The following is a 57,671-nucleotide window of genomic DNA, read 5'->3' as shown; positions in this document are numbered from 1 at the left end:
GCCACGGCCACCGCCACGAAGGAGGACGCGAAGTGAGCGACCTCGCCAAGACCCCCGAGACGCCCGAGACGGCCGAGACGCCCGAGACGGCCCCGGACGCCGCCGTACCGGCCCAGGCCGCCCCCGTGGAGGCCTCCGCCGCCCCGATCCCCGCCGTCGACCCGCGCCTGCTGGTCCGCGAGGAGGGCATCAAGGGCTACTGGACCGAGTTCACCCGCAAGATCCGCGGCGGCGAGCTCGGCTCCCTGCCCGTCGTCCTCGGCCTGATCGTCATCGCGATCGTCTTCCAGGTCCAGAACGAGAACTTCCTCTCCGCGAGCTCCGTAGCCAACATCGCGGTGTACGCCTCGGGCCTCGGCATCATGGCCGTCGGCATCGTCTTCGTCCTCGTCCTCGGCGAGATCGACCTGTCGATGGGTTCCGTGGCCGGCGTCGGCGCGGCGGTCTGGGCCGGGCTGCAGGTCAGCAACGGCATGAACGAGTGGCTGGCCATCGTGCTCGCCGTGCTCACCGGCACGGCCATCGGCGCGCTCCACGGCTTCTTCTTCGCCAAGATCGGCGTCCCCGCCTTCGTGGTCACCCTCGCCGGCTTCCTCGGCTGGATGGGGTTCCAGGAGTGGCTGATGGGCGGCGAGGGCTCGATCAACACGCCCTCGGGCAGTGTCGTGGAGAACCTCACCAACTACTTCTTCGCCGACAAGGTCGCCGCGTACGGCCTGGCCCTCGTCGCGGTCGTGGTCTACGTCGCCTCGCTGCTGCGCGACAGCAGCCGCCGCAAGGCCGCCCTCCTGCCGGCCCGCCCGGTCAGCGAGATCGTGCTGCGCACGGTCGTCGTCGCGGTGCTCGTCTTCGCCGTCGCCTTCGTCATGAACGAGCCCGAGGGCGCCCGCGGTCTGCCGCTGGCCCTGGTCCTGTTCCTGGCCGTGCTCGTCCTCGCCGACTTCGTCGCACGCCGCACCCTGTTCGGCCGGAAGGTCTTCGCGGTCGGCGGCAGCGCCGAGGCGGCGCGCCGCGCCGGCATCAACGTCGACGGGGTCCGGATCGCCGTCTTCGCGATCTCCGGCACGCTGGCCGCGTTCGGCGGACTGTTCATCGCCAGCCTCTCGGGCGGCGCCACCAAGAGCCTCGGTGGCGGCAACACCCTGATGCTGGTCATCGCGGCCGCCGTCATCGGCGGCACCAGCCTCTTCGGCGGCCGTGGCAAGGTCTGGTCGGCACTCCTGGGCATGATCGTGATCCAGTCGATCCAGCAGGGTCTGAACATGATCGGCATGTCCAACTCCATCCAGAACATGATCACCGGCGCGGTGCTCCTCGCCGCCGTCGTGATCGACTCGGTCTCGCGTCGTACGCAGAAGACCGCGGGTCGCGCGTAGCTGCCACTGTCGGCAAGCACACAGTGTCCGGCGCCGGAGAACCGGTGCCGGGCACTGCTGCGTCTGGCCCTGTGTACCGCCCGTACGCTCAGCGGTGTGTCGGCCACACGTGTGACGCGCACCCCGCCGCCCGCGACACAAGGTCGGGGACGGAACATTAGACTCGACAAATCGGCAAGCTCGACCAGCTCAATGGCAAGGAGGCACGGGTGGCATTGCTGACCCGTATCAGGGGACCGCGCGATCTGGACCGGCTCTCCCCGGAACAGCTGGACCAGCTGGCCGAAGAGATCAGGACGTTTCTCGTGGACGCCGTCTCCAAGACCGGCGGTCACCTGGGGCCCAACCTCGGCGTGGTCGAACTGACCATCGCCCTGCACCGCGTCTTCGACTCGCCCAAGGACAAGGTCCTGTGGGACACCGGCCACCAGAGTTACGTGCACAAGCTCCTCACCGGCCGCCAGGACTTCTCGAAGCTCAAGATGAAGGGCGGCCTCTCCGGCTACCCCGCGCAGGCCGAGTCCGAGCACGACATCATCGAGAACTCGCACGCCTCCACGGTCCTCGGCTGGGCCGACGGCCTGGCCAAGGCCAACGAGGTCCTGAAGAAGGACGACCACGTCGTCGCCGTGATCGGCGACGGAGCCCTCACGGGCGGCATGGCCTGGGAGGCGCTGAACAACATCGCCGCCGCCAAGGACCGCCCGCTGGTCATCGTCGTCAACGACAACGAGCGCTCCTACGCGCCGACCATCGGCGGCCTCGCCAACCACCTGGCCACGCTCCGCACCACCGACGGCTACGAGCGCTTCCTGGCCCGCGGCAAGGACATCCTGGAGCGCACCCCCGTCGTCGGGAAGCCGCTCTACGAGACCCTGCACGGCGCCAAGAAGGGCCTGAAGGACTTCATCGCCCCGCAGGGCATGTTCGAGGACCTCGGCCTGAAGTACGTCGGTCCCATCGACGGCCACGACATCGAGGCCCTGGAGTCCGCCCTGACGCGCGCCAAGCGCTTCGGCGGGCCGGTGATCGTCCACTGCCTCACCGAGAAGGGCCGCGGCTACCAGCCGGCCCTCCAGGACGAGGCCGACCGCTTCCACGCCGTCGGCAAGATCCACCCCGACACCGGTCTGCCGATCGCCTCCTCCGGCGCCGACTGGACCGGCGTCTTCGCCCAGGAGATGGTCGAGCTCGGCAAGGAGCGCGAGGACATCGTCGCGATCACCGCGGCCATGCTCCAGCCCGTCGGCCTCGACAAGTTCGCCAAGGCCTTCCCCGAGCGGGTGTACGACGTCGGCATCGCCGAGCAGCACGCCGCGGTCTCCGCGGCCGGCCTCGCCACCGGCGGCCTGCACCCCGTCTTCGCGGTCTACGCGACCTTCCTGAACCGCGCCTTCGACCAGGTGCTCATGGACGTGGCCCTGCACAAGTGCGGCGTCACGTTCGTCCTGGACCGGGCCGGCGTCACGGGCACCGACGGCGCCTCCCACAACGGCATGTGGGACATGTCGATCCTCCAGGTCGTGCCCGGTCTGCGGCTCGCCGCGCCGCGCGACGCCGACCAGGTCCGCGCCCAGCTGCGCGAGGCCGTCGAGGTCACCGACGCGCCGACCGTCGTCCGCTTCTCCAAGGGCGCCGTCGGCCCCGCCGTACCGGCCCTGCGCCGCATCGGCGGCATGGACGTGCTCCGCGAGCCGGGCACGGACACGCCCGACGTCCTCCTGGTCTCCGTGGGCGCGCTCGCCCCGATGTGCCTGGACATCGCCGACCTGCTCGACAAGCAGGGCATCTCCACGACCGTCGTCGACCCCCGCTGGGTCAAGCCGGTCGACGAGGCGCTCGCGCCGCTCGCCGAGCAGCACCGCGTCGTCGTCACCGTCGAGGACAACAGCCGCGTCGGCGGTGTCGGCTCGGCCGTCGCGCAGGCCCTGCGCGACGCCGGTGTGGACGTCCCGCTGCGCGACTTCGGCATCCCGCCGCGCTTCCTCGACCACGCCTCGCGGGCCGAGGTGATGGCCGAGATCGGTCTGACCGCCCCCGACATCGCCCGCCAGGTCACCGGTCTGGTGTCGCGTCTGGACGGGCTCACCGAGGACAGCGGCAAGGCCGTGGAGCCCGCGCGCGACTGACCCCGGTCACACCGCGTCACCATTGGGCCGGTCGGAGCACCCCACGGGGTGACCGACCGGCCCATTCGTGTGAATCCCGCATCCTCGACAGGCGCCACTCCTTTCGTGTCTCGATCATGGGGTCCTGGGACCGACGGCACGGAGGTACGACGGTGAGTACGGACCAGCAACCGCCACAGGCGAGTTCCGGGATGTTCCGGACGAAGACGGTCGAGCAGTCGATCCGCGACACGGAGGAGCCGGAGCACGCGCTCAAGAAGTCGCTCTCCGCCTGGGACCTCATGGTCTTCGGCGTGGGTGTGATCATCGGCACCGGCATCTTCGTCCTCACCGGCAAGGTGGCCAAGGAGAACGCCGGCCCGGCCACCGCCCTCGCCTTCATCGCCGCCGGCATCGTGTGCGCGCTCGCGGCGCTCTGCTACGCCGAGTTCGCCTCCACCGTCCCGGTCGCCGGATCGGCGTACACCTTCGCGTACGCCTCCATCGGCGAACTGCCGGCCTGGATCATCGGCTGGGACCTCGTCCTGGAGTTCGCGCTCGGCACCGCCGTCGTCGCCGTCGGCTGGTCGGGCTACGTCCGCTCGCTGATGGACAACATCGACTGGCACCTACCGGCGGCCCTGGAAGGGCCGGACGCCCCCGGCGGGACCTTCGACATCCTCGCCTTCCTGCTGGTCCTGGTCCTGACGGTGATCCTGGTCCTCGGCATGAAGCTCTCCGCCCGGATCACCGCGCTCGTCGTGGCCATCAAGGTCACCGTCGTCATGATCGTGATCGTGGCCGGCCTGTTCTTCATCGTCGGCGACAACTACGACCCGTTCATCCCCCCGGCGATCACTCCCGAGGGCGGCGGCTCCGCCTGGGACGCCCCGCTGGTCCAGACGATCTTCGGTTACGAGCCGACCAACTTCGGCGTCATGGGCATCTTCACCGCGGCCTCCGTCGTGTTCTTCGCCTTCATCGGCTTCGACGTGGTCGCCACCGCCGCCGAGGAGACCAAGCTCCCGCAGCGCGACATGCCCCGGGGCATCCTGGGCTCGCTCTTCATCTGCACGGTGCTCTACGTCGCCGTCGCGCTCGTCGTGACCGGCATGCAGCACTACAGCGAACTCTCGGTGAGCGCCCCGCTCGCCGACGCCTTCAAGGCCGTGGGGCACCCCTTCTACGCCGGTGTGATCAGCTTCGGCGCCGCGGTCGGCCTCACCACCGTCTGTCTGATCCTGCTGCTCGGCCAGACCCGGGTGTTCTTCGCGATGAGCCGAGACGGGCTGCTGCCGCGCTTCTTCTCGATCACCCACCCGCGCTTCAAGACGCCCTACCGGCCGACCATCCTGCTCGGTGTGATCATCGCCATCGTGGCCGGCTTCACCAGCATCAACGAACTCGCGACGCTGGTGAACATCGGCACGCTGTTCGCCTTCGTCGTCGTCGCCATCGGTGTGATCGTGCTCCGCCGGACCCGCCCCGACCTGCACCGTGCCTTCCGCACCCCGTGGGTGCCGGTGCTCCCCATCATCTCGGTCGCCGCGTCGGTGTGGCTGATGCTGAACCTGCCGGGCGAGACCTGGTTCCGCTTCGCCGTCTGGATGGCGATCGGCGTCGTCGTCTACTTCCTCTACGGCCGCAACCACAGCCGGCTGGGGAAGCAGGGCCAGGACGCGCTGTACTGACCCCCGCCCCCCCCCGACCCCTAGGGGAGCACCGCGCGCGGGCCCACGTACCGGGCCCCGTGCTCACCCACCCGCCGCCGCAGTTCCCGGTCGGCCGTGACCACCAGGCACGGCCGACCGGCCGCGTTCCGGGCCAGCTCCACGATGAGGTCGTCGCCGCTGCCCGGCGCCTCCTCGACCCGTACGCCCGGCACGGACTCCGCGCCCCGCGCCCGGCCCTCCACGACAAGCACGATCTCGAAGGGGCCGCCCTCGGGCCCGTCCCCGGCCGCGAGCCGGTCGCGCAGCCGCTCGGCGGCGCCGCGACGGTCCCGCCACCAGCCGTCGGGCACCGAACCCACCACGTTGGCGCCGTCGACGATCAGCAGAGGCAGCTCCTGGTCCATGCGCACAGGATCTCAGCCCCCACCGGGGGCTTCGGGCCACCCCGGCACCCACTAAAGTCGACGAACAGCAGTCCGAGCGGACCTGCACCTTCCACCGCTGATCTGTCGACCGGAGCGCCGCACCCCATGGCATATCGATCCGATGACCCGACCCGCCGTCTCCAGGGGCCGTACACGGTCCCGACCCTGCGGGGGAGCTGGCTCACCCGTGGCGCGGAGGGCCGCTTCAGTGCCTACCTGATGCACGACGGCGAGGTACTGCGCTGGACCGAGGGCACCGACGGACGCTGGAGCGGCCCGGTCTCCCTCGGCGGCGGGGGCACGCTCCGGCCGATCCTGTCGGTCGGGCAGGGCGCCAACCGCTATGTCCACATGGTGGGGCTGCGCCCGGTGCCGGACACCGAGGACCATGTCGAGCTGGTGCACTCGACCCAGTTCCAGACGGGCCGCCCCGCGGTCGAGTGGCGTTCGATCCAGCACTCCAACGGCAAGAGCTTCCCGTGGACCGGCAACCCGGCCGTCGCGGTGGACGCCCTGGGGCGCGCGTACGTCTTCACCAAGAACGGTGGCGGCGGCCTGAGCGTACGGGCCCAGAAGGACGCGGGCGGCTGGCACCCGTGGTGGGACCTGTGGGGCAACCGCTCCGACCCGTCGCCGGTGGCGGCCACCAACGGCGACGGCTTCGTCGAGCTGTACTCGGCGAAGCCGGAGGGCCTGCTCCGCTACGAGCAGCAGGAGTCCGGCGGCAAGCCCGTCCGGCACGACGTGGTGCCCGTGCCCGCGCCGGTGACCTTCGGCACCCTGGCCGCGGTGACCGGTCCCTCGGGGCACGTCACGCTCTACTACCTCGACGAGGAGCAGCGCGTCTGCGCCTGGTCCCCGGGACGCTCGCTGGAGCCGACGCCCTTCCTGGACGCGGTGGGGACGGGCCCGCTGGCCGCCACCCCGTGCCTGGTCGACGGCGTCGCGTCCACGGCGCTGGCCCAGCAGTCCGCCGACGGGCGGCTCGCCCTGGTGGCCTTCCCCGCCGAGGAGGAGACGGCCGTCACCAAGTGGACCGAGACGGGCGAGGCCCGCGGCCCGCTCACCACGACCCTCGCGCAGGGCCTGGACGGCGGTCTGGTGGCCCTGACGGTCGCGGACGGAGCCAAGGGACCCCTGCTGCTCACGATGCGCCAGAAGACCGCGGCGGACGGCTTCCAGCTCGGCGCGTGGCAGTCGCTGGTCTGACCTGCAGGACAACGACGAACGGCCCCGGCACCAGGAAGGTGCCGGGGCCGTTCGCTGTGCGCTCTCGGCGTTACGCCGGGACGCTCGCGACGCCCTGGGCGAGGAACGGCTTGCCGTTCACCCGCTGGGAGACGCCCTCACGGTCCAGGTACGGCGTGATGCCGCCCAGGTGGAAGGGCCAGCCGGCGCCCGTGATGAGGCAGAGGTCGATGTCCTGCGCCTCGGCGACGACACCCTCCTCCAGCATCAGGCCGATCTCCTGCGCCACCGCGTCCAGGACGCGGGCGCGGACCTGCTCCTCCGTCAGGACGACGTCGCCCTGCTTGAGGAGGGCGGCGACCTCGGGGTCCAGCTCCGGCTTGCCGGAATCGTAGACGTAGAAGCCGCGCTTGCCGGCCTCGACGACCGCCTTCAGGTTCGGGGAGACGATGAAGCGCTCCGGGAAGGCGCGGTTCAGGGTCTCGGAGACGTGCAGACCGATCGCCGGGCCGACGAGCTCCAGGAGCACCAGCGGCGACATCGGCAGACCGAGCGGCTCGATGGCCTTCTCGGCCGTCTCGACCGAGGTGCCCTCGTCGATGACGTTCTGGATCTCGCCCATGAAGCGGGTCAGGATGCGGTTCACGACGAACGCCGGGGCGTCCTTGGTGAGGACCGCGGTCTTCTTCAGCTTCTTGGCGACACCGAAGGCGGTGGCGAGCGAGGCGTCGTCCGTCTTCTCGCCGCGGACGATCTCCAGGAGCGGGAGGATCGCGACCGGGTTGAAGAAGTGGAAGCCGACCACGCGCTCCGGGTGCTGGAGCTTGGACGCCATCTCGCTGACGGACAGCGAGGAGGTGTTGGTGGCGAGGATCGCGTGCGCCGGGGCGACCGCCTCGACCTCCGCGAACACCTTCTGCTTGACGCTCATCTCCTCGAACACGGCCTCGATGATGAAGTCCGCGTCCGCGAAGCCCTCGGCCTTGTCCAGGACACCGGAGACCAGGCCCTTCAGGCGGTTGGCCTTGTCCTGGTTGATCCGGCCCTTGCCGAGCAGCTTCTCGATCTCGCCGTGGACGTAGCCCACGCCCTTGTCGACGCGCTCCTGGTCGATGTCGGTCAGGACGACCGGCACCTCGAGGCGGCGCAGGAAGAGCAGCGCGAGCTGGGAGGCCATCAGACCGGCGCCGACGACACCGACCTTGGTGACCGGGCGGGCCAGCGACTTGTCCGGGGCGCCGGCGGGCCGCTTGCCGCGCTTCTGCACCAGGTTGAAGGCGTAGATGCCGGAGCGCAGCTCGCCGCCCATGATCAGGTCGGCGAGCGCCTGGTCCTCGGCGTCGAAGCCGGCCTGCAGGTCGCCGTCCTTGGAGGCGGCGATGATGTCCAGGGCGCGGTAGGCGGCCGGGGCCGCGCCGTGCACCTTGGAGTCGGCGATGAACCGGCCCTTGGCGACGGCCTGGTCCCAGCCCTCACCGCGGTCGATCTCCGGACGCTCCACCGTGACCGAGCCGTTGAGGACCGAGGCGGTCCAGATCAGCGACTGCTCCAGGAAGTCCGCGCCCTCGAAGATCGCGTCGGCGATGCCGAGCTCGAAGACCTGCTTGCCCTTGAGCTGACGGTTCTGGTTCAGCGAGTTCTCGATGATGACCGTGACGGCCTTCTCCGCGCCGATCAGGTTCGGCAGGATCGTGCAGCCACCCCAGCCGGGGACCAGACCGAGGAAGACCTCGGGCAGCGAGAAGGCCGGCAGGGCCTTCGAGACGGTGCGGTAGGTGCAGTGCAGACCGACCTCGACACCGCCGCCCATCGCCGCGCCGTTGTAGTACGCGAAGGTCGGCACGGCCAGCGCGGACAGACGCTTGAAGACGTCGTGGCCGCCCTTGCCGATGGCGAGCGCGTCGGAGTGCTGCTTGAGCAGCTCGACGCCCTTGAGGTCCGCGCCGACGGCGAAGATGAACGGCTTGCCGGTGACACCGACGCCGACGATCTCACCGTTCGCGGCCTCGGCCTCGACCTGGTCGATGGCGGTGTTGAGGTTCGCCAGGGACTGCGGGCCGAAGGTGGTCGGCTTGGTGTGGTCGAAGCCGTTGTCCAGCGTGATCAGCGCGAACCGGCCGGCGTTCGCCGGGAGTTCGAAGTGCCGTACGTGGGCGCTGGTGACGACCTCGTCCGGGAACAGCTCGGCCGCACCCTTCAGAAGCTCTGCGGTGGTGCTCACTTGCCCTCCCAGTGGGGGTTCTCCCAGATGACGGTCGCGCCCATGCCGAAGCCGACGCACATCGTGTTGAGGCCGTAGCGGACCTGCGGGTTCTCCTCGAACTGGCGGGCCAGCTGCGTCATGAGACGGACGCCGGAGGAGGCCAGCGGGTGACCGTAGGCGATGGCGCCGCCGTACTGGTTGACGCGGGCGTCGTCGTCGGCGATGCCGTAGTGCTCCAGGAACGCCAGCACCTGGACCGCGAAGGCCTCGTTGATCTCGAAGAGGCCGATGTCCTCGATGGACAGACCCGCCTGGGCGAGCGCCTTCTCGGTGGCCGGGATCGGGCCGTAGCCCATGACCTCGGGCTCGACGCCGGCGAAGGAGTACGAGACGAGGCGCATCTTCACCGGGAGGTCGTTCTCGCGGGCGAAGTCCTCGGAGGCGATGATCGAGGCGGTGGCGCCGTCGTTGAGACCGGCCGCGTTACCGGCGGTGACGTTGCCGTGGACGCGGAACGGCGTCTTCAGGTTGGCCAGCGACTCCAGGGTCGTGCCCGGGCGCATCGGCTCGTCGGCGGTGACCAGGCCCCAGCCGGTCTCGCCGCCCTCGGCGTTGGTGCGGCGCACCGAGATCGGCACCAGGTCCTGCTGGATCTTGCCGTCGGCGTACGCCTTGGCGGCCTTCTCCTGCGAGCGCACGGCGTACTCGTCGGCGCGCTGCTTGGTGATGCTCGGGTAGCGGTCGTGCAGGTTCTCGGCAGTCATGCCCATGAACAGGGCGGACTCGTCGACGAGCTTCTCGCTCACGAACCGCGGGTTCGGGTCGACGCCCTCGCCCATGGGGTGACGGCCCATGTGCTCGACACCGCCGGCGATGACGGCGTCGTACGCGCCGAAGGCGATGGAGCCGGCGACCGAGGTGACGGCGGTGAGGGCACCGGCGCACATGCGGTCGATGGAGTAGCCCGGGACGGACTGCGGCAGACCGGCGAGGATGCCGGCGGTGCGGCCGAGGGTCAGGCCCTGGTCACCGATCTGCGTGGTCGCGGCGATGGCGACCTCGTCGATCTTCGCGGGGTCGAGGCCGGGGTTGCGGCGCAGCAGCTCCCGGATGGCCTTCACGACGAGATCGTCGGCGCGGGTCTCGTGGTAGATGCCCTTCGGGCCCGCCTTGCCGAACGGGGTGCGGACGCCGTCGACGAAGACGACGTCCCTGACGGTACGAGGCACGATGGCTCTCCTCCAGGGTGCGGGATGGCACTGCTGCGGCACGCGACTAAGCGCGCGCTTGCTACCCCCATGCTACTTGTGGGTAACCAGGCTGCCCACCCCCCTGGGCGGGAGCGGCGAAGGTCACACTGCGGGGAGGGTACGCCGAGGCCCCCGCCCGCGCGCGGCGGTGCATGTGTGCGCCCGGCTCACGCCCGTCCGATCGGAGGTTCTCGCGACCCGATGGGCTGAGACGCGGTGCCATGCCATGGCGAGGGGCGGACCGCGAGTCGAGGCTGGTCCCGCCGGGGCGCGAGGCCCCGGATCCCCGACCACGGAACGGACCTCCATGCCTGTCATCAGCAAGGACCACGCGGTTCCTCACAAGTCCACCGTCCCCGCGAACAAGGACGAGATGGTCAACCTCTTCGTACGGGAGAAGCGCGACAACTCGCCCGAACACGGCCCGGATCGCAAGGCCGTCCTCATGCTCCACGGCCGGAGCGTTCCCGTCCTCGCGGGCTTCGACCTCCGGCACGCCTCCTACAGCTGGGCCGATGCGCTGGCGAAGGCCGGCCACGACGTCTTCATGATGGACCTCCAGGGCTCCGGGCGGTCGCCGCGCCCGTGGATGCACGACCCGCGGAACGCCAACCCGACCGACCAGGGGCTCCTGAAGCCGCGACCGCCGGGCTTCACCCCCGGCCCGGTGACCAACCCGTCCCCACTGAACAACTCGGACAGCGACCGCGACGAGCTGCACACCGTCGTGGAGTGGATCCGCAAGGAGCGCGGCGTGGACAAGGTCGCCTTCATCGGCTGGTCGGCGGCGGCGTTCACCATGGGGCCGTACGCCGTGATGAACCCCGCGAAGGTGGAGAGCCTCTTCCTGCTCGCGCCGATTTTCCCACCCGACGCCACGTCGACCCCACCGACCACGGTGCCCCAGCCCTTCCCGATGTTCCTGAACACGCGGTGGGGTGTCGAGTCCGGGTGGAACAAGGAGCTGCGCACGGCGGAGCAGCGTGCGCCCGGCATGGTCGAGAAGGTGTGGGCCGCGATCATGGAGAACGACGCGGTGGGCAGGGACTGGGGGCCGCCGGAGGGCATCAGCCGGTACCGGAACTTCGTCCGATGGGGCTGGAACAGGACGACGGCTGCGAAGGACGGTGTCCTCGGCGGAAGCGTGCCGATCATGATCGTGTACGGGGACGCCGACGCCACGGTGAACACCTCACCGCCCAACCCGAACAAGGAGCTCAACTTCTCGGTCCCCGCGCTCTACGACGCCGTCGCGGGCTCCCGCAAGCTCATGGTCAGGCTGGCGAGCGCGGGGCATTCGCTGGTGTGGGAGGCGCAGCACAAGAACGTGCACAAGCTCTCGAAGCACTGGCTCAAGCACCTCAAGGTCGACGGCAAGACCCAGGGCGTCTTCGACATGGCCGTCAACGGCGACCTCAGCCCGGTCCCGTAGGAACGGCGGAGCCCCCGGCCGCGCGCGGCCGGGGGCTCCGGGTCACTCCTTGGCGCTCGCCAGCGCCGTCACGAGCAGCGGCGTCACCAGTTCCACCTGCCACGGGCGCGCGCCGTAGCCGGTGAGGGCGGTGGCCACCTGGTCCGGGGCCGGGGGCTCCCAGCAGATGCGGCGGACCGTGTCCGGGGTGATCAGGTTCTCCTGGGGGAGGTTCAGCTCCTCGGCGAGGGCCGAGACCGCCGCGCGCGCCGCCGAGAGGCGGGCGGCCGCGGCCGGGTCCTTGTCCGCCCAGGCGCGCGGCGGCGGCGGGCCCGCGACCTGGGCGCCGGGCTGGGGCAGCTCGTTGTCCGGGAGCGCCTTCGCGCGGTCCACGGCCGCCTGCCACTGCTCCAGCTGGCGGCGGCCCATGCGGTGGCCGAAGCCGGGCAGCGCGGTCAGCGCCGCGACGTTCACCGGCACCGCGAGCGCGGCCTCCACGATCGCCGCGTCGCTCAGCACCTTGCCCGGCGAGACGTCCCGCCGCTGGGCGATCCGGTCCCGGGCCGTCCACAGCTCCCGCACCACCGCCATCTGGCGGCGCCGCCTGACCTTGTGCATGCCGGAGGTCCGCCGCCACGGGTCCTTGCGCGGCGGAGCGGGCGGGGCCGAGGCGATCGCGTCGAACTCCTGCAGCGCCCACTCCAGCTTGCCCTGCCGGTCGAGCTCCTTCTCCAGTGCGTCACGCAGGTCGACGAGGAGCTCGACGTCCAGCGCGGCGTACCGGAGCCAGGGCTCGGGCAGCGGGCGGGTGGACCAGTCCACCGCGGAGTGGCCCTTCTCCAGGGCGTAACCGAGTACGGACTCGACCATGGCCCCGAGCCCGACGCGCGGGAAGCCCGCGAGCCGCCCGGCCAGCTCGGTGTCGAACAGCCGGCTCGGCACCATGCCTATGTCCCGCAGGCACGGCAGGTCCTGGGTCGCGGCGTGCAGGATCCACTCGGTTCCCGCGAGCGCGTCGCCCAGGCCGGACAGGTCCGGGCAGCCCACCGGGTCGACGAGCGCGGTGCCCGCGCCCTCGCGGCGGAGCTGGACGAGGTAGGCGCGCTGGCCGTAGCGGTACCCCGAGGCGCGCTCGGCGTCGACGGCGACGGGTCCGCGGCCCGCGGCGAAGGCGGCGATCACCTCGGCGAGCGCCTCGTCGGTCGCCACGACGGGCGGAATGCCCTCACGGGGCTCCAGCAAGGGGATCGGCAGCCCGTTCGCAGGGACGTCGTCGTCCGGGGGAGCGCCCCCGGTGGTTCGCAGTGCTGTGTCTGCTGCGGTCTCTTGGGCGTCGGTCACGTGTCAAGGGTATCTGTGAACGGCAAGCGCCTGTCGACGGAACGTTCCGTCGACAGGCGCCGATGTTTCGTCAACCGCGCGGGGTGCCCGTTCGGGGACTCCAGGGGCTCGGGGGACCGGGGGGACGCGACGGGTTCAGTGGATGATCCCGGTGCGCAGCGCCACCGCGACCATGCCGGCGCGGTCGCCGGTGCCCAGCTTGCGGGCGATCCGGGCGAGGTGGCTCTTCACGGTCAGGGCGGACAGGCCCATGGACACGCCGATCGCCTTGTTCGACTGGCCCTCTGCCACCAGCCGGAGCACCTCGACCTCGCGGCCGGAGAGCTCGCGGTAGCCGCCCGGGTGGCTCGGGGCACCCGGGGGGCGGCGGTGGCCGAGACGGGCGGCCGCGGAGCCGATGGGGGCGGCGCCGGGGCGGGTGGGGTGCCCGATGTTGGTCCGCGTGCCGGTGACGACGTAGCCCTTGACCCCGCCGGCCAGCGCGTTGCGGACCGCGCCGATGTCGTCGGCCGCGGAGAGGGCCAGGCCGTTGGGCCAGCCCGCCGCGCGGGTCTCGGACAGCAGCGTGAGGCCGCTGCCGTCGGGGAGGTGGACGTCGGCCACGCAGATGTCGCGTGGGTTGCCGACGCGGGGACGGGCCTCGGCGATGGACGACGCCTCGATGACGTCGCGTACGCCGAGGGCCCACAGGTGGCGGGTGACGGTGGAGCGGACGCGCGGGTCGGCCACGACGACCATGGCCGTCGGCTTGTTGGGGCGGTAGGCGACCAGGCTTGCGGGCTGCTCGAGGAGAACGGACACACGGCCTCCTGGGGAGATGCGGGACGGAGCCGGCTCGGGGAAGAAGCCGGGGGCGAACCCGTGCGGTGAAGGGGTCATGGAACTCTTCGGCAGCTCGGCCGCCCGCCTTTAGGGAAAGATCACGATTTGGTGAGTAACAATTGGGGCAATTCGGACGCGTGATCGATCATCCTACGAGTTTGCCTCCGCACGGGTGATCCCCGAGGGCCCCGCGCGTGCGAGGCCCCCCGTCCGGCTACGGCTGCTGCGGGCCCCTGCGCTGCGGCAGCGAGACGACCCCCGCGCCCGCCGTCGTGCCCGCCCCGGGGTCGGGTTGCGACGGCGGCAGACCCGCGATCTGGCAGAGCAGATCGCACCAGGCCGCCAGATGCGCCCCGGTGTCCGGCACCCCGCCCAGCGCCTCCTGCGGCGTCCACGACGCCCGGATCTCGATCTGGGTCGCCGGGCGCCGCTCGGCAAGCCCCCCGAAGTAGTGCGAACCCGCCTGGGTGACCGTCCCGCCCGCCTCCCCGTACGCCAGGCCACGCGCCTCCAGCGCACCGGTCAGCCACGACCAGCAGACCTCCGGCAGCAGCGGGTCCGCCGCCATCTCCGGCTCCAGCTCCGCCCGGACGAGCGTGACCAGGCGGAACGTACCCTTCCAGGCGTCGTGCCCCGCCGGGTCGTGCAGCAGCACGAGCCGGCCGTCGGCGAGATCGTCCTCGCCCTCGACGACGGCCGCCTCCAGGGCGTACGCGTACGGGGCCAGGCGCTGCGGGGGCCTGGTCGGGTCGATCTCCAGCTCCGGCCGCAGCCGGGCCGCGCGCAGGGCGTCGACCGCTCTTCTGAAGGCGGGTGGCACCGCGTTCGCCTCCGTGTCGCCCGTACCTCCGTCACCGTCGGAATGATCGGAAAAATGTCCCTGAGCCGCAGCCATGCGGGGAAGAGTAGGCGGAACGGGGGCCTCGCGCAGGGAGGCACACCCCACCCCGGCGGGCGGCTTGCGCGTGCATGCGAAGATTCTGGGCGTGAGCGCCATTGAGACGAAGCACCAGCCGCAGACGTACGACTCCGCCTTCCTGAAGGCCTGCCGGCGCGAGCCCGTGCCGCACACGCCGGTCTGGTTCATGCGGCAGGCCGGGCGCTCGCTGCCCGAGTACCTGAAGGTCCGCGAGGGCATCCCGATGCTCGAGTCCTGCATGCGGCCCGAGCTGGTCACCGAGATCACGCTGCAGCCCGTACGCCGCCACGACGTGGACGCGGCGATCTACTTCAGCGACATCGTGGTCCCGCTCAAGGCCATCGGCATCGACCTCGACATCAAGCCCGGCGTCGGCCCGGTCGTCGCCGACCCGATCCGCACCCGCGCCGACCTCGACCGGCTCCGCGACCTCACCCCCGAGGACGTCCACTACGTCACCGAGGCCATCGGGATGCTCACCGGCGAGCTGGGCTCCACCCCGCTCATCGGTTTCGCCGGCGCGCCTTTCACCCTCGCGAGCTACCTCGTCGAGGGCGGGCCGTCCCGCAACCACGAGCACACCAAGGCGCTCATGTACGGCGACCCGCAGCTGTGGGCCGATCTGCTCGACCGCCTCGCCGAGATCACCTCGGCCTTCCTCAAGGTCCAGATCGAGGCCGGTGCCTCCGCCGTCCAGCTCTTCGACTCCTGGGTGGGCGCGCTGGCCCCGGCCGACTACCGCCGCTCCGTGATGCCCGCCTCCGCGAAGGTCCTGGAGTCCGTCGCCTCGTACGGGGTCCCGCGCATCCACTTCGGTGTGGGCACCGGTGAGCTCCTCGGCCTCATGGGCGAGGCCGGCGCGGACGTCATGGGCGTCGACTACCGGGTCTCGCTCGACGAGGCCGCCCGGCGCGTCGGCCCCGGCAAGGCGCTCCAGGGCAACCTGGACCCGGCCGTGCTCTTCTCCACCCCGGAGGCGATCGAGGCCAAGACGGACGAGGTCCTGGCCGCAGCCGAGGGCCTCGAGGGCCACATCTTCAACCTGGGTCACGGCGTGCTGCCGACGACCGACCCGACGGCCCTGACGCGTCTGGTGGAGTACGTGCACACCCGGACCGCCGTCTGACGGTCGCCCGCGTACGCGGGGTGGCGGGCCGGGTCGGCCCGCCACCACCGGCTCCGCTCCCGTCAGCCCGCCGCCCTGACCGCCGCCACCGCCTTCCGCGCCGCGATCAGCACCGGGTCCCACACGGGTGAGAACGGCGGCGCGTACCCCAGGTCGAGCGCCGTCATCTGCTCCACCGTCATCCCGGCCGTCAACGCCACCGCCGCGATGTCCACCCGCTTGGCGGCCCCCTCGCGGCCCACGATCTGCACCCCGAGCAGCCGGCCCGTACGGCGCTCCGCGAGCATCTTCACCGTCATCGGCGCCGCCCCGGGGTAGTAGCCCGCCCGGCTCGTCGACTCGATCGTCACCGTGACGTAGCGCAGACCGACCTCCCGGGCGTCCTTCTCGCGCAGTCCCGTGCGGGCGATCTCCAGATCGCACACCTTCGACACCGCCGTGCCCACCACGCCCGGGAAGGTGGCGTAACCCCCGCCCACGTTCGAGCCGATCACCTGACCGTGCTTGTTGGCGTGCGTGCCGAGCGCGATGTGCCGCTCGCGCCCCGAGACCAGGTCGAGGACCTCGACGCAGTCACCGCCCGCCCAGATGTTCTCGTGCCCCCGCACCCGCATCGCGAGGTCGGTGAGCAGTCCGCCGTACGCCCCCAGCGGCAGCCCGGCCGCCCGCGCCAGGGTCGTCTCCGGTACGACACCCATACCGAGGACCACCACGTCCGCCGGGTACTCCGCGTCCTCCGTCGCCACCGCCCGGACCCTGCCGTCCTCCCCGGTGAGGATCTTCGTGACCGGCGAGGAGCCGACCGTCCTGATCCCGAGGCCGTCCATCACCCCGTGGACCAGGCGCCCCATGTCCGGGTCGAGCGTCGCCATCGGCTGCTCGCCCCGGTTGAGGACCGTGACCTCGTAGCCCCGGTTCAGGAGCGCCTCGGCCATCTCCACACCGATGTACCCGGCGCCCACGACGACCGCCCGCCGCCCCTCCGTACGCGCCAGCGAGTCGAGCAGCGCCTGCCCGTCGTCGAGGGTCTGCACCCCGTGCACGCCCGGCGCGTCGATCCCCGGCAGCGGCGGCCGCATCGGCCGCGCGCCGGTCGCGATCACCAGCTTGTCGAAGCCCGTCCACGCCTCGGCGCCCGACTCGAGATCCCGGGTGCGTACGCGCCGGCCGGGCACGTCGATCTCGACCACCTCCGTGCGCATCCGCAGATCGATGTCGCGCGCCCGGTGCTCCTCGGGCGTACGCGCGATCAGCTCGTCGCGCTCCGCGACGTCGCCGCCGACCCAGTACGGGATGCCACAGGCCGAGAAGGAGCTGAAGTGACCGCGCTCGAAGGCGACGATCTCCAGTTCCCCCGCACTCCTGAGCCTGCGTGCCTGCGACGCGGCGGACATGCCCGCCGCGTCGCCGCCGATGACCACCAGTCGTTCGCTCATACGAACACGCTACGTCGGCGCGGCCGTTCAGTCGGCGGAGGCGTCCCGCTCCTCCGCGCCGGCGGAGGGGCCGGGCGCCGGGCGGCGCCGCCGGATCACGTACCGCCACAGCAGGTAGCCGGCCAGGGCCACCGCGAGCCACGGGGCCAGCGCCGCCAGGACGATCCCGATCCAGGCGAGGGCCGCCACCAGGGCGTTCCAGCCGCCCGCGAGCGCGTCGAGGAACCCCGGCCGGTCCTCGTCCTCCGACGGCTTCGCCGTCTCCTTCTCGGTGAGTTCGAGGGTGATCGTCGCCAGGGTCGTCCGGTCCTTCAGCGAGGCCTGCTGCGCGAGGAGGGATTCCAGGTCGGCCTGACGGCGGCTCAGCTCGCCCTCCAGGGTGACCACGTCGCTCAGCTGCGTGGCCCGGTCCATCAGCTCGCGGACCCGGGCCACGCTCGCCCGCTGGCTCGCGATCCGGCTCTCCACGTCCACCACCTGCTCGGTGACGTCCTTGGCGTCCGCCTTCCGCGACAGCAGCTTCCCGGTCCCCGCGAGCTCCCTGAGCACCGACTCGTACGAGGCCTGCGGGACGCGCAGCACGACCCGCGAGGTCACGTGGCTGTCGTCGATCCGTTCGGTCGCCTCGTTGGCGACATGGCCGCCCGCGTCCTCGGTGACCCGGCGGGCGGTGGCCAGCGCCTTCGTCGCGTCCTCGACCTCCACGGTCAGTTCGGCGGTACGGATGACGTGCTGCTGGGCCGGGGCGGGTGCGGAGGGCTTCTTCGCGTCCGCAGGCGCCCCGCCGCTCCCTGCCCTGTCCGCCTCGTACCCCTGGTCGGCCGCCGAGCCCTCGGCCGGCTTCGCCGCGCTCAGACTCTTCTCGTCGGCGCCGCTGTCGGATGCCCCGGCGCCGCAGCCGGTCAGCGCCAGCGAGACCAACAGCAACGCCACGGCCGCTTTTCGCGCTCCTTGCGCTCCTCGCACAGGATCCCCCCTGAGGTGGTGGTGAGTGATGCCGGTTCGACGTGCGAGGGGGTCTCGCGGGTTGCCCTCCGGCGGTAGCGAAGCGGTCACGTTCCGGCCTCGGAACGGGTTTGAGAGAGTGGAGCCATGAACGCGGACACCACGGTCAGCAGGACACCAGCGCATGTCGTTGTCGTCGGAGGCGGCATCGCCGGTCTCGCGGCGGCCCACAGACTGGTCTCGGCCGGCTTGCGCGTGACCCTGCTCGAAGGCGGGGACCGGATCGGCGGCAAGCTGCTCGCCGGCGAGATCGCCGGTGCCCCCGTCGACCTCGGTGCCGAGTCACTGCTCGCCCGCCGCCCCGAGGCGGTCGCGCTCGCCCGCGCCGTCGGCCTCGGCGACCGGCTCCGCGCGCCCGCCACGACCACGGCGTCCGTCTGGAGCCGGGGCACGCTCCGCCCGATGCCCAAGGGCCACGTCATGGGCGTCCCCGGCGACGCGGCGGCCCTCGCCGGGCTGCTCTCCGAGGAGGGCCTGCGCCGGGTCGGACGCGACCGCGAACTGCCCCCCGCCGACCTCGGCGAGGACATCGCCATCGGCGCCTACGTCGCCGAGCGCATGGGCCACGAGGTCGTCGACCGGCTCGTCGAGCCGCTGCTCGGCGGGGTGTACGCCGGTGACGCCTACCGCATCTCCATGCGGGCCGCCGTGCCCGCCCTGTTCGCCGCCGCCCGCAGCCACCCCACGCTCACCGACGCCGTCCACGCCGTCCAGCGGGCGGGCGCCGCGACCCCGTCCGACGCGGCGGGCGCCGCGACCGGTCTCGGCGGCTCCGCCTTCGCGGGCATCGAGGGCGGCATCGGAACCCTCCCCGAGGCCGTCGCCACGGCGATCCGCGCGGCGGGCGGCGAGATCCTGACCCTCATGCCGGTGACCGAGCTGCGCCGGGCACCGGATGAGGCGGGCGCGGGGGACTGGCGCGTCGTCGCCGGCGGCCGGGAGTTCCGCGCCGACGCCGTCGTCGTCGCCGCGCCCGCGTGGGCCGCCGCCGAGCTCCTCGCCCCCGAGGCCCCGGCCGCCGCGCGCGAGCTCGGGACCGTCGAGTACGCCTCGATGGCTCTGGTCACCCTCGCCTTCCGGCGCCAGGACATGCCCGAGCTGACCGGTTCCGGCTTCCTCGTACCGCCGGTCGACGGGCACACCATCAAGGCCTCCACGTTCTCCAGCCAGAAGTGGCAGTGGGTCTCCGACGCGGCCCCCGACCTCTTCGTCCTGCGGACCTCCGTCGGCCGCTACGGCGAGGAGGAGCAGGTCCACCGCGACGACGCCGACCTCGTCGAGACCTCCCTCAAGGACCTCGCCGCCGCCACCGGTCTCGCCGCCCGGCCGGTCGCCACCACCGTCACCCGCTGGACCGACGGCCTCCCGCAGTACCCCGTCGGCCATCTCGGCCGGGTCGCCCGCATCAGGGACGCCGTCGCCGAGGTTCCCGGACTGCGCCTCGCGGGCGCCGTCTACGAGGGCGTCGGCATCCCCGCCTGCGTCGCCTCCGGCCACCGCGCGGCGGAGGAGATCATGGCCCGGTTCGGGGACGAGATCATCGCCACGTCGGAAACCACCCACCCTGGTGCGGGGCACTGTCCGTGACGGGCGAGAATAGGCGTATGAGTGCGCCCGAAAAGATCCCGAACGCCGGTAAGAAGGCGAAGGACCTCAACGAGGTCATCCGCTACACCCTGTGGTCTGTCTTCAAGCTGCGCGACAACCTGCCCGAGGACCGCGCCGGCTACGCCGACGAGGTCCAGGAGCTGTTCGACCAGCTCGCCGCGAAGGACATCACCGTCCGGGGCACGTACGACCTCTCCGGTCTGCGCGCCGACGCGGACGTCATGATCTGGTGGCACGCCGAGACGAGCGACGAGCTCCAGGAGGCGTACAACCTCTTCCGCCGCACCAAGCTGGGCCGCGCCCTCGAGCCGGTCTGGTCGAACATGGCGCTGCACCGCCCCGCCGAGTTCAACAAGTCGCACATCCCGGCCTTCCTGGCCGACGAGACGCCCCGCGACTACGTCAGCGTCTACCCCTTCGTGCGCTCCTACGACTGGTACCTGCTGCCGGACGAGGACCGTCGCCGGATGCTCGCGGACCACGGCAAGATGGCCCGCGGCTTCCCGGACGTGCGGGCCAACACGGTCGCCTCGTTCTCGCTCGGCGACTACGAGTGGCTCCTCGCCTTCGAGGCCGACGAGCTGCACCGGATCGTCGACCTCATGCGTCACCTGCGCGGTTCCGAGGCGCGGATGCACGTCCGCGAGGAGGTCCCCTTCTACACCGGCCGCCGCCGTTCCGTGGCGGACCTGGTGGCGGGCCTCGCCTGACGGCGGCCCTACCGACTCGGTGACGGCCCGGCGACCAGCCGGGCCGTCACCCCTCGACCCGGAAGATCAGACGGCGGACGGACTTCCGACCGCCGGTCCAGCGACACCGGGTCCGGCTCCGGGTGCGGCGCGCACGACGCGCGCCGCACCGGCGTCATTTCAGGGGCCTGCGGTACGCCAGCGGCCGGTACCGCCCCCGTCAGCAGATAGCGCTCCAGGTAACCGTTGACGCAGGCGTTCGCGCCGCCCCCGATGCCGTGCGTCCCCGCGTCCCGCTCGGTCACGAGCGCGGAACCCGCCAGCCTGCGCTGGAGCTCAAGGGCCCCCTCGTACGGCGTGGCCGCGTCCCGCTCGGCGGCCAGGATCAGCACCGGCGGCAGCACCCCGGGACCGGTCCGCACGTCCAGCGGCTTCTGGCGGGGCGCCTTCCAGTACGCGCAGGGCAGGTTGGACCAGACGTTGTCCCAGGTCTCGAAGGGGGCGACCGCGGCGAGCGCGGTGTTGTCCCGGTCCCAGACGGCGAAGTCCTCGGGCCAGGGCGCGTCGTTGCACTCCACCGCCGAGTAGACCGCCGCCTGGTTGCCGGTGTCCTCGGTGATCTCCTCGCTCGGCGCCGCCTGCGCGATCAGCGGCTCCGCGTCGCCCTTCAGATAGCGGGCCAGTGCCGTCGCCCGCAGCGGCCAGTAGCCGTCGTGGTACCCGGTCAGCAGCATCGCCCGGTGCAGCTGGCCCGGCCCGACGCGACCGCCGGCCGGCTCGGCCGCGAGTTCGGCGCGGACCTTCTCGTAACTCTCCTGGACCTCCTGGGCGGTGGACCCGAGGCCGTACACCTTGTCGTGCTTGGCAGCCCAGGTGCGGAAGTCGGCCCAGCGGCGCTCGAACGCCCGTGACTGGTCGAGGTTGTTGAGGTACCAGATCTGGCGCGGCGCGGGGTGGACGGGCGCGTCGAGGACCATCCGGCGCACGCGGTGCGGAAAGAGCGTGGCGTAGAGCGCGCCGAAGTACGTGCCGTAGGAGGCGCCCATGTACGTGAGCCGCTGCTCGCCGAGCGCGGCGCGCAGCACTTCCAGGTCCCGGGCGTTGTTGAGCGAGTGGTAGTGCCGCAGCGCCTTGCCGGTGCGGGTCGCGCAGCCATGGGCGTACGTCTTCGCGCGGGCGATCCGCTCCTGCTTGAAGACCTCGGAGGGCTGGGTGGGCGCCGGGGTGGGGCCGGTCGCGCGGTCGACGGGGTCCTGGCAGGAGACGGGCGCGGAGCGGCCCACCCCGCGCGGGGCGTAGCCGACGAGGTCGTACGCGGCGGCGATCCGCTTCCAGGCGGGGAGTTCGGCGACCATCGGGAAGTACGTGGAGGAGGCGCCGGGCCCGCCCGGGTTGTAGAGGAGCGCGCCCTGGCGGTCGGCGGCCGGGCCCGAGGCCTCGATCCGGCTGACGGTGAGCGGGATCCGGGTGCCGTCGGGGTCCGCGTAGTCCAGGGGGACCAGGAGCGTGCCGCACCTGACCGGCGGCGGCAGCTTCTCGGCCGCCGGGCAGCCGCCGAAGGCGATGCCTTCGACGGCCGCGCGACGGGCCGCGACGAGCACGCCGCCGGTCTCGGCGGGCGGGGCGTCCAGAGCGGGCGCGGCGGCGGGCGGGGTGAGGAGAGGCGACAGCAGCGCGGCGGTCAGCGGTCCGACGGTTCCGGTCAGCGCGAGGGCTTTCACGGCAGGATCGTTGGAGCGTCCGGCCGCCGTGTAAAGGACCGTCGGGGCGTGTCGGCGGAAGATGACCCGATCAGCTGCTGGAGCCTCCGCCGCAGCTGGAACCGCTGCTGCTGGAGCAGGAGCTGCCGCTGCTGCTGGATCCGCTGGAGCAGGAGCTGCCGCTGGAGCCGCCGGAGCAGGCGCTCGCGGAGCAGCCGCCCCCGCCACCGCCGCCCGTGCCGCCCGAAGCGCCGCCGCACCCGCCGCCGTTGCCCGGGGTGCCCGCGCACCAGTGGAGCGTCGCGAACAGGGCCGCGTCGGTGCCGGACGAGGAGGACGACGAGGAGGCGTGGCTGCCGACGGTGCGGCCGGTCACGGGCATCCGGGCGGCGGCGATCAGCTGGGTGCGCAGCTCCTCGTCCGGTACGGCGCGCAGTCCGCGCAGCCCGACCTGGTGCCCGGCGTCGGGAGCGTAGACGTGGTCCCGCTGGTACGCGGTGGCGGCGCGGCGGCCCGCGGGCGTCACGCGGCGGGCGTTGTAGGCGGCGCAGAGGGTGGCGACGAGGATGCCCACGAAGAGGACAGGGCCCGACTTGAAGATGAACGGCAGCTCGTAGTAGCCGGTGTCGCCCGTGCTGAGCGCGAAGGAGAGGATGAACAGGGCGACCCATCCGAACAGGAGCGTGCGGCACCAGCGCTGGCCCGCCCGCCTGACCTCGGCGGTGACCATCAGGCCGCGCGCCGCGAGGCCGTCGCCGATCTCCTGGACGGCGGCGCCGCGCATCACGGCGAGGCGCAGCTCGTGCAGGGCCTGGTGCGGGGCGGCGTCGAGCTCCTGGAGGACGGCCCGTTCGACGTGGCTGCGGGGTGTCGCGCCGGGGCGCGGGACGACGATGCCGGGGCCGCCGACGGCGATCCGGCCGTCGGAGTGCAGGGCGGCGAGGGCCGCGTCGACGACGCGCGGCGGTCCGCCGATGAGGAACGCGGCCTCGCTGAGGTCGTGGACGGGTCCCCCGCCGCCCGCGCGGGCGGAGCGGAGGTGGACGATCAGCAGGGCGGAGCCGATGATCACGGCGGCCCAGAGGAGCAGGGCGAACAGGTTCATGGGGACGTCACCTCCGTACGAGTGCGGTGCGGGCGGCGCGGGCCGCGCGGGCGATCCGGCCGGCCGGGCGGGGCGGGCGGGAATCGGCGCGGTCCTGGTACCAGCGGGTGAGCCGGCGCCGGGCCGCGGGGTCCTCCGGGCGTCCCGCGACGAGCAGGTGCGCGACGAAGTCGAGGGCGTCGCGGCGGTACCCGCCGGACATCGGGCGGGTCCTGGCGTACCCGCGGAACGCGGGACGGTAGCCGTCGCCGAGGATCTCGGGCAGTTCGGGCGCGATCCTGGCGATCACATCGGTCCGCTTCCCGACGAGGGCGCGGCTCTGCACGCCGATCCGCTGCCGGTCGAAGCCCTCGGGCACGGGAGTCCCGGCGACCAGCGCGGACAGCAGCGCGGTCTGCGCGAGGTCCACGCTCTGCCGTGCGACGGGGCGTGGGGCGGGCCGGTTCGTCCGCGCCGCGCCGGAGCGGGCTTCGGTCGCCGCGGCCGCGGGGGAGTGTCCGGCTTCCTCCGGCGCGTGCACGGACGCCGGCATCGGGCCGCCCGAGACCCGCGCGCCCGCGCCGATCAGCGGCGCCGGTGCGGAGACCCGCGGACGTGCGCCGCGCAGACGGTCCCTGATCGCCGCCAGCTCCGAGGCCAGTTCCCCCGCCGGGGGGAAGTTGTCGTCCCGCTCCAGCAGGACGCCCGGCGGGGAGACCCGGGAGGCCAGGTCCGACAGGATGTCCAGGACGGGCTCCGGGACCGGGTGGGCGTGGGTGTCGTGCCAGACGCCGTCGCGGGCGAGGCCGCCCGCCACGTGGACGTACGCGATCGCCTCCACCGGCAGTTCGGCGAGGGCCTTCGCCGGCGACTCGCCCCGGTTGACGTGGTTGGTGTGGAGGTTCGCCACGTCGATGAGGAGCCGTACCCCCGTACGCTCCACGAGCTCCGCCAGGAACTGGCCCTCGGTCAGCTCCTCGCCCGGCCAGGCGATGAGCGCCGCGATGTTCTCCAGCGCGAGCGGCACGGGCAGCGCGTCCTGGGCGATCCGCACGTTCTCGCAGAGCACGTCCAGGGCGTCCCAGGTGCGCGGCACGGGCAGCAGGTGGCCCGCCTCGAGGCCCCCGGCCCGGACGAACGCGATGTGCTCCGTGACCAGCGGCGCCCCCAGCGCCGTCGCCGTTGCCGCCAGGTCCGCGAGCCGCGCCGCGTCCGGCCGGTCGGCGCCGCCGAGCCCCAGGGAAACCCCGTGCGGGACGACCGTGACGCCGCGCTCGCGCAGCCGCGTCAGCGGGTCCGGCAGATGGCCCGCGCACACGTTCTCCGCGACGACCTCCACCCAGTCGACGCCCGGCAGCGCCTCGATCGCCTCCGCGATCTCCGGCCGCCAGCCGATTCCGACTCCGAGTTCCGTCATGTCCCCCTCCTTCGGTCCCTCACCTGATGGCCCGGAAGGACCCGTTCGAATCCAGTCAGGGGGACGTTCAGAGGTTGATTTGAGGTTTCGGAGTCGGCGGGGCCTACGGCGTGGGCATCGAGTGCGGGGTCACGATCCCTGCGTCCGGCACCGGTCGCGAGGTGAACGACTGGTCCGTCCCCGTCGGCCGCACCGGGGTGGGCACGGCGGGCGACGGCACCACGGGCGGCCCGGTCGGCGGCGCCGTCTTCCGCCCCGCGGCCTCGTTCGCCAGCGCGTCGAAGTCGACCATGCCGGTCGCCTCCAGCATCGTGATGTGGTCGAGCACTGTCTGGTTCGCGTCGCTCGCCAGCTGCCGGATCAGCGAGTTGCGGGTCGTGTGGCGGACCTCCGCGATCAGCGCGAACACCTTGCCGTGGGCGTTGCGCAGCAGGTTGGCGAACTTGCGCTCGTACTCCTCCCCGCCGGCCGCCGTCAGCTCCCGCAGCCAGCCCTGCTGCTGCTCGGTCGGCTGGTTCGGCAGCTCCACGCCGAGCCGCGCCGCCACGGTCCTGGCCCGCCGGTCGAGGTCCGTGTGGCCGACCACGAGATGGTCACCGCACTCGACGATGGCCCGGCTCGGCGCGCGCTCGACGGCCTGCTGGCCGGCCGGCAGCTCCCACAGCCCGGCGAGCCGCACCTTGACCAGGAAGTCCCGGTCCGTGGCGGACAGCGGCCCCCACGGCGTGGGCACGCTGGAAGCGTTCAGATTCGCCTGGCCGGTGCCCGAACGGTCGGCGTAGGACCAGACGGGGAAGGCGAGCGCGCCGATCGTGGCGACCAGCGCCGCGATGATGAGGGCCGTGCCGTTGACGCGTAGCGACAAGGTGTCTCCCGTACGTTCTCTCCGCGCCGGTGCGGGTCACCGGCGGGGGTCACCGCAGACTGAACCGTCAACCAGGCCGACGGACAACCCACTTGGCGGTATCGGGAGATACGCGCGACAGCACGGCCGTGTTCAGTCGCCGAGCGGACCGAACCCGGAGAACCCGGCCACGAACGCGCGCGAACGGTCACGGCCCGGCCGGTTCACCCCTGTTCCAGGCGTACGTGGGAGCCGAAGCGGTCGCTGCCCTCGGAGACGAAGGTCGGGCCGGGGGCGATCTCGGTGAAGCCCGCGTCGCGGACCACCGGCAGGGCGCTCGCCGTGAGCGCGGCCCAGTGCTCGGCGCTGGCCTCCCGTACGGAGAGGGGGAAGCCCGCCTCGCGCCAGGACACGCGGTCGCTGTCGGACAGTTCCCACCAGAGCAGTTGCGCGGCGTGCCCGGCCTGGGCCATCGTCTTGCCCGCGGACATCTCCAGGTGCGGGTTGAGCCAGAGCGCCGGGTCTCCGGGGCGGCCCGGCCCCGGGACCGCAGGGTCCTCCAGGTCCGTGCCGGACACCTGGAGCTTCGCCAGCTCCTTGGGCCAGCCGTCCAGCGGGATCGGCGGGAACACCCGTACCTCCGCGGACTCGCCCTTGACCGTGATTCCCGGCAGCGCCTCCGCGCGCCGCCACTCCGCGCCGCGCGCCCGGCGCACGACCTTGCGGATCCGGGCGTCCTGCCAGTCCGTCATCGCCCTCGCCCACGCGCCGTCGCCCGTCGAGCGCTCGTCGGCGAGGATCTCCAGGACGGCGCGAGCGGCGGTCTCCAGCGCGTCGGTACGCGCCGGCGGCTCGGCCCGCTCGATGCGTACGACGAGGGGAAGGACGAACTGGGGCTTCTCGTCCCGTGCGTCCGTGGGTACGGCGGTGTCGATCTCGATCGGGATCTCGGTCTCGTTGCTGCTCACCCGGCAAGTCTGCCACTGCTCGCACAGGTGTTTCTTGTCGGAATGATCGGTTCCGGGACAGGATGCCTGTCATGAAGAGCGATCTTTTCTCCGGCGAACACCTCGCCGAGACCGGCACGTTCCCGGGTATGAGCCTGCAGAACGCCAAATGTGTGAAGTACGTCGTCAACGGAGAGATGCACGCACGGCAGGGATCGATGATCGCCTTCCGCGGCGACCTCCAGTTCGAGCGCAAGAGCCAGGGCATCGGCGGCATGCTCAAGCGGGCCGTGACGGGTGAGGGTCTCGCGCTGATGGCCGTCCGTGGCCAGGGCGAGGCCTGGTTCGCGCAGGAGGCGCAGAACTGCTTCATCGTCGAGATCGAGCCGGGCGACGCGTTCACGGTCAACGGCCGCAACGTGCTCTGCTTCGACGCCACCCTCTCGTACGAGATCAGGACGGTGAAGGGCGCCGGCATGACCGGCGGCGGCCTCTTCAACAGCGTCTTCACCGGCCAGGGCAAGATAGCCCTGGCCTGCGAGGGCACGCCGATCGTCATCCCGGTCACCCCGCAGGCCCCGGTCTGTGTGGACACCGACGCCGTCGTCGGTTGGAGCGAGCAGCTCCAGACCTCGCTCCACCGCTCGCAGTCCATCGGTTCCATGATCCGCGGCGGCTCGGGCGAGGCCGTCCAGCTCCGCCTCGACGGCCAGGGCTTCGTCATCGTCCGGCCGAGCGAGGCCACCCCGCAGAAGGCCTCCTCCAACTGAACCTGGAGCGGGTGGGGCGCCGTTACGGCCCGCGCGGCCCGTGGGTGCTGCGCGGGGTGGACCTCGTCCTGCCCGCGGGCGCCCTCGTGCGGCTCACCGGCGCCAACGGCAGCGGCAAGTCGACGCTGCTGCGGGTCGTCGCGGGCATCGACGCGCCGACCGAAGGACGGATCACGGGTCGGCCGCCGCGCACCTCGTACGTCCCGGAACGCTTCCCCTCCGCGCTGCCGTTCACGGCGACCCGCTATCTGAGCCACCTCGGACGCGTCCAGGGGCTCGACCGGGCCGAGGCCGCCCGGCGGGCGCGCGCGTGGCTGGAGCGGTTCGGGGCGGGCTCCTTCGCGGACACCCCGCTCGCCGAACTCTCCAAGGGCAGCAGCCAGAAGGTCGCCGTCGCCCAGGCACTCCTCGCGGACCCGCAGCTGACCGTCCTGGACGAGGCGTGGACCGGCCTGGACGCCGCCGCGCGGAGCGAACTCGACCGCGCGGTCCGCGAGCGCGTCGCGGCGGGCGGCACCGTGGTCTTCGTCGACCACGACCCGCGCCGGCTGTCCGGGGAGACCGACGCGGTGTACGAGGTGGAGGCGGCGGGCCGGGTACGTCCAGGAGCGGACCCGCGCCACGACGGCGGCGGCGCACGCCCGCGCGCACGGATCGTGGCCTCCGGCGGCCGCCCGCTCCCCGAAGGTCTTCCCGGCTCGCCCACACGTGCGCCCGGACCCGGCCGTACGGCGACGCCGACGGTGTGGGCCGTCGACGCGGCGCACTCGGACGCACTGCTCCGGGCCCTGCTCGACGCCTCCTGGCACATCCACGAACTCAAGCAGGACGGCGACCGGGTGGGAGGACGGGGATGACCGCGCTCCTTCGCTACCAGACCGACCTGCTGCTGCGCTCCCAGCGCTGGCTGGCGCCCCTGCTGCTGTACGCGGTCCTCCTCGCCGTCGCCGTGCGCTCCGGGGAGCCCGTGCTCGGCGCCCTCGGCTACGCGGCCGCCGCGCTGCTCCCGGTCACCGCCTGGCTGGTACGGATCTGTCTCGGCCAGGAGCCCGCCGCCGCGCGGAACGTGGTGGCCGCGGCGGCGGGACGGCGACGGGCGCACCTCGCGGCGATCCTGGCCGCCGTCCTCTGCGCGGCCCCGCTCGGGGCGGTCGCGGTGCTCGGGGTGACCGCGGTCGGCGACACCCGCGGTGTCGGCGCGCCCGGGGCCGTGGCCTCGGGGCTCCTGGCCACCGCGGCCTGCGTCCTGACCGGCGCGGCCGTGGGCACCCTCACCAGCCGCCCGCTGCTGCGCTCCCGGGGCTGGTCGCTCGCGGCCCTGGTCCTGGCCTCTCTCCTGGCCCTGGTGACGACCGGCTCCCCGGCGAAGCACGCCGTGACGGCCCTGGTCACCGGCGCGCGCACGGCGGCGGTCCCGCTGCCGTGGCCCGCCCTGCCGGGCGCCCTGCTCCTCGCCGCCGCGGCGGTGGCGCTCAGCGTCAGGGCCACGGCATGGCGGGAATGAGCGGCCCTAGGGCCTGTCCGGCCCTGATCCACCGGACAGGCCCTAGGGTGTGACCGTCCCCGCCCCGGCCATCAGCTCCGACACCTTCACGAAGCGGTAGCCCCGCGCGCGCAGTTCGGGCACGATCCTGCGGATCGCGTGCTCGGTGACGGGCGCCGCGCTGCGCGTGCAGTGCATGACCACGAGCGAGCCGGGCTTCACCCCGTCGATGACCTGCTCGGCGACCGCGTCGCCGTCCTTGGCGAAGGCATCGCCGCTGACCACGTCCCACTGCACCGCGGTGACCTTCGCGGGTCCGAGCGCACGCAGCGCCCGGTCGTCGTAGCAGCCGCCGGGGAAGCGGAAGTACGGCACGACGTTGCGCGCCCCCGCCTTCCGGAACGCCTCGAAGGCCCGCTGCACGTCGGCGGCCATGTCCTGCTTCGCGACCGTCGGCAGGCCGTAGCAGGGCGAGGCGAAGGCGTAGTGGCTGTACGAGTGGTTGGCGATCTCGAAGCGGGGGTCCGTGCCGATCGACCGGGCCTGGTCCGGGTACTCCTCGGCCCAGCGTCCCGTCATGAAGACGGTCGAGTCGACCTTCAGCCGTCGCAGGGTCTCGATCAGCGCCGGGTTGTCGAAGCGCTCCCCGCTCGCGGCCCGGGGCCCCTGGTCGGCCGTCATGTCGGCGTCGAAGGTGAGCGCGACGACCTTCTCCCCGCCCTTGCGGGCGCGCTCGAACACGGGCGTGACCCCACCGGGTCCCGGCGCCATCGTCGGCGGCGCCTTGCGCACGACGGCCGGCCCGGGCGCGGCACCGGGACTCGCGCTCGCACCCGTGGCGGGCTTGGGGCCCGACGAGGTGGGGTTCGACGGCGTGGCGGGGCTCGGCCGCGTGGTGGGGCTCGACGGTGTGGTGGCGGACGGGCCGTCAGGCGCCGTCGCCGTGTCGGCCGCGCCCCTGCCGCAGCCGACGAGTACGGCACCCAGCAGAGCAAGCGCCGACAGTTTTCGTACAGAAATGGTCACCCACGGAAATTAACCGATCAGGTCGCGAGCAGCCGCGTCCGGCACTCCGCCACGTCGAAGTCGCCCGGCGGGTACCGCGGGTCCAGGTCGGTGAGGTGCTCCAGGAGGAGCTTGCTGATCGCCCAGTTGCGGTACCACTTCCGGTCCGCCGGGACCAGGTACCACGGGGACTCCTCCGTGGAGCAGCGTTCGAGCGCGAGTCCGTACGCCTCCTGGTACGCGGGCCACAGAGCCCGCTCCTCGATGTCGCCGGTGTTGAACTTCCAGTGCTTCTCCGGGTTGTCCAGGCGCTCCAGGAGCCGAGCCCGCTGTTCCTCGTACGAGATGTGGAGGAAGACCTTGACGATCGTCACGCCGTCGTCGATCAGGGACTCCTCCCAGCGGTTGATCTGGCCGTAGCGGCGGCCGAGGTCGCGGCGGGGGACCAGTTCGCGGACACGGGCGATGAGGACGTCCTCGTAGTGCGAGCGGTCGAAGATGCCGATCTCGCCCGGCACCGGCAGCGCCCGGGAGATCCGCCAGAGGAAGGGGTGCCCGCGCTCCTCGGCCGTCGGGGCCTTGAACGCGCGGATCCGGCAGCCGGAGGGGTTGAAGTAGCCGATGACGTGCTTGACCGTGCCGCCCTTGCCGCTGGTGTCCATGCCCTGGAGGACCAGCAGCAGCCGGCGGCGGTCGCCGGCCGTGCTCGCCGCGTACAGCCGCTCCTGGAGGTCGGCCAGGCCAGGACCCAGCTGGGCCGTCGCCGCGATCCCGTCCGTCTTGCCCGCGGGCCCGGCCGGGATGTCCGACGCGGAGTACGCGGACAGGTCGACCGGCTCGCCGACCGGCAGCCGCAGGACGTCTCGGAGGGCCGGCTCCGCCCGCTTCCGCGGGGCTTCCCGCCCCGTCTTCGCGCGCCTGCCCCGCTCGTCCCGCTTCTGCTTGTCCTTGTCCTTGTCCTTGCCCTTGTCCTCCTTGGCCACCTCGCCGACCCTTCCCGTCCGTCCGGTCGCCCGCCCGCTCCGACCGCGCCCTCCACCGATCCTGCGACGGAAAGCGCGGCCGCGCGACCGGGCGACCGGCCGTCGACGGGGGCTACGTCAGCACCACGGGCCCCGCACGGCGAACGTCGTCCCCGGCGTGTAGCAGTTGACGTACATGGTCGTGCCGTCCGGGGAGAACGTCACGCCCGCGAACTCGCCCCACTCCGGGTTCTGCGGCGTGCCGATGTTCTGCGCCCCGCGGGCCACCGCGTACACCTCGCCCTTCCGGGTCAGTCCGTACACGTGCTGCGCCCCGTCGCCGTCCTCGCAGACCATCAGGCCGCCGCTCGGGGCGAGGCAGATGTTGTCCGGTGACTCGCCGGGGAGCTGGATGTCCGTGCTCGGGCCGAAGACGACGACGAGGGTCAGCCGGCGGCGGTGCGGCTCGTACCGCCACACCTGCCCGAAGTGGGTCGCGCCCGAACCGTCGGCGGTGCGGGCGAAGGACGACACGAAGTAGACGGACCGGTCGCCCCAGTAGCAGCCCTCCAGCTTCTGGGCGTGCGTGATGCCGCGCGGCCCGAAGTCCTGGAGCCTGATGGGGGTCTCGGCCGCCTGCGGGTCCGGGACGGGCACCCACTCGACGCCGTCGAAGCTCGCTCCGGTCTCCTGGATCACCGAGAGGTCGGGCACGCCCGGCACCCGCATGGCCTCCAGGGCCCCGCCCGCGCGCAGCGAACCGTGGCCGCCCAGGGGCTTCTCGGGCAGGAAGCGGTAGAAGAGCCCGAACGGTTTCTGGAACGCGTCCTCCGTCTCGTACACGATCCCGCTGCGCGGATCGACGGCGATCGCCTCGTGCGCGAAGCGGCCCATGGCCGTGAGCGGTACGGCTCCGGTGCGGCGCGGGTCGGCGCCGTCGACCTCGAAGATGAACCCGTGGTCCTTGGTGTAGCCACCGGTCCCGGCCTTGTCCTCGGTCTCCTCGCAGGTGAGCCAGGTGCCCCAAGGGGTCGGCCCGCCGGCGCAGTTGACGGCGGTGCCGGCGATCGCGACCCGCTCGTCGAGGACGTTCCCGCGGCCGTCGAGGGTGAGCGCCGTACAGCCGCCCTTGGCGGCCGGGTCGTAGGTCAGGCCCTCGACCGTCGGGACGCCGATCCTGCCGGTGACCCGGTTCTCGTGGTTGCGGACCAGATGGACGCGGCCCCGGCGGCCGGCGAAGGCGCCCATGCCGTCGAAGTTGCTCGGGACCGGGCCCTCGCCGGAGCGGAGGGGGTCGCCCTGGCGGGAGAGGACGGTGTAGCGGAAGCCCTTGGGGAGGTCGAGGAGGCCGGCGGGGTCGGGGAGGAGGGGGCCGTAGCCGGCGTGGCCACGGGCGGCGGCCGTACCGGCGAAGAGCTCGCCGAGGGCGCCCGAGAAGGCGATACCGGCGACGGAGGCGCCGGTGCGGGAGAGGATCTGACGTCGTGTCGCGGACATGCCGAGGCAACCCTTCTGTTGGCGGACAGAGAGAGAAGTGACGTGTGACCCGCATGTGTGTATCACGCGGTCTGGTGACACGTGAACCCATGCGGGCCACACGGCCTCACTTGGCGTCAGAAGTTGTACGGATCAGAGGAGTTCGGCGGTCAGCGTGATCGTCGTGCCGGTGAGCGCCTGGCTGACGGGGCAGTTCTTCTTCGCGTCCTCGGCCAGGGACTGGAACTGGTCCGCGTCCAGGCCCGGGACCTCGCCGCGGACGGTCAGGTGGATGCCCGTGATGCCCTCGCCCGGCTGGAAGGTGACGTCGGCCTTCGTCTCCAGGCGGGTCGGCGGGTTGCCCGCCTTGGCCAGGCCGTTGGAGAAGGCCATCGAGAAGCAGGACGAGTGCGCGGCGGCGATCAGCTCCTCCGGGCTGGTCTTGCCGTTCGGCTCCTCGGCGCGGGACGGCCAGGAGACCTCGTACGAGCCGAGCTTGGAGGAGTCGAGGGTGACGACGCCCTTGCCCTTGAGGAGGTCGCCCTCCCAGACGGTGTGGGCGTGGCGGACGGTGGCCATGTGAATCCCTTTCGATCGGGTATGGCCCCCAACCTACTGCGCGACCAAGCCCTTCGCGTCGCGTGCGAGCGCGGTGAGCCGGGAGATCGCCCGGAAGTACTTCTTGCGGTACCCGCCGTTCAGCATCTCCTCATTGAAGAGCTTGTCGAACGGAAGCCCGGAGGCCAGGACCGGGACCTCACGGTCGTAGAGGCGGTCGGCGAGGACGACGAGGCGCAGCGCCGTCGACTGGTCCGGGATCGCCCGCACGTCCGTGAGGCAGACCGCCGTCAGGTCGTCGGTGAGCGCGCCGTAGCGGCTGGGGTGCACCTTCGCCAGGTGGTCGAGCAGGTGCGGGAAGTCGTCGAGGGAGGCGCCGGGCGTCGCGTACGCCGCCTTCGTCACCTCTTCGTCGGAGTACGGCGCCGGCGCCTCGGGCAGCCCGCGGTGGCGGTAGTCCTCGCCGTCGATCCGTAGCGGACGGAAGTGCGCGGAGAGGCCCTGGATCTCGCGGAGGAAGTCGGCGGCGGCGAAGCGGCCCTCGCCCAGCTTGCCCGGGAGCGTGTTGGAGGTGGCGGCGAGCGCCACGCCCGACTCGACGAGCCGGCTGAGGAGGGAGGAGACGAGGACGGTGTCGCCCGGGTCGTCCAGCTCGAATTCGTCGATGCAGAGGAGCCGGTGGCCGCTCAGGGTCTGCACCGTCTGCTGGAAGCCGAGCGCGCCGACCAGGTTGGTCAGCTCCACGAAGGTGCCGAAGGCCTTGAGTCCCGGCTCGGCGGGCGTCGCGTGCCAGAGGGAGGCCAGCAGGTGGGTCTTGCCGACGCCGTACCCGCCGTCGAGGTAGACCCCGCGCGGACCGCTGGGGGAGGCGGGCTTCTTCGCGAACCAGCGGCTGAGGACCGGCCGCTTGCCCGCGCCGGTGGCGTGCGCGCCGCCGAGCCCTTCGGCGAAGGAGCTGAGGACCTTCACCGCGTCGGTCTGGCTGGGCTGGTTCGGGTCCGGGATGTACGTGTCGAAACGGACCGAGTCGAAGCGCGGCGGCGGCACCATCTCCGCGACGAGGCGGTCGGCGGGGACATGGGGCTCCCGGGCGCAGAGGGAGGCCGGAGCGGCTTCGGTGGAAGCCGCTTCGGTCATGGCGCGGGGGGCGTGGGAGGCACGGGTCGACACAGTTCCCCACTCTAAGCGCCGTGTCAGACTGCGAGGATGCGACGCCTGTTCCCTGTGACGGACATGACAGCCACGACCGCCGGCCCCGCCACCGGGACCGCGGGCCCCGCCACCACCGGCGGCGGCGCCGGGACCGCCGTGCCGGCGGTCGACGACACGGGCCGGGAAGGGGCGGTCGGGTCGTCCGTCACGCAGGCGGTCGGCGTGGACGCGCTCCGTGACCGGGAGTGGTCCCTCGACGAGCTCGCCGACGCCTACGCCTACCCGGACCTGGCCCCCGGCGAGAGCTGGCTGCGGGCCAACATGGTCTCCTCGCTCGACGGCGCGGGGCAGCACGACGGCCGGTCCCAGCCGCTCTCCTCGGACGGCGACATGCGGATCTTCGGCACCCTGCGCGGTCTCGCCGACGTGATCGTCGTCGGCGCGCAGACCGTGCGCCAGGAGGGATACCGCCCGGCACGCGCGCGTGAGGCCTTCGCGGCCCGCCGGGCGGCCGCCGGGCAGGGTGTCGCGCCGGTGATCGCCGTGGTCAGCGCCTCCCTCGACCTCGACTTCACGCTGCCGCTCTTCACCGAGCCCCTGGTCCCGACCCTCGTCCTGACCGGTGCGGCGGCGCCCGCCGACCGGGCGGCCGAGGCCCGGGCGGCCGGGGCGGAGGTGGTGATCGCGGGCGACGGGACCGGCATCGAGCCGAGCCGCGCGGTCGCAGCGCTGGCCGAGCGGGGGCTCAGGCGGCAGCTGACCGAGGGCGGTCCCCGGTTGCTGGGCCAGTTCGTGGCGGCGGGGGTGCTCGACGAGATGTGCCTGACGGTCTCGCCGACCATGACGGCGGGCAGCGCGCAGCGTATCGCCGGAGGGCCGTCGGTGGCCGTCCCGCAGCGGTTCGACGTGGCGTCCGTGCTGGAAGAGGCCGGGTTCCTCTTCACCCGCTACCGTCGGATCTGACAGTCGGCGGAATTTGTCGTTCCGGTTAGCTTCCGCTGGGCACACTTACCCCCGTAGACCCCGTGCGGGCACGGGGAAGGATGGTTTCCGCAGAAGGGCTCCTGAGGTGTTCACAAGCGTTCTGATGATCGAGAAACCCCTCACGTCCGTCGACGTGGAATTCGTCACCACCCTGCACGGCGACGAGGACGTGTCCTTCATCGTTCTGATGCAGCCCCGTGGTGACCAGGCCGATGTACTGCTGCGCGCCATCGACGACGTCGCCATGGGCGAACTGAAGGAAGCGACCCGCGAGGGCGAGGAGCCGGAGGGCAAGGCGGCCCGAGGCCCCGCCGAGCAGGCCCTGGAGTACTCACTCCAGGGGCTGCGGAACGCCGGCTGCGAGGCGGTCGGACAGGTGGTCGAGGACCACCCCCTGGACAGGATGAAGTCCGTGGTCGACGAGTCGGAGGCGGACGAGGTCATCGTGCTGACCGCCCCGCACTACGTGGAGGAGTTCTTCCACCGGGACTGGGCGTCACGGGCCCGTCACAAGGTGGGCGTGCCGGTCCTGAAGCTCTTCGCGCACAGCGAGGCGGAGAGCGCCTGAGCCTGAGCCGAGCCCGAGCGATCGGACGCCCGGGCACCTGGACATCCAGGTGCCCGGGCGTCGTGCGTCCGGGGCGTCCGGCGTCCGGGCCTCCGGCGTCCGGGCCTCCGGCCTGCGGCGTCCGGGCGGACACGGCGGGGGCGGGGCGGGGCCGTCGGCCGGGGGCTGTCACAGGGAGCCACTAGGCTGGGGACCTCCTGTACGTCGTCCCCCGGGGAGAACACTCATGGCACCCGCCATCCCTGCCGCCATGGAACGGCCGCACTTCATCGGCATCGGCGGTGCCGGAATGTCGGGCATCGCCAAGATCCTCGCCCAGCGCGGAGCCAAGGTCGCCGGGAGCGACGCGAAGGAGTCCGCGACCGCCGAGGCGCTGCGCGCGCTCGGGGTCACGGTGCACATCGGGCACGCCTCCGCCCACCTCGCCGACGACGCCTCCGCCGTGGTCGTCTCGAGCGCCATCCGCGCCGACAACCCCGAGCTGGCCCGCGCCGCCGAGCTGGGCATCCCGGTCGTCCACCGCTCCGACGCGCTCGCCTCCCTCATGGACGGCCTGCGCGCGATCGCCGTCGCCGGTACGCACGGCAAGACCACGACCACCTCGATGCTGGCCGTCGCCCTCACCGAGCTCGGTCTCGACCCCTCGTACGCCATCGGCGGCGACCTCGCGGGCCCGGGCACGAACGCCCGCCACGGCGACGGCGAGGTCTTCGTCGCCGAGGCGGACGAGAGCGACCGCAGCTTCCAGAAGTACGACCCCGAGGTCGCGATCGTCCTCAACGTCGAGCTGGACCACCACGCGAACTACGCCTCCATGGACGAGATCTACGAGTCCTTCGAGGCCTTCAGCGCCAAGATCCGCCCCGGCGGCACCCTCGTCGTCGGCGAGCACGCGGGCGCGCGCGAGCTGGCGCGCCGTGTCGCGGGCCGGCAGGACCTCCGGCTCCTCACGGTCGGCGAGTCCGCGGACTCCGACGCCCGGATCCTCTCGATCACCCCGAAGGGCATGGCCAGCGAGGTCGTCGTCCTCCTCGACGGTGTCGAGCACACCTTCACCGTCTCCGTCCCCGGCCGTCACTACGCGCACAACGCCGCCGCCGCCCTCGCCGCCGGCTCCCGTGTGGGCATCGACCCGGCGGAGCTGGCCCAGGCCCTCACCGCGTACACCGGTGTCGGCCGCCGTCTCCAGCTCAAGGGCGAGGCGGCCGGTGTGCAGGTCATCGACTCGTACGCACACCACCCCACCGAGATGACCGCCGACCTGGAGGCCATGCGCGGCGCCGCCGGGGCCGCCCGCCTCCTGGTCGTCTTCCAGCCCCACCTCTTCTCCCGCACCCAGGAGCTCGGCAAGGAGATGGGCGACGCCCTGGCCCTCGCCGACGCCTCCGTGGTCCTGGACATCTACCCGGCCCGCGAGGACCCGATCCCCGGCATCACCAGCGAGCTGATCATCGCGGCCGCCCGCGCGGCGGGCGCCGACGTGACGGCCGTGCACGACAAGGGCACGGTCCCGGACGTCGTGGCGGGAATGGCCAGGCCCGGTGATCTCGTTCTGACGATGGGCGCGGGCGACGTCACGGACCTCGGTCCCGAGATCCTCGCCCGCCTGTCGAGCTGAGGAGCATGTGATGTCGTCGTACGAGGTCGAGAAGCCGGACGAGCAGTGGCGTGCGGAGCTGACCCCGCAGGAGTACCAGGTCCTGCGCCAGGCGGGCACCGAGCCCGCCTTCCGGGGCGAGTACACGGACACGAAGACGAAGGGCGTCTACTCCTGCCGGGCGTGCGGCGCCGAGCTGTTCACGTCGACGGAGAAGTTCGAGTCGCACTGCGGCTGGCCGTCCTTCTACGACCCGAAGGAGAGCGAGGCGGTCGAGCTGATCGAGGACCGCTCGCACGGCATGCTCCGCACCGAGGTGCGGTGCTCGCGGTGCGGCTCGCACCTGGGCCATGTCTTCGAGGGCGAGGGGTACCCGACCCCGACCGACCAGCGGTACTGCATCAACAGCATCTCGCTGCGGCTGACGCCGGACGAGGGCTGACCAGCCGCCCGTTTATTCGGTGGAGGTCCCGGCGAGGCGCTGTCAGGGTGTGGCGCATGACGTCGCACCACGCAGAGCGGCTCCTGACCGAGCTGCATGCCTCGCTGGGACTGCGCAGACGACCCGAGGACGTGGCCCAGCTCGTCTCCGACCTGTTCACCGCCCTCGGGGCCGACCTCGACCCGGCCACCGCCAACGCCCTGGACACGGCCACGGCGAACTCGCTGCGCAGCCTCTGGCACGGATACACCTCCATGCGCGAGGACTTCGCCCGGCCGGTCGGCGCGCAGCGCCAACTCGGCCGGGCGGCCACCCTGTTCAGGAGCGTGCCGGAGCTTGCGACGGAGGCCGGTGACGACCCCGCGCGCATCGAGGCGGTGATCCGCCGGGCCGGCGAGGAGATCGGGCGGGCGTACGGCGAGAACGACTTCGGCATGGACCGGCTCAACCGGGAGGAGCGGGCCGGGGCGGGCATCGGCGAGCTGTCGAAGCGTCAGTACAACAAGCGCTTCCGGCTGTTGCGCCGGATGGAGGCCAAACTCGCCCGGGTCGTCCACGAACAGCGGCGGCGCGAGGTCACGCTGACCGGCAAGGGCGCGATCGCGCACACCCTGCCGTACGAACGGTTCGCCGCCGACCCCGGCAGGAGCGCCTTCGTCGCCTACCTCACCGCGCGCGGGTACATGCGGAGCATCTTCACCAACGGCAAGCAGCGCCGCCCGTACGACGAGGTGGCCGACGCCCTGTTCCAGCGGCTGCGCGCGGAGCCGGAGCGGACCGACTGGTACGTCGTGGCGCACGCGTACCCGACCGAGGAGGTGCTCGGCCACCTCACCGACCAGGAACTCTCCGAGCTGCTCGCGCGCTGGAGCCGCTTCCTGCGCGAGGTCGCCGGACAACTGGAGGACGCCTGGAACCGGTGCGCCCTGGAGCGCGACACGATGATCGTCCGCCCCGGCAACGACTCCTCGACCTGGAACCAGGCCGCTCAGGCTTGGAGCACCGCCCGCGCCCACTGGCTCGCGCTCCTCACCGAACTGGGGCGGGAGGACTTCCTCGACCGCGTCTGCCCGGGCAAGGTGCCCCGGCTGATGGCCGCCGACGTGGCCTACTGGCACCGGAAGACCAAGGGCGGCCTGCACCCGGACACGTACGTGTGGGCCGAACTGCCGCTGCCCTGGGAGGTGTTGCGTGGAGAGGCGGAGTGCCCGCGCGCGCTGGTCGAGCAGGTCTGCGCACGCCACGGCGTCGACCCGGTGGCCGGCGGCTGGACCGCGCCACGTCCCGCCGCCGAGCCGGCCCGGTTCCGGCGCACCCCCGAGCTGGTGCACGGTGTCCAGGTCGCCGATCCGCTGATGGCGAGCGCCCTGCGCTCGGCCGGTGTCTTCTCGGGCAAGGGGCAGCGGGCGGTGGCGAACGAGTGGCTGTGAGCGAGTGGCTGCGACGACCGGGCCCCGCCGGGGGAACGGGCGCGCGGAAACCGGTTGACCCACGCGGCGCGCTCCGATGAGGATGGGCGCGGCGGCGAGGAAGCTCTGCGGAGGAGCGCCCGGCTCGATCTCCGGGTGGACGTAGGTTCGAATCCTGCCCTTGCCGCCGCCCCGACTCCCCTTCACCCGAGGTGGACGCGTGACCACCCCCGCCACCACCGCTGTGCACGTCGTCTACGCGCACCCCAGTGAGCGCGGCTTCACGCGCGAGGTGCTCGGCGCCTTCCTCGACGGACTGGCCGACGCCGGTCGTCCGTACACGGTCTCGGACCTCTACGCGATGGACTTCCGCTCGGAACTCACGCGGGCCGAGTACGAGCGCGAGTCCGGCTACGACGCCGAGGCGCCCGTTCCCGATGACGTCGCCGCCGAGCAGGCCAGGCTCGCCGCCGCCGACACCTGGGTGTTCGTCTACCCGGTGTGGTGGGCGGACTGTCCCGCCCGGCTCAAGGGCTGGTTCGACCGCGTCTGGACGGTGGGGTTCGCCCGCCGGACCGTGGGCGAACCACGGCTCGTGGAGAAGGCCCTGGTCCTCTGCACGGCCGGGTACGACATCGCCGAACTCGAAGCCTCCGGCTGCTACCGGGCGATGCGGACCGTCATGCTGACCGACCGGATCGGCGAGCGGGCGAGGACGAGCGAGTTCGTGCTCCTCGGCGGCTCGGCGAGCGCGAGCGCGAGCGCGAGCGGCTGGCAGGTCCTCAAGGCCGAACACCTGGCCCGGGCGAAGGCGCTGGCGCGTTCGGTCTGACGATCACGGGTGCGGGGATCGCGCCTCGGCCCTGGGGGAGGCGCTCCGCGGCTGCTCGGTGGTGCGGCCCGCGCGCCGTCGGGCGATGTCGCCGACGGCGAGGGTCAGGACCCCCGCGAGCAGGCCCCAGAACGTCGAACCGATGCCGAAGAGCGTGAAGCCGGACGCGGTCGCGAGCAGTGTCACCACGGCCGGTTCGCGAAGGCGGTCGTCGCGGAGGGCCGAGGTGAGGGAACCGGCGATCGTGCCGAGCAGCCCGATGCCCGCGATCCCCAGGACGAGGGCGGGCGGCATCGCCGTCAGCAGCCAGCCGACCGTTCCGCCGAAGAGGCCGACGAGCAGGTAGAAGACCCCCGTCCAGACGCCGGCGATGTAGCGCTTCCTGGGGTCGGGGTGGGCCGCCTCGCCGCTGCAGATGGCGGCGGTGATGGCGGCCAGGTTCAGACCGAAGCAACCGAGCGGCGCCAGCACGGTGTTGACCGCTCCGGTCCACGTCAGAATGGGCGAGATCGGCGTGGAGTAGCCGGCGTTGCGGAGCACGGCCACGCCGGGAAGGTTCTGCGACGCCATCGTCACGGCGAAGAGCGGAAGACCGACGCCGATCAGGACCTGCCAGTCGAACTCGGGCCGTACGAAGGACGGTTCGGCCAGCGCGAGCTCGAATCCGTCCAGCTTCCACGAGCCCTGCCACGCCGTCGCCGCGATCCCCACGGCGAGCGCCCCGACGACCGCGTAGCGGGGGAACCAGCGGCGGCCGGCGAGATACGCCAGGAACATGGGGACGGCGATGAGGCCGTTCCGCTCCATCTGCGTGAAGAGTTCGGTGCCGAACTGGAGCAGCACCCCGGCGAGCAGCGCCGAGGCGAGCGGATCCGGGATCCGGTTCATGATCCGTTCGAACCAGCCGGTGACCCCGCTGATCACGATGAGCACGGCGGAGAGCAGGAACGCCCCGACCGCCTGAGCCATCGTCACGCCCTGCAGGCCGGTGGCGAGCAGCGCGGCGCCCGGCGTCGACCAGGCCGTCACCACCGGGGCGCGGTAGCGCAGCGAGAGGCCGATGCAGGTGACCCCCATCCCGATGCCGAGGGCGAAGACCCACGAGGTGAGCTCGGCGGAGGTGGCCCCCGCGGCCTTGGCGGCCGTGAAGACGACGGCCACGGAGCTGGTGACGCCGATGAGCACGGCGAGGAACCCGGCGGAGACGGCGGTGGCCGGTGCGGCGGATCGCAGGTGTCGTATGAATGCCATGGCCTGGGCATCCTGGCACACCGATTGCCGGGCGCCCGCACGGTTTTCCACAGGTCTGGACGCTCACGCGGCTGACCCCGCGGGCGACGGCCGCCCGGCGACGGTGACCGACATGGGCAAGGCCCAGGGGTGGCTGCGCCGCGGGAGGCGCTGACCTTCCCTCGCCCCCGAGTTCGCCGGTCTTTTCCTCAGCGACATCGCGTTGTTGATCTCCCGTCACTCAAGTGGCAGAAGTCACATTTTGCTTTGACTGGTGTGACCGAAATGGTGGCGAATGACGTAGTCATAGTCCGTGGACCGGCCAACTTGCCCCTCCCTAACGTCACGTGGCGGCACGTGATGATCACGTGGCGATCGCGTGAGGATCAGCGGGAGGGGCGGGGATGCATCGGCGGGGGGACACACGCGTGCGGTCGAGAGTCGCACGAACGGGGACTGCTTGGGGTGTGGTCGGGGCGCTCGTCGCAGCTGCCCTGGCCGCGGGGGGCGTGCACGCACGGTCGGCCGTGGCAGCCGTCCGTGCGGCGGAGACGGCCCCGCCCGCGGGAGCACCGGCGGCACGGGACGAGGACTCGGCCATCGCCGAGGCACACCGAACCGGCAAGAAGGTCGAGGTGCTCTCGCTGCGGGGGGAGAGTCGCGACGTGTTCGCGACCCCGGACGGTTCGCTGGAGGCCCGGGAACATCTGCGGCCGGTCCGGACCAGGGTGAACGGGGCGTGGCGGGACGTCGACACGACCCTGGTGTCGTCGGGTGCCGGGATGGTCGCGCCGAAGACCGCGTCGGTGGGTCTTGAGTTCTCGGCGGGGGGCGAGGGCCGCCCGCTGGTTCGCCTCCGGCGCGCCGGCCGGACGCTGGAGCTTTCGTGGCCCGGCAGGCTCCCGGCTCCGGAGCTTCGGGGCGACACCGCCACGTACGTGAACCTGTTGCCGGACGTGGACCTGCGGCTGGCGGCTCAGCCGGAGGGCTTCACGCAACTCCTCGTGGTCAAGTCCGCCGTCGCGGCCAAGGACCCGAAGCTGGCGAAGCTGCGGATGGGTATGGCCGCGAAGGGCATGAAGGTCGAGGAGACCGCGCAGGGCGGCTTGCGGGCCACGGACGCCGGCGCGGGCGGCACTGTCTTCGAGGCGGCCACACCGATGATGTGGGACTCCAGCGACGGCCCTTCCACCTCTCGCGCTTCCACGACCCTCGCTGACGGAAGCCGAAAGGGCGCGGCCTCCGCCGAGCCGGCGGCTGCCGAGTCGGGCAGGCTGGCGCCGGTCGGTGTGGAGCTCCCCAACGGTGGAAAGGAGCTGGTCCTCACGCCTGACGCCCAGGTGCTGGCCGGCCCTGGCACCGAGTACCCCGTCTACATCGATCCGCAGTGGTACTCGCCGAAGGCGACCGCGTGGACGATGGCGTCGAAGTACTGGGCCTCGTCCCCGCAGTGGAAGTTCAACGGGGAACCGGACGCCGGGATGGGTTACTGCGGCTGGGCCTACTGCCAGCCGCATGACACCAAGCGGCTCTTCTACCAGTTGCCGACCTCGGCGTTCGCGGGGAAGACGATCCTTTCGGCCGAGTTCGTGGTGCGCAACACGTGGTCCGCGTCCTGCGACCCGTACAGCGTCGAACTGTGGAAGACGAAGGGGATCTCCACGTCGACGACGTGGAACTCGCAGGACAACGACGACTTCTGGATCAGTCGCATCACCAGCTCATCCTTCGCCCACGGCTATGAGGGGTGTGCTGCCAAGGACGCCGAGTTCGATGTGAAGTCCGCGATCCAGCAGGCGGCCAACAGCAGTTCCTCCACCGTCACCTTCGGTCTTCGGGCGGCGAGCGAGCTGGAGAAGTACGCCTGGAAGCGGTTCTCCGACGACGCGTTCATCCGGGTGAACTACAACCGGCCGCCTCATCAGATCAAGACCTCCCAGCTCACGCAGGACCCGGGTGGCTCCTGTGGCTCTCCCAGCAACCCCAAGCGGGTGCGCTCCGTGCCGAAGCTGTCGGCGAACGGCGTCACCGACCCGGACAAGGACAGCGTCGCCGTACAGTTCAACGCCTTCTGGGACACGGGCGACGGCAAGGGCTTCGTGGCGCGGTGGACCTCGGCGCGTACGACGTCGAAGGCGTCGGGTTCGTCCTTCACCCTCGCCATGCCGTCCACGATCCCGCAGAACAGGACGATCGGCTGGTCGGCCAGGTCGTGGGACGGGGCGCAGTGGTCACCGTGGTCATCGGCCGGATCGGCCACGACTTGCTCCATGATCTACGACGCGTCCGTACCGAGCGGTCCGGCGATCACGTCGCCGCACTATCCGCAGTCGGACCCGGAGAATCCGAACGACCCCTGGGTCGACGGTGTGGGCCGCTATGGCCAGTTCACCTTCGATTCGGCTTCCACGGACGTCGTGAAGTACTGGTACGGGATCAACGGCGACCCTTCGAGCAAGCTGACCGTGACGACGACAGGAGGCGCCGCGCAGACCGTGAAGACGATGCCGACCAAGCCCGGCGTCAACTTCGTCACCGCGCAGGCCTTCGACGCGGCCGGGAACGGCAGCGAGATCCGCACCTTCCAGTTCCGCGTGCGGTCGGGACAGCCCGACCGGCTGTCCTGGCCCCTGGACGAACCGGCGGGCGCCACGAGCGCCACCGGCCGGGGTGGCGCTTGGCCCGCCAAGCTGTACGGCGGAGCCAAGCCCGGGGGAGAAGGCGTCCTGGGCGCGGGTGGCCTGACGCTGGACGGAACGGACGACTACGCGGCGAGTGACGCCCCCGTCCTCAACACCGCCAAGAGCTTCTCGGTGTCGGTGTGGGCGAAGGTGACCTCGACGCGGCCGGAGTTCGGATCGGTCGCCGTCTCCCAGATGGGCCTGACCCGCTCCGCCTTCGAGCTCTACTTCTCGTCGTCCCGTCAGGGCTGGGTGTTCGTCCGGCACGAGACGGACACCCGGTACCCCGCGGTCGCCCAAGCCGCGCAGCCGGCCTGCGCGAGCGGTGACACCCAGTGCGTCGCCTCGAGGTTGAACGCCTGGACACATGTCGCCGCCGTCTTCGAGAACGCCCCGAAGCTGATCAAGCTCTATGTGAACGGCCAGTTGGTGGGAACGGCCCCCTTCGACGGACCGTGGGACGCGCGCGGCCGCACGATGCTGGGCGCGACGGACGTGGCCGGCTCGCTCAACAGCTTCTTCGCGGGCAGCCTCGACGAGGCGCAGCTCTTCGACTACTCGCTGAGCGACAGCCAGGTGGGCCGGCTCGCGACCAAGCAGCCCGTGGACACGGGCCGTCCCGCGAAGCTGCTCTGGCCACTGGACGAGACGGCCGAGGCCACCGAGGTCACCGGCTTCGCCCAGCCGGTCGACGCCGGATTCCGGGGCGGTGTCACAGCCGGAGCGCCCGGGATCGTGGGGGCGGCACTGACCATGGACGGCGCCGACGACTACGCCACCACGGGGCGGCCGGTACTCGACACCTTCCAGAGCTTCGCGGTCTCCGCGTGGGTCAGGCTGCCGAAGGACAAGGAGAACCGGACCATGGTCGCCGTCGCCCAGAGCGGCAGCGCGGGCAGAGGGTTCGAGCTCTACCACTCCTCCGCCTGGGGCGGCTGGGTCTTCGGCCGCTCCGGCAGCGACAGCCCTACGGCGCCGCCGACCCGGGCGACCCAGTCGGGCTGCCCCGACACGGTCAGTTGCCTGGGATCTTGGACGCACCTGGTCGGCGTGAACGACTACGACACCTCCGAGATGCGCCTGTACATCAACGGGGTCCTGGCCGACACCGTGCCGTTCACCACCCCCTGGGCCGCGGCGGGCCCCGTCACCCTGGGGGCCCTGCCGACTTCGACCGGATCCACCCTCAACCACCTCAGGGGCGACCTCGACGCCGTGCGGCTGTACGACCGCGCGATCTCCGACGACGAGATCCGCCAGTTGTTCAAGCAGAACCCGACGGTCACCGGCCGCTGGAAGTTCGCCTCGCCCCAGGGGACGGCCACGCAGTCCCCGAACGACGTGAGCACCGCCAATCCCCTCTCCCTGGTCGGTGGCGCGACGACCGGTGAGGGCTGGGTGGACGGCGGTCTCCACATGGACGGAGTCGACGACCACGCGGTCTCGGCGGCCACCCCGGTGGACACCGGGGCGAGTTTCTCCGTCACCGCATGGGTGCAGGCGGCCGCCGTTCCGACCGAGGCCACGACGCTGATCAGCGTCTCCGGCACCCACCAGAACGCCTTCGCGGTGCGGTACCTGCCCGATGCCGCGCCCGGCGGGCCGGGCGGCTGGCAGATCTCCACGTCCTCCGCGGACGGCTCGGGCGCTGTCCAGACCTCCGTCGCCAACCGGCAGTTCTACCAGCCGACAGAGTGGAACCACCTGGCGCTCGTCTACGACGGATTCGCCCGGCGGCTGTCTCTGTACGTCAACGGCGAGCTGGAGCAGAGCACCTGCGCGGACGACGACGCCGATGGCGCGCCGGATGTCCCCACCTGCGCCGCCAACGTCTCCTGGGCGGAGAACACCGTCACCTACAAGGCCGTCGAGCCCCTCTGGATCGGGCGGCCGAAGTCTGCGACCGGCAAGCACTGGTCCGGAGTCGTCTCCGACCTCTGGACCTTCCAGGGCAGCCTCACCGAAGCCCAGGTCAGGCTGCTCGCAGTCGGCCAGCCGGGCATGCCGAGCACGGTTCCCGCGGGCTGACCCCTCCTCGAGCGTTCAAGACGAAGGACGACATGAACGGGATGAACGGCATATCAAGAACGCGATCCAGAGGCTGGTGGCAGCGGGTCGCGCTGACCACGGCCCTGGTCACGATGGGCTCGCTGCTCACCGGGGGCGGCGGCGCCGCCGTGGCCGTCGACGACGGCCGGGGCCGGCCGGGGCTCCCGGCGGCGGAGCGGGCCCTGCCTGGGACGTCCGCCCGAGTGAAGCCCCGCAAGGTGTCGCAGGAAGCGCGAACCCCTGGCCAGGCGCCCCGCGAGGCCTGGCCGAAGGCCGTCACCGCCGTACTGAAGCTGCCCGCGGTCACGAAGAGTGCCCGAACGGCCGCGGCGGCTCCGGTGAAGGCCGCCGGCCTGCCGCTGACGCTGACGGGCAAGGACGGCGGTGGAGACGTGACGGCCCGGGTCCTGGGCCGCGCCGAAGCGCTCAAGGCCGGGGTCAACGGCCTCGTGTTGACGCTGCGACGCGAGAACGCGGTCGGCAAGCCCGTGGAACCGGTGCGGGCGGAGGTCGACTACTCCGGATTCGAGGGTGCCTTCGGAGGTGGCTACGCCTCCCGCCTGACCCTTGTCGAGTTGCCGGCCTGCGCGCTGACGGAGCCGAAGGCCGCGAAGTGCCGCGTCGCCCGGCCGGTGGAGTCCGTCAACAACACGGAGACGGCCACCCTGTCCGCTCCGTCGCTGCGCATCGCGTCCGGGCAGGCGACCGTACTCGCCGTGGTGGCGGCGGAATCGGCCGGTAGCGGCGACTACAAGGCGACCACCCTCGCCCCGTCCGCGACCTGGCAGACCAATCTGAACACGGGTGACTTCAGCTGGTCCTACGGCATGCCCGTGCCCGAGGTACCCGGCGGACTGAAGCCGAGCATCGGGCTCGGCTACTCCTCCGCCGTCATGGACGGCCGTACCGGCGAGACCAACAACCAGTCCTCCTGGGTCGGCGGCGGGTTCGACCTGTGGCCCGGCTACATCGAGCGCCGCTACAAGCCGTGCGCGGACGACGGAGTGGAGAACGCCGACGGGTTCAAGCCGGGCGACTCGTGCTGGGCCTACGACAACGCCTTCATCAGCTTCAACGGCAAGGGCGGCGAACTGGTCCCCGTAGGCAACGCCGAGTTCAAGCTCCGCACCGACGACGGCACCCGGATCAAGAGGCTGACCTCGACCGAGCGCGCCAACGGTGACGGCGACAACGAGTACTGGGAACTCACCGACCCCTCCGGTGTGCGCTACTACTTCGGCTACCACCGCCTCGACGGCTGGTCGGCGGGGAAGCGGACCACGAACTCCACCTGGACCGTGCCCGTCTTCGGTGACGACTCGGGTGAACCGTGCCACTCCTCCGACTTCGCGAGCTCCTGGTGCCAACAGGCCTGGCGCTGGAACCTCGACTACGTCGTCGACCCGCGCGGAAACGCCATCGCGTACTACTACACCCCGGAGACGAACTCCTACGGCCGCAATCTGAAGGCCGCGGACGACACCCGCTACACGCGCGGCGGCCACCTCGACGAGATCGAGTACGGCCTCAACGCGTCGTCGGTGTACACGGCGAAAGCGCTCGGCAAGGTGTCCTTCACGAACGCCGAGCGCTGCCTGCCCGACGCGCAGACCACCTGCTCCAGCATCTCCACCGACTCCGCCCACTGGTACGACACCCCGTGGGACCTCAACTGCGACGAGGGCACCGACTGCGACCGAGGCCGTTCCTCGGCCTCCTTCTGGACGCGCAAGCGACTCACGGAGGTCGCCACCCAGATCCTGAGCGGTGAGACCTACCGGAAGGTCGACTCCTGGAAGCTGACCCACCGCTGGGGCATGGCGGACGTCAACTACCAACTCCTCCTCGATTCCGTCCAGCACACCGGCCACACCGCGACACCGGCGATCACCCTGCCGAAAACCACCTTCGCGTACACCCAGTTGGCGAACCGGCTCGACAAGACCGGCGACGGCTACGCGCCCTTCATCAAGGAGCGGCTGTCCACGATCGCGGACGAGTACGGCGGCCAGACGGACGTCGACTACTCCGCCCCCGTGTGCGATTGGTCGACGCTGCCGACCCCGCAGACCAACACCACGCGGTGCTTCCCCCAGTACTTGGGGGGAAGCATCACCGATGACCCCGAGCTGCAGTGGTTCAACAAGTACGTGGTGGACTCCGTCACGACCACGGACCGTACGGGCGGTTCGCCGGATCAGGTGACGACCTACGCCTACCTGGGGCCGGCCGCCTGGCACTACGACGATGACGACGGTCTGACGAAGGAGAAGTTCAAGACCTGGGGTCAGTGGCGAGGCTACGGACACGTGCGGGTCAAGACCGGCGGCCAGGGCGGCGACGCGGCGATGAGGTCGCAGTCCGATTCGTACTTCCTGCGCGGGATGGACGGCGACCGCGAGACCCCGAGCGGCGGCACGAAGAACGTCACCGTGGCCCTCGCCGCCGGTGAGGGCGCGTCGATCACCGACCACGAGGCGTTCGCCGGCACCCCGTACAAGACGGTCACGTTCTCCGGCAACGGCGGGAAGATCCTCGCCAAGACGGTGAAGCGCCCCTGGTATCACGAGACAGCGAAGAAGATCCGCGACTGGGGCACGGTCACGGCCAACTTCCAGGGCATCGGGCACTCCAGGTCCTGGACCTCGCTCGACGACGGGGCGGGCGCGTCCTGGAGAAGCACGTCCGTCTCCACCACGTACGACACCGTGGCGGGCCGGATCGCGGCGGTGGACGACCTGGGCGACGACTCCGTCGCCTCGGACAACCGATGCACCGTCACGACGTACGCCACCAACACCGGCAAGAACATCCTCACGCTGCCCGCTCGTGTGGAGACCGTCGCCGCGTCGTGCGGCGCGCCCGTCGACCGCTCCAAGGACGTCATCTCCGACGTCAGGTCCGCGTACGACGGCGGAGCCCATGGCGCCGCGCCGACCAAGGGCGACGTCACGGCGACAGCCCTGCTCAAGAAGCACGACGGCACCACCGCCACCTACCTCGAGTCCGGCGCGACGTTCGACGGCTACGGCCGGGTCCTCACCACGACCGACCTGACCGCGAACGTCACGGTGACCGGTACGTCCGCTCCCGTGCGCACCGCGCGCACGGACGGCCGGACCACCACGACCGTCCGGACCCCGGCGACCGGGTTCGTCACCAAGACGACGACGACCACGCCCCCCGTTAAGGAGGGGGACTCCACCACCGCCCTGGTCAGCCATGTCACCTTCGATCCCGCCCGCGAACTACCGCTGACCCGCACCGACGCCAACACGAAGGTCACGACCTTCACCTATGACGCGCTCGGTCGCTCGGCGAAGATCTGGCTCGCGGACCGCAACACGACCCAGACACCCAGCTACGCGTTCGACTACCTTGTGGAGGACAACCAGCCCGTCGCCGTCGCCACGAAGGTGCTGGGACCCGGTGGTAGCCAGATCACGGGTTACACCCTCTACGACGGATACCTGCGGCCGCGTCAGACACAGGAGCCCGGCCCCGACGGCGGACGCCTCCTCTCCGACGTCTTCCGCGACGAACGCGGCCTGACCACGAAGACCTTCGACACGTACTACACGATCGGTGCGCCGTCCCGAACCCTTTTCAAGCCCGAGGACGCCCTGGGGGTCGAGACCCAGTCCCGTACGACGTACGACGGCATGGGCCGGCCGGTCCTGACGGAGGACGTCGCCGGCAACGGCGACGGTGGCGCGGTGCTCGGCACCACGCGCACCCTCTACGGCGGCGACCGTGTGACCGTCATCCCGCCCGAGGGCGGCACGGCGACCACCACCGTCAGCGATGCCCGGGGTCGGACCACCGAGCTGCGTCAGCATCACACCCGGTCGGAGAGTGCCGCCTACGACACGACGCGATACGAGTTCACCCCACGGGACGAACTGGCGAAGCTGACCGATCCGGCAGGGAACAGCTGGCTCTACACGTATGACCTGCTCGGCAGGCTCACCGCCACCGCCGACCCGGACAAGGGACCCAGCACGCGGCATTACGACGACCGCGGTCAGCTGACCTCCCAGTCCGACGAACGCCCCGTCGACCTCCACTACCTCTACGACGGGCTCGGACGCCGGACCGAACTGCGGGAGACCGGCCCCACCGGCACCCTGCGCGCCAAGTGGGTGTACGACACGGTCAGCGGCGCGAAGGGGCAGCTGGCCGAGTCGACCCGCTACGTCGGCGGCAACGCCTACACCAGCAAGGTCGTCGCCTACGACCGGCTGTACCGTGCGACGCGCACGAGCGTGACGATCCCGGCGGTCGAGGGTACGGCGCTCGACGGCACGTACGTGTCGACGACCTCGTACAACGTGGACGGGACACTGAGCGGGGTCGGGTTCCCGGCCGCGGGTTCGCAGCCCGCTGTCACGACCGCGTTCACCTACGAGAACCAGACCCTGCGGCCGATCGCGCTCACCGGCAGCCAGGGCATCGTCGCCACCACCAGCTACAGCCTCACCGGCAAGCCGCTGCAGCACGAGCTCTCCAACGGCGCGGGAAAGAAGGTCTGGGCGACCAACACGTACGAATGGGGTACCCGTCGGCTGGCGACCTCTCGTGTCGACCGCCAGGACGTGCCGGGTGTCGACAGGCACGACACGTACCGCTACGACCAGGCCGGCAACATCCTGTCCGTCTCGGACGTCTCCCGGTCGGGCACGGACACCCAGTGCTTCACCTACGACCACCTGCGTCGCATGACCACGGCCTGGACGCAGCCCACCAGTGGCTGCGCCGCAGCGCCCAGCGGCCAGAACGTGGGTGGCCCCGAGCCGTACTGGCAGTCGTACACCTACGACAAGGTGGGCAACCGTCTCACCGAAACCCTGCACGACCTCACGGGCGACACGGCGAAGAACACCCTGCGTACGTACGCCTACCCGGCACCGGGCTCGCCGCGTCCGCACGGAGTGACCTCCGTCAGCCAGACCGGGCCGGGCGGTACCGCGCAGGACACGTACGGCTACGACGTCACGGGCAATACCGACCGGCGGACGATCGCCGGCACCTCGCAGGCGCTGGAGTGGGACGCCGAAGGCCATCTGGCCAAGGTGACCAAGCCGGTGGAGGGTGGGCGCGACGATGTCACCGAGTACGTCTACGACGCCGAGGGCAACCGGCTCGTCTCCCGTACCGCGAAGGAGACCACCCTCTACCTCGGCGCCACGCTGGTCACCGTGGCCAAGGGCAGCACGACCGCGAAGGCCACGCGCACGCTCGACCTCGGAGGTGGGCATCAGGCGGTCATCGAGGACGACGGCTCGGTGTCGTTCACGATCGCCGATCACCAGGGGTCGGGAGAGTTGGCGATCGGAGCGGCGGACCAGCAGCTGACGCAGCGTCGTACGCTCCCCTTCGGTGGTATTCGTGGTTCTCGGCCGAGCAACTGGCCGGGCGTGCGGGGCTTCGTCGGAGGGGTGGACGACTCCGAGTCCACCGGGCTCCAGCACTTGGGCGCACGGGAATACGACCCGGCGACGGGCCGGTTCCTCTCCGTCGACCCGATCCTCGCGCCGTACGACCCCCAGTCCCTGAACGCCTACGCCTACGCCAACAACAGCCCGCTGACCTTCAGCGACCCCGACGGGCTGATGTGCCTCCACGGCTCACCGGGCGGCGGGGCCGACGGCATCTGCGCGGGCGTACCGGGAGACACGGACGGCGTCGTGGGGCCGGGCTCCAACAACTGCCCGAGCAATCACCCCTGCAACAAGGCGGCCGAGCAGATGGGCCAGGAGGCGATCAAGAACGGCACCTACGGCCAGAAGCCGATCGTCATCGCGCCCAAGGGCGACTCGTACACAGTCCAGGGCGTGTACATCCCGACCCAGGCGGAGCTCGCCCGGATATTCCCCAACTACTCGGAGCGGGTTTCCTACGCGGCCAATCTGCAGAGCTGGGCCCGGGCGAAGCACTGCACGGGGCTGGAGACCGCGGGCTCGGACTTCTGCGCCGCGATCGGCAAGCTCGGATGGTTCGGCAGCCAGGAGAGCCCGGGCATCCTCGAACTCCTCGGTGTGGCCGACTATGTCGGCTGCTACCAGGGCTCCGGCAGCGCGTGCAAGGCGGCTGCGGTGGACCTCGCCGTCGCCGCGTTCACCGGGATGCTCGGCAAGGGCGCGAAGGTCGTCTTCAAGGCGGCCAAGGCGTCCATGAGGAAGGGGGACGTCGTCCCCCTGGAGTGCCTCGTGGGAGCCGGCCGCCTGCACAGCTTCACCGAGGGAACCCTCGTCCTCATGGGGGACGGGTCCACTCGGGCCATCGAGGACATCGCGATCGGTGACCTGATCGTGGTCACCGACCCGGAGAGCGGCGAGACGACGACGCGCCGGGTCGTCGCCACCATCGTGACCGAGGACGACAAGGACTTCGTCGACATCACCGTGGCCGGGAAGGGCGTCGCCGCTGCGGGTTCCCTGACCTCGACGACGACGCATCCGTTCTGGTCACCCTCCGAGGGGGCTTGGGTGGATGCCGGCACCCTCGAACCGGGTATGACGCTGCGCACCGTCGACGGCAGTGGCGTTGCGGTCGAGGCGACGCGCGAGTTCACCAAGCGGCAGCGTACGTACGACCTCACGATCGACGACATTCACACGTACTACGTCGTGGCGGGCAGGGCGCCGCTCCTCGTCCACAACGCCAACGAGCCGTTCGACTGGAACAAGGGTCTCGAAGAGCTCAAGGAGAACTGGGATTCCGGTGATCTGGACGACGACGGCTACCACGCGCCGCGCGGCAACCAGGCCGAGAACAAGGAATTCCGGGACGCGTTGAAGGAGATCGAGCATGGCCTCGGCCGTGAGGTGACCTCGGCGGAGCGGCGCACTCTGCACGAGCGCATCACCGGCCGGGGTTACGGTTACCACCGCATCGTCCAGGAGGGTAGGGGGTTGTTCGGTGGCTGCTGAAGTCGAAGGTGGCGAGATCGCCCGGATGCTGATGGGCGCGGTCGTCGGTTCCGTCGGCAGGGCCGCGGGCATGGGGGTCGTCGAATTCTCCGGCACTCGCGGAGAGGCCGTGATGGTTCATCTCCAGTGCCCCTTCCGCGTCGTGCAGGACGGGAAGATCATCCTCGGATCCGCGGACATGCGGTATGCGCAGAAGGGTGCCGGTGAGGCGGCCTTCGATGAATTCCGGACGGTTTTCGACGCTCGCGCCGCCGTGCTCAACAGAATCCTGGGTGAGCTCGGCCCGTCCGTCGAGGACGTGACCGTCGGTGACGCCGGCGAGCTCACCGTCCAGTGGGCGCCGGGATTCCGGCTCGCGGTGATGCCCGACTGTTCCGGAGCGATGGAGAGCTGGCGGGTGTTCGTCCGTGGCGGTGTCCACCACGGATTCCCGCCCGACGCGCTCTGACGCGCTCGGGTCACCGCTCGGCCCCCTGTCCCGCTTCCTGGAGCAGGGGGCCGAGCGGTGTCTCCCGGCCGGTTCGATCAGGCCCTCGGCTCCAGCAGGTCCCAGCGGGTGCCGTAGAGGTCCTCGAAGACGGCGACCGTGCCGTACGGCTCGTGGCGCGGTTCCTCCAGGAAGCGGACGCCGGCCGCGGTCATCCGGGTGTGGTCGCGGGCGAAGTCGTCGGTGTGCAGGAAGAAGCCGACCCGGCAGCCCGTCTGGGCGCCGACGGCGGACTCCTCCGCCGGGTTCTTCGCCCGGGCCAGGAGCAGGGCCGTGCCGGAGGGGCCGCCCGGCGGGCGGACGACGACCCAGCGGGTGCCGTCGCCGCGGTCGGTGTCCTCGACGAGGTCGAAGCCGAGGGCGTCGGTGTAGAAGGCGACGGCCTCGTCGTAGTCACGGACGACGAGAGTGACGAGAGCGATGAAGGACATATTGCGAGGTTATACGTATGACCGGTCGGACGCCACGCGGTGCGACAATGCACCGCATGGACGCCCAGCTGCTCGCCGAGCTCACCGACCGCGCCCTGCTCCTCGCCGTTCCCGGCCGGCGGCGGATCCTCGGTCTCGCCGGGGCGCCAGGAGCCGGCAAGTCCACGCTCGCGGCGCGGCTCGTCGCCCGGCTCGACGGTCTCGCCGTGCTCGTGCCGATGGACGGCTTCCACCTGGCGCAGCGGGAGCTGGAGCGGCTCGGTCGTGCCGGGCGCAAGGGAGCGCCGGACACCTTCGACGCCGCCGGGTACACCGCCCTGCTGGCCCGGCTCCGTGCCCCCGAGCCCGGGACCACGGTCTACGCCCCCGCCTTCGACCGCGCCCTGGAGGAGCCCGTCGCCGGTGCGGTTCCGGTCGAGCCGGAGATCCCGCTCGTGGTCACCGAGGGGAACTACCTGCTCCACGACGAAGGTCCGTGGGCCGGAGTCCTGCCGCTGCTCGACGAGGCGTGGTTCCTGGAGCTGGACGACAGCCGTCGGGTGCCCCGGCTGGTCGAGCGTCACGTCCGCTTCGGCAAGGACCGGGCCCACGCCGAACGCTGGGTCCACGACTCCGACGAGTCCAACGCCCGACTCGTCGCCCGGGGCAGGGGCCGCGCCCACCTCGTCGTGAGAATGGGCTAACGCGCCCGGCGGGCGTGGTCCGTCGCCGCCTGCGCGAGCGCCCGGACGATCGGGTGCGGGCGGGAGCCGTCGCCCGCGAGTTCCGGCTGGAAGAGCGTGGTCAGAAAGAAGGGATGGCCCGGGAGTTCCGCGATCCGGACCTGGCCGCTCTCGTCCTCGCCGGTGAACCGGAGGCCGTGCGCGCGCAGCGTGTCCAGGTGGCGGGTGTCGGGGCCGTAGTCGCAGTGGTACCGCTCCGTGGTCCGCTCGGCGCCGAGCACCGACTCCGCGAGCGAGCCCGGCGTGACCCGCACCGCCCCCTCGTGGCCGACCAGTGAGCAGGCGAGCGGTGCGATCAGCAGGTCGCCGTCGGCCGCCGAGGGGTCGTTCTCGGCGTGCGCGGCGGCCGTCAGGCCGCACACGTCGCGGGCGAACTCGAGCAGCGCGTGCTGGAAGCCGCCGCAGGTGCCGAGGAACGGGACGCCGTCCTCGCGGGCGGTTCGGATCGCGGCCAGCGCGCCCTCCTCGCTCTCGTACGGGCTGCCCGGCAGCACCCACACGGCGTCGAAGCCCTTCACCGCGCCCGGCGCCTCCGCGTCGCCGGTCGGGATCCAGTACGCGTCGAGGACGAGGCCGTCGCGCTCGGCCAGCGCGTCGAAGAGGGAGGGGATGCGGACATGGGACTTCACATGCGGGGAACGGTCGCCGACGAGGGCGACGCGAGGGGTGTGCGTCGATGTCTGGTTCATGCCGACCATGCTGGTCCGGCGGCCTGGTTCACGTCCAACGATGATTCCTGCACCGCCGATCGCGAACGCTTATGACGTACGGGTGCGTCCGCCGGCGGTGAACACCCGCCCGGCCGGGCCCGGCGCTCACTAGCGTCTCCTTCATGACGACGGCGACGAAGGCAACGACGGCGACGAAGACGACGACAGTGACGAAGGTGACGACGCGCACGGTCGAGTACGCGGCCGACGGCCTCACGATGGTGGGGCACCTCGCGCTCCCGGCCGGAACCGACCGACGGCCCGCGGTCCTGGTCGGCCCCGAGGGGACGGGGCTGAACGACTTCCAGCGCCACCGGGCCGACCTCCTGGCCGAGTTGGGGTACGTGGCGCTGGCCTTCGACATCAACGGCGGACGCTGGTTCTCCGACCCCGAGGAGATGCTGGCCCACTGCCTGCCGCTGCTCGCCGATCCCGGCCGGATGCGGGGCATCGGCCACGCGGCGCTCGACGTGCTGCGCGCCGAGCCGCGCACCGACCCCGACCGGATCGCCGGCATCGGCTACGGCACCGGGGGCGCGATCCTCCTCGAACTCGGGCGCGACGGGGTCGACCTGCGCGCGATCGGGACGGTCAACGCCCTGACCACGGGGCAGCCGGGCGAGGCGGCGCGCATCAGGTGTCCGGTGTGGGCCGGGGTCGGGTCGGAGGACCCGATCATGTCGCCCGCGCAACGGGACGCGTTCGCCGCCGAGATGGAGGACGCGGGCGTCGACTGGCGGCTCGTGGTCTACGGCGGCGCCCTGCACGCCTTCCACCACCCGCCGGTCGACCAGGAGGTGGTCCCCGGCGTCGGCTACCACGCCCGGCACGCGGAGCGCGCCTGGCGTGACGTCGTCGGTCTGCTCGCCGAGTGCCTGCCCGTGACGGGCTCCCCCTGACCCGGCCCCGCTCCGGCCGACGCCGCTCCGGACCCGGACCCGGTCCGCCCGCGGCAGGTGCGTCGAGCACCGGTCGGCCGTCGACCGGGTAGCCTCGCGAGCGCACACATTCGCGGGGGAGTCGTCGCACATGCATCCGATCCAGTTCGAGCTGCCGTACCAGGGCCCGCATCGCGGGGGCCTGCGGAAGCGCGCCACGCACTCGTGGGCCGGGACGGTGGGCGGATTCGGGACGGTCGAGCTGTCGACGCCCGCGGAGGAGAACCTCCATCAGGACCTCGTCGGCGCCTGGGTGTCCGGCCAGGGGATACCGCCCATGTCCTTCCTCGGCGTGGAGTTCCGTGACCGGCCGCGCATGGCCGGCACGACGCTGACCGTCGACGGCTGGAGCGGGAGCCTCAGGCGCCGCCATCTGGCGGTCACCCCGCGCGGCCGGGCGCTGCGCATCGACGTCGCCGGGCGTTCCTACCGCTACCAGGTCCTCGGCACCAAGAACCGGCACGAGCTGCGCCGGGCGGGAGCCGTCCTCACCACGACGCGGTCGAGCTGGCGTTACCCCGAGCGCATCTCGGGGTCCGGGCACGGCGACTACGACGGCCTGGACATCGGCCTCGCGATCCTCCTGGAGGGCGCCTACACCCGCAACCTCTCCTTCAGCGGCGCGCTCTGGTCCTGGCCCGGGCGCTTCCTGAGCCGCCTGGACTTCCCGGACTTCTGATCATGGACCCGCACCACCTCCGTACCTTCGTCACCGTCGCCCGGCTCGCCTCCTTCTCCGACGCCGCCCGCGCGCTCGGCTACACCCAGTCCGCCGTCTCCCAGCACATCGCCGCCCTGGAGAGCGACCTCGGCCTGGCGCTCCTCGGGCGCAGGCCCGTGGCGCCCACGCCGGCGGGGGAGCGGCTGCTCGAACACGCCGGTTCGCTGCTGCTCCGGCTCGACGCCGCCCGCGTCGACCTGGCCCGGTTCGCCGCCGCGCCGCCCGAGACGCTGACCCTCGCGGTTTCCCCGCTCGCCGCGCACCCCCGTACCCTCGCCGCGCTGCCCGCCGTCGGCGTCACCCTGCGGACCCTGCCCCGCGACGAGGTGCCCGCGGCCGTCGCGACCGGAGCGGCCGGCCTCGGCCTCGTCGACGGACCGGCCGCCCCCAGCGACCCGTTGCGGCTGCCCGACGTCGCCCCGCTCACGGCCACGCGCGTCAGCGAGGAGCCGCTCGCCGTGGTCCTGCCCGCCGGGCATCCGCTCGCCGGCCGCCCCGGCCTGCGCCTCGCCGACCTGGTCGACGCCCGCTGGCTCGACGCCCCCGACGCCGGGATCCCGCTCGACCGGCTGCGCTCCGCGCACGGCGGCCCGGCCGGCCAGGGCTTCCGTAGCGCCCTGCGCCACGAGGGCACCGACAGCCGCCTCCTGGGCGCCCTGGCCGCCGCCGGGCACGGGCTGACGCTGCTGCCCCACTCCCTCGCCGCCACGATCCCGGGAGCCGTCGCCGTACCCCTGACCTCCCCGCGTCTCGTCCATCGCGTCGAACTCCTCCACACCGGCACCGAACCCGGTGGCCCGGCGGCGGAGTTGGCCGGACAGCTCACCGCGTAGCGGGAGACACCCCCTAGTTGTGCTTCGTTACGTCGGGTGATCTCGCCTGGTGGTGGGCATCTTTCGACTATGAGGCTTGGGGAGGTGGAACGGCTCCGGGGTGAGTTATCGGAGTTCGTTGCCGATG

At 71.9% G+C, this 57,671-nt stretch carries 46 protein-coding genes and 1 tRNA gene (1 of these 47 running past the window's edge); 26 read left to right on the top strand and 21 right to left on the bottom strand.

All coding sequences use genetic code 11. From position 1 onward, the window contains the following. The 4 genes from ACF09C_RS36890 to ACF09C_RS36875 form a co-directional block, all read left to right on the top strand. On the top strand, positions 1 to 36 hold the end of the coding sequence (locus ACF09C_RS36890; protein WP_392097995.1) for an ATP-binding cassette domain-containing protein. Its footprint begins 777 nt before the window's first position; the window shows 36 of its 813 coding nt (coding positions 778-813); its start codon lies off the left edge, out of view; its stop codon occupies positions 34 to 36. After that, positions 33 to 1,376 (top strand): sugar ABC transporter permease, encoded by a 1,344-nt coding sequence (locus tag ACF09C_RS36885; RefSeq protein ID WP_392097993.1) that lies wholly within the window; start codon positions 33 to 35, stop codon positions 1,374 to 1,376. The genes ACF09C_RS36890 and ACF09C_RS36885 overlap by 4 nt, the downstream gene beginning before the upstream one ends. Before the next feature lie 209 nt (positions 1,377 to 1,585). Next, positions 1,586 to 3,505: a 1-deoxy-D-xylulose-5-phosphate synthase gene (dxs, locus tag ACF09C_RS36880; RefSeq protein WP_392097992.1), complete on the top strand. Its 1,920-nt coding sequence runs from the start codon at positions 1,586 to 1,588 to the stop codon at positions 3,503 to 3,505. Positions 3,506 to 3,696: 191 nt separating this feature from the next. Continuing rightward, positions 3,697 to 5,175, top strand: a complete 1,479-nt coding sequence (locus ACF09C_RS36875; protein WP_392098083.1) for an amino acid permease — start codon at positions 3,697 to 3,699, stop codon at positions 5,173 to 5,175. A gap of 20 nt (positions 5,176 to 5,195) precedes the next feature. On the opposite strand, the gene ACF09C_RS36870 is transcribed toward ACF09C_RS36875, so the two are convergent. Further along, positions 5,196 to 5,561 (bottom strand): NTP pyrophosphohydrolase, encoded by a 366-nt coding sequence (locus ACF09C_RS36870; RefSeq protein ID WP_392097991.1) that lies wholly within the window; start codon positions 5,559 to 5,561, stop codon positions 5,196 to 5,198. 126 nt (positions 5,562 to 5,687) lie between these two features. Here ACF09C_RS36870 and ACF09C_RS36865 point away from each other — a divergent pair, with 126 nt between their 5' ends. Continuing rightward, entirely contained in the window at positions 5,688 to 6,791 is a 1,104-nt protein-coding gene (locus ACF09C_RS36865) for a hypothetical protein (protein WP_392097990.1), read from the top strand. A gap of 70 nt (positions 6,792 to 6,861) precedes the next feature. Here the strand turns inward: ACF09C_RS36865 and ACF09C_RS36860 are convergent, their stop codons facing one another. Together ACF09C_RS36860 and ACF09C_RS36855 are read right to left on the bottom strand one after the other, a co-directional pair. Further along, entirely contained in the window at positions 6,862 to 8,991 is a 2,130-nt protein-coding gene (locus ACF09C_RS36860; protein WP_392097989.1) for a 3-hydroxyacyl-CoA dehydrogenase NAD-binding domain-containing protein, read from the bottom strand. Beyond that, positions 8,988 to 10,202, bottom strand: coding sequence for a thiolase family protein (locus ACF09C_RS36855; RefSeq protein WP_392097987.1), 1,215 nt, complete (start codon positions 10,200 to 10,202; stop codon positions 8,988 to 8,990). Before ACF09C_RS36855 ends, ACF09C_RS36860 begins: the two co-directional genes overlap by 4 nt. A 328-nt stretch (positions 10,203 to 10,530) precedes the next feature. On the opposite strand from ACF09C_RS36855, the gene ACF09C_RS36850 reads away from it, so the two are divergent. Then, positions 10,531 to 11,655, top strand: a complete 1,125-nt coding sequence (locus ACF09C_RS36850) for an alpha/beta fold hydrolase (protein WP_392097986.1) — start codon at positions 10,531 to 10,533, stop codon at positions 11,653 to 11,655. Positions 11,656 to 11,697: 42 nt separating this feature from the next. On the opposite strand, the gene ACF09C_RS36845 is transcribed toward ACF09C_RS36850, so the two are convergent. From ACF09C_RS36845 to ACF09C_RS36835, 3 genes are all read right to left on the bottom strand, one after another. After that, positions 11,698 to 12,975, bottom strand: a complete 1,278-nt coding sequence (locus tag ACF09C_RS36845) for an HRDC domain-containing protein (RefSeq protein ID WP_392097985.1) — start codon at positions 12,973 to 12,975, stop codon at positions 11,698 to 11,700. 135 nt (positions 12,976 to 13,110) lie between these two features. Next, positions 13,111 to 13,776: a response regulator transcription factor gene (locus ACF09C_RS36840; protein WP_017242457.1), complete on the bottom strand. Its 666-nt coding sequence runs from the start codon at positions 13,774 to 13,776 to the stop codon at positions 13,111 to 13,113. A gap of 235 nt (positions 13,777 to 14,011) precedes the next feature. Further along, positions 14,012 to 14,692 carry a DUF3000 domain-containing protein gene (locus tag ACF09C_RS36835; protein ID WP_392097983.1) on the bottom strand — a complete coding sequence of 227 codons (681 nt, stop codon included), beginning with the start codon at positions 14,690 to 14,692 and terminating at the stop codon, positions 14,012 to 14,014. Between the two features lie 91 nt (positions 14,693 to 14,783). Here ACF09C_RS36835 and hemE point away from each other — a divergent pair, with 91 nt between their 5' ends. Further along, a complete protein-coding gene (gene hemE / locus ACF09C_RS36830) occupies positions 14,784 to 15,842 on the top strand; it encodes a uroporphyrinogen decarboxylase (RefSeq protein WP_392097981.1) in 1,059 nt (352 codons plus the stop codon). A gap of 62 nt (positions 15,843 to 15,904) precedes the next feature. On the opposite strand, the gene ACF09C_RS36825 is transcribed toward hemE, so the two are convergent. Together ACF09C_RS36825 and ACF09C_RS36820 are read right to left on the bottom strand one after the other, a co-directional pair. Next, positions 15,905 to 17,278 (bottom strand): FAD-dependent oxidoreductase, encoded by a 1,374-nt coding sequence (locus tag ACF09C_RS36825; protein WP_392097980.1) that lies wholly within the window; start codon positions 17,276 to 17,278, stop codon positions 15,905 to 15,907. A 27-nt stretch (positions 17,279 to 17,305) separates the two neighbouring features. Continuing rightward, positions 17,306 to 18,211 carry a DUF4349 domain-containing protein gene (locus ACF09C_RS36820; protein ID WP_392097978.1) on the bottom strand — a complete coding sequence of 302 codons (906 nt, stop codon included), beginning with the start codon at positions 18,209 to 18,211 and terminating at the stop codon, positions 17,306 to 17,308. 159 nt (positions 18,212 to 18,370) lie between these two features. Between ACF09C_RS36820 and hemG the strand changes: the two genes are divergently transcribed. Further along, on the top strand, positions 18,371 to 19,870 hold the full coding sequence (hemG, locus tag ACF09C_RS36815; protein ID WP_392097976.1) for a protoporphyrinogen oxidase: 1,500 nt from the start codon (positions 18,371 to 18,373) through the stop codon (positions 19,868 to 19,870). Positions 19,871 to 19,887: 17 nt separating this feature from the next. Further along, positions 19,888 to 20,601, top strand: a complete 714-nt coding sequence (gene hemQ, locus ACF09C_RS36810; protein ID WP_362014450.1) for a hydrogen peroxide-dependent heme synthase — start codon at positions 19,888 to 19,890, stop codon at positions 20,599 to 20,601. Between the two features lie 8 nt (positions 20,602 to 20,609). Here the strand turns inward: hemQ and ACF09C_RS36805 are convergent, their stop codons facing one another. The 5 genes from ACF09C_RS36805 to ACF09C_RS36785 all read right to left on the bottom strand — a co-directional run bounded on the left by ACF09C_RS36805 (position 20,610) and on the right by ACF09C_RS36785 (position 26,593). Next, positions 20,610 to 22,301, bottom strand: coding sequence for an alpha/beta hydrolase (locus ACF09C_RS36805; protein WP_392097974.1), 1,692 nt, complete (start codon positions 22,299 to 22,301; stop codon positions 20,610 to 20,612). Between the two features lie 70 nt (positions 22,302 to 22,371). Next, on the bottom strand, positions 22,372 to 23,385 hold the full coding sequence (locus ACF09C_RS36800) for a TIGR04222 domain-containing membrane protein (protein ID WP_392097972.1): 1,014 nt from the start codon (positions 23,383 to 23,385) through the stop codon (positions 22,372 to 22,374). A gap of 7 nt (positions 23,386 to 23,392) precedes the next feature. Then, entirely contained in the window at positions 23,393 to 24,781 is a 1,389-nt protein-coding gene (locus tag ACF09C_RS36795; RefSeq protein ID WP_392097971.1) for a DUF692 domain-containing protein, read from the bottom strand. A gap of 103 nt (positions 24,782 to 24,884) precedes the next feature. Further along, positions 24,885 to 25,646: a DUF4142 domain-containing protein gene (locus ACF09C_RS36790; protein WP_392097969.1), complete on the bottom strand. Its 762-nt coding sequence runs from the start codon at positions 25,644 to 25,646 to the stop codon at positions 24,885 to 24,887. A 203-nt stretch (positions 25,647 to 25,849) separates the two neighbouring features. Beyond that, the gene (locus ACF09C_RS36785; protein WP_392097967.1) at positions 25,850 to 26,593 is read right to left on the bottom strand and encodes a peptidyl-tRNA hydrolase; all 744 of its coding nucleotides are present in this window, start codon (positions 26,591 to 26,593) and stop codon (positions 25,850 to 25,852) included. Between the two features lie 71 nt (positions 26,594 to 26,664). Between ACF09C_RS36785 and ACF09C_RS36780 the strand changes: the two genes are divergently transcribed. The 3 genes from ACF09C_RS36780 to ACF09C_RS36770 are packed head-to-tail and all read left to right on the top strand — an operon-like array spanning position 26,665 to position 28,846. Beyond that, complete coding sequence (locus ACF09C_RS36780) at positions 26,665 to 27,342, top strand: AIM24 family protein (protein WP_392097966.1); 678 nt, start codon at positions 26,665 to 26,667, stop codon at positions 27,340 to 27,342. Beyond that, entirely contained in the window at positions 27,339 to 28,199 is an 861-nt protein-coding gene (locus ACF09C_RS36775; RefSeq protein WP_392098082.1) for an ATP-binding cassette domain-containing protein, read from the top strand. Before ACF09C_RS36780 ends, ACF09C_RS36775 begins: the two co-directional genes overlap by 4 nt. Beyond that, positions 28,196 to 28,846: an ABC transporter gene (locus ACF09C_RS36770; RefSeq protein ID WP_392097964.1), complete on the top strand. Its 651-nt coding sequence runs from the start codon at positions 28,196 to 28,198 to the stop codon at positions 28,844 to 28,846. Before ACF09C_RS36775 ends, ACF09C_RS36770 begins: the two co-directional genes overlap by 4 nt. Before the next feature lie 42 nt (positions 28,847 to 28,888). Here ACF09C_RS36770 and ACF09C_RS36765 read toward each other — a convergent pair whose 3' ends face one another. From ACF09C_RS36765 to zapE, 5 genes are all read right to left on the bottom strand, one after another. Further along, the gene (locus tag ACF09C_RS36765; protein ID WP_392097962.1) at positions 28,889 to 29,851 is read right to left on the bottom strand and encodes a polysaccharide deacetylase family protein; all 963 of its coding nucleotides are present in this window, start codon (positions 29,849 to 29,851) and stop codon (positions 28,889 to 28,891) included. Between the two features lie 17 nt (positions 29,852 to 29,868). Beyond that, complete coding sequence (locus ACF09C_RS36760; protein WP_392098080.1) at positions 29,869 to 30,687, bottom strand: PPK2 family polyphosphate kinase; 819 nt, start codon at positions 30,685 to 30,687, stop codon at positions 29,869 to 29,871. 243 nt (positions 30,688 to 30,930) lie between these two features. Beyond that, positions 30,931 to 32,289: an alkaline phosphatase PhoX gene (locus tag ACF09C_RS36755; RefSeq protein ID WP_392097960.1), complete on the bottom strand. Its 1,359-nt coding sequence runs from the start codon at positions 32,287 to 32,289 to the stop codon at positions 30,931 to 30,933. Positions 32,290 to 32,421: 132 nt separating this feature from the next. Beyond that, positions 32,422 to 32,847, bottom strand: coding sequence for an OsmC family protein (locus ACF09C_RS36750; RefSeq protein WP_362427667.1), 426 nt, complete (start codon positions 32,845 to 32,847; stop codon positions 32,422 to 32,424). 33 nt (positions 32,848 to 32,880) lie between these two features. Next, a complete protein-coding gene (zapE, locus tag ACF09C_RS36745) occupies positions 32,881 to 33,963 on the bottom strand; it encodes a cell division protein ZapE (protein WP_392098078.1) in 1,083 nt (360 codons plus the stop codon). A gap of 69 nt (positions 33,964 to 34,032) precedes the next feature. Between zapE and ACF09C_RS36740 the strand changes: the two genes are divergently transcribed. From ACF09C_RS36740 to ACF09C_RS36710, 7 genes are all read left to right on the top strand, one after another. Then, positions 34,033 to 34,941 carry a pyrimidine reductase family protein gene (locus ACF09C_RS36740; RefSeq protein WP_392097958.1) on the top strand — a complete coding sequence of 303 codons (909 nt, stop codon included), beginning with the start codon at positions 34,033 to 34,035 and terminating at the stop codon, positions 34,939 to 34,941. 106 nt (positions 34,942 to 35,047) lie between these two features. Further along, positions 35,048 to 35,530 (top strand): indole-3-glycerol phosphate synthase, encoded by a 483-nt coding sequence (locus ACF09C_RS36735; RefSeq protein WP_392097956.1) that lies wholly within the window; start codon positions 35,048 to 35,050, stop codon positions 35,528 to 35,530. A gap of 226 nt (positions 35,531 to 35,756) precedes the next feature. Further along, positions 35,757 to 37,148 (top strand): UDP-N-acetylmuramate--L-alanine ligase, encoded by a 1,392-nt coding sequence (murC, locus tag ACF09C_RS36730; protein WP_392097955.1) that lies wholly within the window; start codon positions 35,757 to 35,759, stop codon positions 37,146 to 37,148. Between the two features lie 10 nt (positions 37,149 to 37,158). Next, positions 37,159 to 37,569, top strand: a complete 411-nt coding sequence (msrB, locus tag ACF09C_RS36725) for a peptide-methionine (R)-S-oxide reductase MsrB (RefSeq protein WP_392097954.1) — start codon at positions 37,159 to 37,161, stop codon at positions 37,567 to 37,569. Positions 37,570 to 37,625: 56 nt separating this feature from the next. After that, positions 37,626 to 38,999, top strand: a complete 1,374-nt coding sequence (locus ACF09C_RS36720; RefSeq protein ID WP_392097952.1) for a hypothetical protein — start codon at positions 37,626 to 37,628, stop codon at positions 38,997 to 38,999. A gap of 93 nt (positions 39,000 to 39,092) precedes the next feature. Further along, positions 39,093 to 39,165 (top strand) — tRNA-Ser (locus tag ACF09C_RS36715). 33 nt (positions 39,166 to 39,198) lie between these two features. Next, positions 39,199 to 39,810, top strand: a complete 612-nt coding sequence (locus tag ACF09C_RS36710) for an NAD(P)H-dependent oxidoreductase (RefSeq protein WP_392097950.1) — start codon at positions 39,199 to 39,201, stop codon at positions 39,808 to 39,810. 3 nt (positions 39,811 to 39,813) lie between these two features. On the opposite strand, the gene ACF09C_RS36705 is transcribed toward ACF09C_RS36710, so the two are convergent. Further along, complete coding sequence (locus ACF09C_RS36705; RefSeq protein ID WP_392097948.1) at positions 39,814 to 41,061, bottom strand: benzoate/H(+) symporter BenE family transporter; 1,248 nt, start codon at positions 41,059 to 41,061, stop codon at positions 39,814 to 39,816. A 506-nt stretch (positions 41,062 to 41,567) separates the two neighbouring features. Between ACF09C_RS36705 and ACF09C_RS36700 the strand changes: the two genes are divergently transcribed. The 3 genes from ACF09C_RS36700 to ACF09C_RS36690 are packed head-to-tail and all read left to right on the top strand — an operon-like array spanning position 41,568 to position 53,150. Next, positions 41,568 to 45,749: a LamG-like jellyroll fold domain-containing protein gene (locus tag ACF09C_RS36700; protein WP_392097947.1), complete on the top strand. Its 4,182-nt coding sequence runs from the start codon at positions 41,568 to 41,570 to the stop codon at positions 45,747 to 45,749. Positions 45,750 to 45,790: 41 nt separating this feature from the next. Continuing rightward, a complete protein-coding gene (locus ACF09C_RS36695) occupies positions 45,791 to 52,702 on the top strand; it encodes a polymorphic toxin-type HINT domain-containing protein (RefSeq protein ID WP_392098076.1) in 6,912 nt (2,303 codons plus the stop codon). After that, complete coding sequence (locus ACF09C_RS36690; protein WP_392097945.1) at positions 52,692 to 53,150, top strand: hypothetical protein; 459 nt, start codon at positions 52,692 to 52,694, stop codon at positions 53,148 to 53,150. The genes ACF09C_RS36695 and ACF09C_RS36690 overlap by 11 nt, the downstream gene beginning before the upstream one ends. 77 nt (positions 53,151 to 53,227) lie before the next feature. Here the strand turns inward: ACF09C_RS36690 and ACF09C_RS36685 are convergent, their stop codons facing one another. Further along, complete coding sequence (locus ACF09C_RS36685; RefSeq protein WP_392097944.1) at positions 53,228 to 53,620, bottom strand: VOC family protein; 393 nt, start codon at positions 53,618 to 53,620, stop codon at positions 53,228 to 53,230. A 47-nt stretch (positions 53,621 to 53,667) separates the two neighbouring features. On the opposite strand from ACF09C_RS36685, the gene ACF09C_RS36680 reads away from it, so the two are divergent. Further along, entirely contained in the window at positions 53,668 to 54,303 is a 636-nt protein-coding gene (locus tag ACF09C_RS36680; protein WP_392097942.1) for a nucleoside/nucleotide kinase family protein, read from the top strand. Here the strand turns inward: ACF09C_RS36680 and ACF09C_RS36675 are convergent. Continuing rightward, complete coding sequence (locus ACF09C_RS36675; protein ID WP_392097940.1) at positions 54,300 to 55,040, bottom strand: hypothetical protein; 741 nt, start codon at positions 55,038 to 55,040, stop codon at positions 54,300 to 54,302. The two genes, ACF09C_RS36680 and ACF09C_RS36675, sit on opposite strands and share 4 nt — an antisense overlap. 179 nt (positions 55,041 to 55,219) lie before the next feature. On the opposite strand from ACF09C_RS36675, the gene ACF09C_RS36670 reads away from it, so the two are divergent. The 3 genes from ACF09C_RS36670 to ACF09C_RS36660 all read left to right on the top strand — a co-directional run bounded on the left by ACF09C_RS36670 (position 55,220) and on the right by ACF09C_RS36660 (position 57,544). Further along, positions 55,220 to 55,951 carry a dienelactone hydrolase family protein gene (locus ACF09C_RS36670; protein WP_392098075.1) on the top strand — a complete coding sequence of 244 codons (732 nt, stop codon included), beginning with the start codon at positions 55,220 to 55,222 and terminating at the stop codon, positions 55,949 to 55,951. A 130-nt stretch (positions 55,952 to 56,081) separates the two neighbouring features. After that, a complete protein-coding gene (locus ACF09C_RS36665) occupies positions 56,082 to 56,669 on the top strand; it encodes a hypothetical protein (protein ID WP_392097938.1) in 588 nt (195 codons plus the stop codon). 2 nt (positions 56,670 to 56,671) lie between these two features. Beyond that, a complete protein-coding gene (locus tag ACF09C_RS36660; RefSeq protein ID WP_392097936.1) occupies positions 56,672 to 57,544 on the top strand; it encodes a LysR family transcriptional regulator in 873 nt (290 codons plus the stop codon). Positions 57,545 to 57,671 lie beyond the last annotated feature (127 nt).

Origin of the sequence: Streptomyces sp. NPDC014870 (genome assembly GCF_043081505.1) — a bacterium.
Classification (GTDB): domain Bacteria; phylum Actinomycetota; class Actinomycetes; order Streptomycetales; family Streptomycetaceae; genus Streptomyces.
Note: the sequence above shows the minus strand (reverse complement) of the source record. Positions and strands in the feature narration are given on the sequence as shown.

Bases quoted from the DNA above. Each gene is read 5' to 3' on its own strand.
- ACF09C_RS36875 (WP_392098083.1), top strand. From the start codon at position 3,697: ATGTTCCGGACGAAGACGGTCGAGCAGTCGATCCGCGACACGGAGGAG.
- ACF09C_RS36870 (WP_392097991.1), bottom strand. From the start codon at position 5,561: ATGGACCAGGAGCTGCCTCTGCTGATCGTCGACGGCGCCAACGTGGTG.
- ACF09C_RS36865 (WP_392097990.1), top strand. From the start codon at position 5,688: ATGGCATATCGATCCGATGACCCGACCCGCCGTCTCCAGGGGCCGTAC.
- ACF09C_RS36850 (WP_392097986.1), top strand. From the start codon at position 10,531: ATGCCTGTCATCAGCAAGGACCACGCGGTTCCTCACAAGTCCACCGTC.
- ACF09C_RS36835 (WP_392097983.1), bottom strand. From the start codon at position 14,692: ATGGCTGCGGCTCAGGGACATTTTTCCGATCATTCCGACGGTGACGGA.
- ACF09C_RS36825 (WP_392097980.1), bottom strand. From the start codon at position 17,278: ATGAGCGAACGACTGGTGGTCATCGGCGGCGACGCGGCGGGCATGTCC.
- hemG (WP_392097976.1), top strand. From the start codon at position 18,371: ATGAACGCGGACACCACGGTCAGCAGGACACCAGCGCATGTCGTTGTC.
- hemQ (WP_362014450.1), top strand. From the start codon at position 19,888: ATGAGTGCGCCCGAAAAGATCCCGAACGCCGGTAAGAAGGCGAAGGAC.
- ACF09C_RS36800 (WP_392097972.1), bottom strand. From the start codon at position 23,385: ATGAACCTGTTCGCCCTGCTCCTCTGGGCCGCCGTGATCATCGGCTCC.
- ACF09C_RS36795 (WP_392097971.1), bottom strand. From the start codon at position 24,781: ATGACGGAACTCGGAGTCGGAATCGGCTGGCGGCCGGAGATCGCGGAG.
- ACF09C_RS36780 (WP_392097966.1), top strand. From the start codon at position 26,665: ATGAAGAGCGATCTTTTCTCCGGCGAACACCTCGCCGAGACCGGCACG.
- ACF09C_RS36770 (WP_392097964.1), top strand. From the start codon at position 28,196: ATGACCGCGCTCCTTCGCTACCAGACCGACCTGCTGCTGCGCTCCCAG.
- ACF09C_RS36755 (WP_392097960.1), bottom strand. From the start codon at position 32,289: ATGTCCGCGACACGACGTCAGATCCTCTCCCGCACCGGCGCCTCCGTC.
- ACF09C_RS36750 (WP_362427667.1), bottom strand. From the start codon at position 32,847: ATGGCCACCGTCCGCCACGCCCACACCGTCTGGGAGGGCGACCTCCTC.
- zapE (WP_392098078.1), bottom strand. From the start codon at position 33,963: ATGACCGAAGCGGCTTCCACCGAAGCCGCTCCGGCCTCCCTCTGCGCC.
- ACF09C_RS36740 (WP_392097958.1), top strand. From the start codon at position 34,033: ATGCGACGCCTGTTCCCTGTGACGGACATGACAGCCACGACCGCCGGC.
- murC (WP_392097955.1), top strand. From the start codon at position 35,757: ATGGCACCCGCCATCCCTGCCGCCATGGAACGGCCGCACTTCATCGGC.
- msrB (WP_392097954.1), top strand. From the start codon at position 37,159: ATGTCGTCGTACGAGGTCGAGAAGCCGGACGAGCAGTGGCGTGCGGAG.
- ACF09C_RS36720 (WP_392097952.1), top strand. From the start codon at position 37,626: ATGACGTCGCACCACGCAGAGCGGCTCCTGACCGAGCTGCATGCCTCG.
- ACF09C_RS36705 (WP_392097948.1), bottom strand. From the start codon at position 41,061: ATGGCATTCATACGACACCTGCGATCCGCCGCACCGGCCACCGCCGTC.
- ACF09C_RS36695 (WP_392098076.1), top strand. From the start codon at position 45,791: ATGAACGGCATATCAAGAACGCGATCCAGAGGCTGGTGGCAGCGGGTC.
- ACF09C_RS36685 (WP_392097944.1), bottom strand. From the start codon at position 53,620: ATGTCCTTCATCGCTCTCGTCACTCTCGTCGTCCGTGACTACGACGAG.
- ACF09C_RS36680 (WP_392097942.1), top strand. From the start codon at position 53,668: ATGCACCGCATGGACGCCCAGCTGCTCGCCGAGCTCACCGACCGCGCC.
- ACF09C_RS36675 (WP_392097940.1), bottom strand. From the start codon at position 55,040: ATGGTCGGCATGAACCAGACATCGACGCACACCCCTCGCGTCGCCCTC.
- ACF09C_RS36665 (WP_392097938.1), top strand. From the start codon at position 56,082: ATGCATCCGATCCAGTTCGAGCTGCCGTACCAGGGCCCGCATCGCGGG.
- ACF09C_RS36660 (WP_392097936.1), top strand. From the start codon at position 56,672: ATGGACCCGCACCACCTCCGTACCTTCGTCACCGTCGCCCGGCTCGCC.